This is a genomic window from Streptomyces sp. NPDC025806 (assembly GCF_055558275.1).
Genome location: NZ_JBVHMU010000024.1, coordinates 1 through 57,038, shown reverse-complemented (window position 1 = coordinate 57,038; position 57,038 = coordinate 1). Strand labels below are relative to the sequence as shown.

General features: G+C 71.1%; 52 protein-coding genes, 1 tRNA gene and 2 pseudogenes (1 of these 55 running past the window's edge). 20 read left to right on the top strand and 35 right to left on the bottom strand.

What is annotated here, in order from left to right:
* Positions 1-161, bottom strand: the start of a protein-coding gene (locus tag ACZ4E1_RS35905; protein WP_467547458.1) for an acetyl-CoA C-acetyltransferase. 1,042 nt of this gene lie to the left of the window's left edge; 161 of the gene's 1,203 nt are visible here — the first part of the coding sequence; it begins with the start codon at positions 159-161; its stop codon lies beyond the left edge, outside the window.
* Between the two features lie 137 nt (positions 162-298).
* Here ACZ4E1_RS35905 and mce point away from each other — a divergent pair, with 137 nt between their 5' ends.
* The 9 genes from mce (at position 299) to ACZ4E1_RS35860 (ending at position 12,157) form a co-directional block, all read left to right on the top strand.
* Positions 299-739 carry a methylmalonyl-CoA epimerase gene (gene mce, locus ACZ4E1_RS35900; protein WP_188336826.1) on the top strand — a complete coding sequence of 147 codons (441 nt, stop codon included), beginning with the start codon at positions 299-301 and terminating at the stop codon, positions 737-739.
* Positions 740-971: 232 nt separating this feature from the next.
* The gene (gene scy, locus ACZ4E1_RS35895; protein ID WP_467547456.1) at positions 972-4,955 is read left to right on the top strand and encodes a polarized growth protein Scy; all 3,984 of its coding nucleotides are present in this window, start codon (positions 972-974) and stop codon (positions 4,953-4,955) included.
* A gap of 185 nt (positions 4,956-5,140) precedes the next feature.
* Positions 5,141-6,076 carry a cellulose-binding protein gene (locus ACZ4E1_RS35890; protein ID WP_467547454.1) on the top strand — a complete coding sequence of 312 codons (936 nt, stop codon included), beginning with the start codon at positions 5,141-5,143 and terminating at the stop codon, positions 6,074-6,076.
* Positions 6,077-6,149: 73 nt separating this feature from the next.
* Positions 6,150-7,181, top strand: a complete 1,032-nt coding sequence (locus tag ACZ4E1_RS35885) for an ABC transporter ATP-binding protein (protein ID WP_467547452.1) — start codon at positions 6,150-6,152, stop codon at positions 7,179-7,181.
* 1 nt (position 7,182) lies between these two features.
* Positions 7,183-7,947 carry an ABC transporter permease gene (locus ACZ4E1_RS35880; protein ID WP_467547450.1) on the top strand — a complete coding sequence of 255 codons (765 nt, stop codon included), beginning with the start codon at positions 7,183-7,185 and terminating at the stop codon, positions 7,945-7,947.
* Between the two features lie 196 nt (positions 7,948-8,143).
* Positions 8,144-8,338, top strand: coding sequence for a hypothetical protein (locus ACZ4E1_RS35875; RefSeq protein WP_467547448.1), 195 nt, complete (start codon positions 8,144-8,146; stop codon positions 8,336-8,338).
* Positions 8,339-9,097: 759 nt separating this feature from the next.
* Positions 9,098-10,000, top strand: coding sequence for a hypothetical protein (locus ACZ4E1_RS35870; protein ID WP_467547446.1), 903 nt, complete (start codon positions 9,098-9,100; stop codon positions 9,998-10,000).
* A 127-nt stretch (positions 10,001-10,127) separates the two neighbouring features.
* Positions 10,128-11,291 carry an ABC transporter ATP-binding protein gene (locus ACZ4E1_RS35865; protein WP_467547444.1) on the top strand — a complete coding sequence of 388 codons (1,164 nt, stop codon included), beginning with the start codon at positions 10,128-10,130 and terminating at the stop codon, positions 11,289-11,291.
* Positions 11,288-12,157, top strand: coding sequence for an ABC transporter permease (locus ACZ4E1_RS35860; protein ID WP_467547442.1), 870 nt, complete (start codon positions 11,288-11,290; stop codon positions 12,155-12,157). The genes ACZ4E1_RS35865 and ACZ4E1_RS35860 overlap by 4 nt, the downstream gene beginning before the upstream one ends.
* A gap of 13 nt (positions 12,158-12,170) precedes the next feature.
* Here the strand turns inward: ACZ4E1_RS35860 and ACZ4E1_RS35855 are convergent, their stop codons facing one another.
* Positions 12,171-12,497, bottom strand: coding sequence for an ATP/GTP-binding protein (locus ACZ4E1_RS35855; protein WP_467547440.1), 327 nt, complete (start codon positions 12,495-12,497; stop codon positions 12,171-12,173).
* Between the two features lie 237 nt (positions 12,498-12,734).
* On the opposite strand from ACZ4E1_RS35855, the gene ACZ4E1_RS35850 reads away from it, so the two are divergent.
* On the top strand, positions 12,735-13,769 hold the full coding sequence (locus tag ACZ4E1_RS35850; RefSeq protein WP_467547438.1) for an LLM class flavin-dependent oxidoreductase: 1,035 nt from the start codon (positions 12,735-12,737) through the stop codon (positions 13,767-13,769).
* Positions 13,770-13,897: 128 nt separating this feature from the next.
* Here the strand turns inward: ACZ4E1_RS35850 and ACZ4E1_RS35845 are convergent, their stop codons facing one another.
* A complete protein-coding gene (locus ACZ4E1_RS35845) occupies positions 13,898-14,290 on the bottom strand; it encodes an SCO5389 family protein (RefSeq protein ID WP_161303853.1) in 393 nt (130 codons plus the stop codon).
* Positions 14,291-14,582: 292 nt separating this feature from the next.
* Between ACZ4E1_RS35845 and nucS the strand changes: the two genes are divergently transcribed.
* Positions 14,583-15,254, top strand: coding sequence for an endonuclease NucS (gene nucS / locus ACZ4E1_RS35840; RefSeq protein WP_188336837.1), 672 nt, complete (start codon positions 14,583-14,585; stop codon positions 15,252-15,254).
* A gap of 528 nt (positions 15,255-15,782) precedes the next feature.
* Here the strand turns inward: nucS and ACZ4E1_RS35835 are convergent.
* The 4 genes and pseudogenes from ACZ4E1_RS35835 to ACZ4E1_RS35820 all read right to left on the bottom strand — a co-directional run.
* Complete coding sequence (locus ACZ4E1_RS35835) at positions 15,783-18,263, bottom strand: ATP-binding protein (RefSeq protein ID WP_467547436.1); 2,481 nt, start codon at positions 18,261-18,263, stop codon at positions 15,783-15,785.
* A gap of 266 nt (positions 18,264-18,529) precedes the next feature.
* Positions 18,530-18,853: an STAS domain-containing protein gene (locus ACZ4E1_RS35830; RefSeq protein WP_467547434.1), complete on the bottom strand. Its 324-nt coding sequence runs from the start codon at positions 18,851-18,853 to the stop codon at positions 18,530-18,532.
* Positions 18,854-19,018: 165 nt separating this feature from the next.
* Entirely contained in the window at positions 19,019-19,870 is an 852-nt protein-coding gene (locus ACZ4E1_RS35825; RefSeq protein WP_188336840.1) for a 3-hydroxyacyl-CoA dehydrogenase family protein, read from the bottom strand.
* A gap of 191 nt (positions 19,871-20,061) precedes the next feature.
* Positions 20,062-20,157 (bottom strand): annotated as a pseudogene (locus tag ACZ4E1_RS35820) (TetR/AcrR family transcriptional regulator); the annotation flags it as partial.
* On the opposite strand from ACZ4E1_RS35820, the pseudogene ACZ4E1_RS35815 reads away from it, so the two are divergent.
* Both ACZ4E1_RS35815 and ACZ4E1_RS35810 read left to right on the top strand, forming a co-directional pair.
* A pseudogene (locus tag ACZ4E1_RS35815) lies at positions 20,155-20,409 on the top strand (ABC transporter permease); the annotation flags it as partial. The pseudogenes ACZ4E1_RS35820 and ACZ4E1_RS35815 overlap by 3 nt on opposite strands.
* Before the next feature lie 13 nt (positions 20,410-20,422).
* A complete protein-coding gene (locus ACZ4E1_RS35810; RefSeq protein ID WP_188336843.1) occupies positions 20,423-20,995 on the top strand; it encodes a cob(I)yrinic acid a,c-diamide adenosyltransferase in 573 nt (190 codons plus the stop codon).
* Here the strand turns inward: ACZ4E1_RS35810 and ACZ4E1_RS35805 are convergent.
* Positions 20,992-21,543, bottom strand: a complete 552-nt coding sequence (locus ACZ4E1_RS35805; protein WP_467547432.1) for a hypothetical protein — start codon at positions 21,541-21,543, stop codon at positions 20,992-20,994. The two genes, ACZ4E1_RS35810 and ACZ4E1_RS35805, sit on opposite strands and share 4 nt — an antisense overlap.
* A gap of 170 nt (positions 21,544-21,713) precedes the next feature.
* Between ACZ4E1_RS35805 and ACZ4E1_RS35800 the strand changes: the two genes are divergently transcribed.
* The 3 genes from ACZ4E1_RS35800 to ACZ4E1_RS35790 all read left to right on the top strand — a co-directional run bounded on the left by ACZ4E1_RS35800 (position 21,714) and on the right by ACZ4E1_RS35790 (position 25,645).
* Positions 21,714-22,904: a sensor histidine kinase gene (locus ACZ4E1_RS35800; protein WP_467547430.1), complete on the top strand. Its 1,191-nt coding sequence runs from the start codon at positions 21,714-21,716 to the stop codon at positions 22,902-22,904.
* Positions 22,905-22,909: 5 nt separating this feature from the next.
* Complete coding sequence (locus ACZ4E1_RS35795; protein WP_467547522.1) at positions 22,910-23,554, top strand: response regulator; 645 nt, start codon at positions 22,910-22,912, stop codon at positions 23,552-23,554.
* A gap of 204 nt (positions 23,555-23,758) precedes the next feature.
* Complete coding sequence (locus tag ACZ4E1_RS35790) at positions 23,759-25,645, top strand: glycosyl hydrolase family 18 protein (protein ID WP_467547428.1); 1,887 nt, start codon at positions 23,759-23,761, stop codon at positions 25,643-25,645.
* A 255-nt stretch (positions 25,646-25,900) separates the two neighbouring features.
* Here ACZ4E1_RS35790 and ACZ4E1_RS35785 read toward each other — a convergent pair whose 3' ends face one another.
* From ACZ4E1_RS35785 to ACZ4E1_RS35660, 26 genes are all read right to left on the bottom strand, one after another.
* The gene (locus tag ACZ4E1_RS35785) at positions 25,901-26,356 is read right to left on the bottom strand and encodes a DUF2550 domain-containing protein (RefSeq protein ID WP_467547426.1); all 456 of its coding nucleotides are present in this window, start codon (positions 26,354-26,356) and stop codon (positions 25,901-25,903) included.
* A 146-nt stretch (positions 26,357-26,502) separates the two neighbouring features.
* Complete coding sequence (locus tag ACZ4E1_RS35780) at positions 26,503-26,877, bottom strand: F0F1 ATP synthase subunit epsilon (RefSeq protein ID WP_188336848.1); 375 nt, start codon at positions 26,875-26,877, stop codon at positions 26,503-26,505.
* Positions 26,878-26,991: 114 nt separating this feature from the next.
* Positions 26,992-28,428 (bottom strand): F0F1 ATP synthase subunit beta, encoded by a 1,437-nt coding sequence (atpD, locus tag ACZ4E1_RS35775; RefSeq protein WP_467547423.1) that lies wholly within the window; start codon positions 28,426-28,428, stop codon positions 26,992-26,994.
* Positions 28,428-29,345, bottom strand: a complete 918-nt coding sequence (locus ACZ4E1_RS35770) for a F0F1 ATP synthase subunit gamma (RefSeq protein WP_467547421.1) — start codon at positions 29,343-29,345, stop codon at positions 28,428-28,430. The genes atpD and ACZ4E1_RS35770 overlap by 1 nt, the downstream gene beginning before the upstream one ends.
* A 21-nt stretch (positions 29,346-29,366) precedes the next feature.
* Complete coding sequence (atpA, locus tag ACZ4E1_RS35765) at positions 29,367-30,962, bottom strand: F0F1 ATP synthase subunit alpha (protein WP_467547419.1); 1,596 nt, start codon at positions 30,960-30,962, stop codon at positions 29,367-29,369.
* 115 nt (positions 30,963-31,077) lie between these two features.
* Positions 31,078-31,899, bottom strand: a complete 822-nt coding sequence (locus ACZ4E1_RS35760; protein WP_467547417.1) for a F0F1 ATP synthase subunit delta — start codon at positions 31,897-31,899, stop codon at positions 31,078-31,080.
* A complete protein-coding gene (locus tag ACZ4E1_RS35755; protein ID WP_467547415.1) occupies positions 31,896-32,441 on the bottom strand; it encodes a F0F1 ATP synthase subunit B in 546 nt (181 codons plus the stop codon). Before ACZ4E1_RS35755 ends, ACZ4E1_RS35760 begins: the two co-directional genes overlap by 4 nt.
* A gap of 43 nt (positions 32,442-32,484) precedes the next feature.
* Complete coding sequence (gene atpE, locus ACZ4E1_RS35750; RefSeq protein ID WP_018521144.1) at positions 32,485-32,709, bottom strand: ATP synthase F0 subunit C; 225 nt, start codon at positions 32,707-32,709, stop codon at positions 32,485-32,487.
* A gap of 73 nt (positions 32,710-32,782) precedes the next feature.
* On the bottom strand, positions 32,783-33,604 hold the full coding sequence (atpB, locus tag ACZ4E1_RS35745; protein WP_467547413.1) for a F0F1 ATP synthase subunit A: 822 nt from the start codon (positions 33,602-33,604) through the stop codon (positions 32,783-32,785).
* 225 nt (positions 33,605-33,829) lie between these two features.
* Positions 33,830-34,267, bottom strand: a complete 438-nt coding sequence (locus ACZ4E1_RS35740; protein WP_467547411.1) for a hypothetical protein — start codon at positions 34,265-34,267, stop codon at positions 33,830-33,832.
* A 386-nt stretch (positions 34,268-34,653) separates the two neighbouring features.
* Positions 34,654-34,995, bottom strand: a complete 342-nt coding sequence (locus ACZ4E1_RS35735) for a hypothetical protein (RefSeq protein WP_467547410.1) — start codon at positions 34,993-34,995, stop codon at positions 34,654-34,656.
* 145 nt (positions 34,996-35,140) lie between these two features.
* The gene (locus tag ACZ4E1_RS35730) at positions 35,141-36,466 is read right to left on the bottom strand and encodes an MraY family glycosyltransferase (protein WP_467547408.1); all 1,326 of its coding nucleotides are present in this window, start codon (positions 36,464-36,466) and stop codon (positions 35,141-35,143) included.
* Between the two features lie 126 nt (positions 36,467-36,592).
* Positions 36,593-37,891 (bottom strand): serine hydroxymethyltransferase, encoded by a 1,299-nt coding sequence (locus ACZ4E1_RS35725; RefSeq protein ID WP_467547406.1) that lies wholly within the window; start codon positions 37,889-37,891, stop codon positions 36,593-36,595.
* Between the two features lie 141 nt (positions 37,892-38,032).
* Complete coding sequence (locus ACZ4E1_RS35720) at positions 38,033-38,704, bottom strand: arsenate reductase/protein-tyrosine-phosphatase family protein (RefSeq protein WP_467547404.1); 672 nt, start codon at positions 38,702-38,704, stop codon at positions 38,033-38,035.
* Complete coding sequence (locus ACZ4E1_RS35715; protein WP_467547403.1) at positions 38,701-39,348, bottom strand: L-threonylcarbamoyladenylate synthase; 648 nt, start codon at positions 39,346-39,348, stop codon at positions 38,701-38,703. Before ACZ4E1_RS35715 ends, ACZ4E1_RS35720 begins: the two co-directional genes overlap by 4 nt.
* A gap of 47 nt (positions 39,349-39,395) precedes the next feature.
* The gene (gene prmC, locus ACZ4E1_RS35710) at positions 39,396-40,241 is read right to left on the bottom strand and encodes a peptide chain release factor N(5)-glutamine methyltransferase (RefSeq protein WP_467547401.1); all 846 of its coding nucleotides are present in this window, start codon (positions 40,239-40,241) and stop codon (positions 39,396-39,398) included.
* A 38-nt stretch (positions 40,242-40,279) separates the two neighbouring features.
* A complete protein-coding gene (gene prfA, locus ACZ4E1_RS35705; RefSeq protein WP_467547399.1) occupies positions 40,280-41,356 on the bottom strand; it encodes a peptide chain release factor 1 in 1,077 nt (358 codons plus the stop codon).
* A gap of 104 nt (positions 41,357-41,460) precedes the next feature.
* The gene (rpmE, locus tag ACZ4E1_RS35700; protein ID WP_467547397.1) at positions 41,461-41,682 is read right to left on the bottom strand and encodes a 50S ribosomal protein L31; all 222 of its coding nucleotides are present in this window, start codon (positions 41,680-41,682) and stop codon (positions 41,461-41,463) included.
* A gap of 156 nt (positions 41,683-41,838) precedes the next feature.
* The gene (locus ACZ4E1_RS35695) at positions 41,839-42,939 is read right to left on the bottom strand and encodes an LCP family protein (RefSeq protein ID WP_467547395.1); all 1,101 of its coding nucleotides are present in this window, start codon (positions 42,937-42,939) and stop codon (positions 41,839-41,841) included.
* A 291-nt stretch (positions 42,940-43,230) separates the two neighbouring features.
* A complete protein-coding gene (rho, locus tag ACZ4E1_RS35690) occupies positions 43,231-45,261 on the bottom strand; it encodes a transcription termination factor Rho (RefSeq protein WP_467547393.1) in 2,031 nt (676 codons plus the stop codon).
* A 404-nt stretch (positions 45,262-45,665) separates the two neighbouring features.
* Positions 45,666-46,592 carry a homoserine kinase gene (gene thrB, locus ACZ4E1_RS35685; RefSeq protein WP_188336865.1) on the bottom strand — a complete coding sequence of 309 codons (927 nt, stop codon included), beginning with the start codon at positions 46,590-46,592 and terminating at the stop codon, positions 45,666-45,668.
* A gap of 287 nt (positions 46,593-46,879) precedes the next feature.
* Complete coding sequence (gene thrC, locus ACZ4E1_RS35680; protein WP_467547520.1) at positions 46,880-47,938, bottom strand: threonine synthase; 1,059 nt, start codon at positions 47,936-47,938, stop codon at positions 46,880-46,882.
* Between the two features lie 14 nt (positions 47,939-47,952).
* Positions 47,953-49,245 (bottom strand): homoserine dehydrogenase, encoded by a 1,293-nt coding sequence (locus ACZ4E1_RS35675; RefSeq protein WP_399131113.1) that lies wholly within the window; start codon positions 49,243-49,245, stop codon positions 47,953-47,955.
* A gap of 103 nt (positions 49,246-49,348) precedes the next feature.
* Entirely contained in the window at positions 49,349-50,740 is a 1,392-nt protein-coding gene (gene lysA, locus ACZ4E1_RS35670) for a diaminopimelate decarboxylase (protein WP_467547390.1), read from the bottom strand.
* 25 nt (positions 50,741-50,765) lie between these two features.
* Positions 50,766-51,773, bottom strand: a complete 1,008-nt coding sequence (nrtL, locus tag ACZ4E1_RS35665) for an ArgS-related anticodon-binding protein NrtL (RefSeq protein WP_467547388.1) — start codon at positions 51,771-51,773, stop codon at positions 50,766-50,768.
* A 96-nt stretch (positions 51,774-51,869) separates the two neighbouring features.
* A complete protein-coding gene (locus ACZ4E1_RS35660; RefSeq protein WP_467547386.1) occupies positions 51,870-52,412 on the bottom strand; it encodes a response regulator in 543 nt (180 codons plus the stop codon).
* A 57-nt stretch (positions 52,413-52,469) separates the two neighbouring features.
* Between ACZ4E1_RS35660 and ACZ4E1_RS35655 the strand changes: the two genes are divergently transcribed.
* Together ACZ4E1_RS35655 and ACZ4E1_RS35650 are read left to right on the top strand one after the other, a co-directional pair.
* Positions 52,470-52,541, top strand: a tRNA-Arg gene (locus tag ACZ4E1_RS35655).
* 297 nt (positions 52,542-52,838) lie between these two features.
* Positions 52,839-53,990 (top strand): acyltransferase family protein, encoded by a 1,152-nt coding sequence (locus ACZ4E1_RS35650; protein WP_467547384.1) that lies wholly within the window; start codon positions 52,839-52,841, stop codon positions 53,988-53,990.
* Positions 53,991-54,011: 21 nt separating this feature from the next.
* Here ACZ4E1_RS35650 and ku read toward each other — a convergent pair whose 3' ends face one another.
* Positions 54,012-55,061, bottom strand: coding sequence for a non-homologous end joining protein Ku (gene ku, locus ACZ4E1_RS35645; protein ID WP_467547382.1), 1,050 nt, complete (start codon positions 55,059-55,061; stop codon positions 54,012-54,014).
* A gap of 81 nt (positions 55,062-55,142) precedes the next feature.
* Between ku and ligD the strand changes: the two genes are divergently transcribed.
* Positions 55,143-56,024 (top strand): non-homologous end-joining DNA ligase, encoded by an 882-nt coding sequence (ligD, locus tag ACZ4E1_RS35640; protein WP_467547380.1) that lies wholly within the window; start codon positions 55,143-55,145, stop codon positions 56,022-56,024.
* Positions 56,021-56,911 (top strand): ATP-dependent DNA ligase, encoded by an 891-nt coding sequence (locus ACZ4E1_RS35635; RefSeq protein WP_467547378.1) that lies wholly within the window; start codon positions 56,021-56,023, stop codon positions 56,909-56,911. Before ligD ends, ACZ4E1_RS35635 begins: the two co-directional genes overlap by 4 nt.
* Positions 56,912-57,038 lie beyond the last annotated feature (127 nt).

Sequence of the window (57,038 nt, the reverse complement as noted above, 5' to 3'; positions counted from 1 at the left end):
TGCACCTGGTCGCCACCGATCCCCGCACGGTCGAGGGCGGCCTTGATCGCGAAGCCGCCGAGGTCGGCTCCCGAGAAGGACTTGAGCGAGCCGAGCAGTCGGCCCATGGGCGTCCGCGCGCCCGCGACGATCACTGAGGTGGTACCGGTCGTTCCAGACATGAGGCACGGCCCCTTGGATATGAGGAGTGAACGAGGGTTTACTCGAATGTACTGAGCGGTACCCCGCACGTCATCGGAGCGACGGTGTGATCGCGCGCACGTTGCGTGACCACCGTGGGGCGCGCTGCACTGGGAGCATGCTGACGCGAATCGACCACATCGGGATCGCCTGTTTCGACCTCGACAAGACTGTTGAGTTCTACCGTGCCACGTACGGCTTCGAGGTGTTCCACTCCGAGGTCAACGAGGAGCAGGGCGTGCGCGAGGCCATGCTCAAGATCAACGCCACCGACGACGGCGGCGCCTCCTACCTGCAGCTCCTGGAGCCGACCCGGGAGGACTCCGCGGTGGGCAAGTGGCTGGCCAAGAACGGCGAGGGCGTGCACCACATCGCCTTCGGCACCGCGGACGTCGACGGGGACTCCGAGGCCATCCGCGGCAAGGGCGTGCGGGTGCTCTACGACGAGCCGCGGATCGGCTCCATGGGCTCGCGGATCACGTTCCTGCACCCCAAGGACTGCCACGGCGTTCTGACCGAACTCGTCACCGCCGCACCGCAGGAGTCGGCGGAGCACTGACCTCCACATACTCGGGCCGGTAGGGTTGGGGGGCGGCTGTCGCACGCAACAGGACAGTCGTGGGCCGGGGTCCGGGTATCGGGGGACGTGGTCGGAGTGGTCGGGCAGCCAGAGCCGAGGTCCGACAGCGCCGCCCTGTTCGATCTGACACCATTCCCCGGGGGCCCCGTTCGGCGTATGGACGGGGCTCGTAAGGAAGAACTTGCGACCAGGGGACGGATGGGACCGCGCAGTGCGGGGCTACGAGAGCCAGGACAGCCGGCGGCCGGCTGAGACCGACCATCTCTCGCGGTTCGAGGCCGAGATGAAGCGCCTCGAGACCGAGCGGGAGAAGGCCGTCCAGCACGCCGAGGACCTCGGCTATCAGGTGGAGGTGCTGCGCGCCAAGCTGCACGAGGCGCGCCGCAGCCTCGCGACCCGGCCTGCCTACGACGGGGCGGACATCGGCTATCAGGCCGAGCAGCTCCTCCGTAATGCCCAGATCCAGGCCGACCAGCTGCGCTCCGACGCCGAGCGCGAGCTGCGGGAGGCCCGCGCGCAGACGCAGCGGATCCTGCAGGAGCACGCCGAGCAGCAGTCGCGGCTCCAGGCCGAGCTGCACACCGAGGCGGTCAACCGGCGCCAGCAGCTGGACCAGGAGCTGGCCGAGCGCCGCCGCACGGTCGAGAACCACGTCAACGAGAACGTGCAGTGGGCCGAGCAGTTGCGGGCCCGCACCGAGGCGCAGGCCCGCCGGCTGCTCGACGAGTCGCGTGCCGAGGCCGACCAGGCGCTGGCCGCCGCCCGCGCGGAGGCCGAGCGGGTCGCCGCCGAGGCCCGTGAGCGGCTGACCGCCGAGGCCGCGTCGGCCCGCTCCGAGGCGCAGGCCCTGCTGGCCCGCGCCCGCCAGGACGCCGAGCGCCTGCTGAACGCGGCGTCGACGCAGGCCCAGGAGGCCACCGACCACGCGGAGCAGCTGCGTTCGTCGACGACCGCCGAGTCGGACGCCGCGCGGCGCCAGGCCGGCGAGCTGAGCCGGGCCGCCGAGCAGCGCATGTCCGAAGCGGAAACGGCTCTGCGGGAGGCCCGCGCCGAGGCCGAGAAGGTGCTCGGCGAGGCCAAGGACGCCGCCGCCAAGCAGCTCGCGAGCGCCGAGTCGACCAACGAGCAACGCACCCGGACCGCGAAGGAGCAGGTCGCCCGCCTGGTCCAGGAGGCCACCAAGGACGCCGAGGCGACCAAGGCGGAGGCCGAGCAGGCCGTCGCCGACGCCCGCGCCGAGGCCGAGAAGCTGATCGCGGAGGCCAAGGAGAAGGCCCGTACGGTCACCGCGGAGGAGACCGCGGGCGAGCTCGCGAAGGCCGCCCGCACCGCCGAGGACGTGCTGAACAAGGCGTCCGAGGAAGCCCAGTCGACGACCCGGGGCGCCGCCGAGGAGGCCGAGCGGATCCGCTCGGAGGCCGAGGCGGAGGCCGACCGGCTGCGCGCCGAGGCGCACGACCTGGCCGAGCAGCTCAAGGGCGCCGCCAAGGACGACACCGAGGAGTACCGGGCCAAGACCGTCGAGCTGCAGGAGGAGGCGCGCCGGCTGCGCGGCGAGGCCGAGCAGCTGCGGGCCGAGGCCGTCGAGGAGGGCGAGCGGATCCGGGCCGAGGCCCGCCGCGAGGCCGTCCAGCAGATCGAGGAGGCGGCCAGGACCGCCGAGGAGCTGCTCGCCAAGGCGAAGGCCGACGCGGACGAACTGCGGTCGGCGGCGACGACCGAGAGCGAGCGGGTCCGCGCCGAGGCGATCGAGCGGGCCACCTCCCTGCGCAAGCAGGCCGAGGAGACGCTCGAGCGCACCCGCGCCGAGGCCGAGCGGCACCGCGCGGAGGCCGAGGAGCGGGCCGAGGAGACCCGCGCGGAGGCCGAGCGCGCCGCGCAGTCCCTCAAGGACGAGACCGAGCGCGCCCTGGAGGCGCGGCAGGAGGAGGCGGCCCGCGAGCTGACCCGCCTGCACACGGAGGCCGAGGAGCGGCTGACGGCGTCGGAGACGACGCTGACGGACGCGCGCGCCGAGTCCGAGCGGCTGCGGCGCGAGGCGTCCGACGAGGCGGACCGGCTGCGCGCCGAGGCCGCCGAGCGGGTCCGGGTGCTCCAGGCCCAGGCCGAGACGGAGGCCGAGCGGCTGCGCACGGAGGCGGCGGCGGACGCCGCCGCGAGCCGTGCCGAGGCGGAGACCGTCGCGGTCCGGCTGCGGTCCGAGGCCGGCGCGGAGGCGGAGCGGCTCAAGACGGAGGCGCAGGAGACGGCCGACCGGGTGCGCTCCGAGGCGCGTACGGCCGCCGAGCGGCTCGCCACGGAGGCCGCCGAGACGCTGGCCGCCGCCCAGGAGGAGGCGGCCCGGCGCCGGCGCGAGGCCGAGGAGACGCTCGGCAGCGCCCGCGAGGAGGCCGACCACGAGCGCGAGCGCGCCCGCGAGCAGAGCGAGGAACTGCTCGCGGTGGCGCGGGCCCGCGTCGAGGAGGCGCAGACCGAGGCGACCCGGCTCGTCGAGGAGGCGGACACCCGCGCGACCGAGCTGGTCTCGGCCGCCGAGCAGACCGCCCAGCAGGTGCGGGACTCGGTGGCGGGTCTCCAGGAGCAGGCGCAGGAGGAGATCGCCGGGCTGCGTTCGGCGGCGGAGCACGCCGCGGAGCGCACGCGCCAGGAGGCGCAGGAGGAGGCCGACCGGGTCCGGGCGGACGCGTACGCGGAGCGCGAGCGCGCCACCGAGGACGCGAACCGGACGCGGGCCGAGGCCACCGCGGAGGCGGACGCCGCCAAGTCCCTCGCGGAGCACACCGTCTCGGAGGCGCTGGAGGAGGCCGAGCGGCTCCGTACGGATGCCTCGGAGCACGCCCAGCGGGTCCGTACGGAGGTCTCGGACCTGCGGGCGTCCGCCGACCAGGACGCCTCGCGCACCCGCGCCGAGGCCCGCGAGGACGCCAACCGGATCCGGTCCGACGCGGCCACGCAGGCGGACTCCCTCATCACGGAGGCGCGCGCCGAGGCGGAGCGCCTGACGACGGAGACGAACGCGGAGGCGGAGCGCGTCCGCGCCGAGTCCACGGCCCGCGCCGAGACGCTGGTCGGCGACGCCACGGCGGAGGCCGAGCGGCTGACCGCCGAATCGACGGCGGCGGCCGAGCAGTTGACGCGGGAGACGCGGGACGAGGCCGAGCGGGTCCGTACCGAGGCCGTGGCCAAGGCGGAGAAGCTGATCGCGGACGCGACCGGGGACGCGGAGCGGCTGCGGGCCGAGGCCGCCGAGACGGTCGGCTCCGCGCAGCAGCACGCCGAGCGGATCCGTACCGAGGCCGAGCGGGTCAAGGCGGACGCGGCGGCGGAGGCGGAGCGCCTCACGACGGCGGCCCGCGAGGAGGCCGAGCGCACGCTCGACGAGGCCCGCAAGGACGCGGGCAAGCGGCGCACCGAGGCGGCGGAGCAGGTCGACAAGCTCATCACGGAGTCCGCGGCCGAGGCCGACAAGCTGACCCGTGAGGCGCAGGAGGCGGCGCAGAAGCGGACGGCCGAGGCCGAGGCGCAGGCGGACACGATGGTGGGCGCGGCGCGCAACGAGGCGGAGCGGCTGGTCTCCGAGGCCACGATCGAGGGCAACTCGCTGGTGGAGAAGGCCCGTACGGACGCGGACGAGCTGCTCGTCGGCGCGCGCCGGGACGCGACGCAGATCCGGGAGCGGGCCGAGGAGCTGCGCGACCGCATCACCTCGGAGATCGAGGAGCTGCACGACCGGGCCCGCCGCGAGTCGGCGGAGGCGATGAAGAACGCGGGCGAGCGGTGCGACGCCCTGGTCAAGGCCGCCGAGGAGCAGTTGTCGGAGGCTCAGGCCAAGGCCAAGGACCTGCTGAACGACGCGAATTCGGAGGCCGGCAAGGTCCGAATCGCGGCCGTGAAGAAGGCCGAGGGCCTGCTCAAGGAAGCCGAGACGAAAAAGGCCGAGCTCACGCGCGAGGCGGAAAAGATCAGGAGCGATGCGGAGACCGAGGCCGCTTCCATGATCGAAAAGGGTCAGCGCGAGCTGGACGTGCTGGTCCGGCGCCGCGAGGACATCAATGCCGAGATTTCGCGTGTCCAGGACGTGCTCGAAGCGTTGGAGAGTTTTGAGGCGCCGTCCGGCTCGGGCAAGGACGGTGGCGTCAAGGCGGGCGCGGCGGCCGGGGCCACACGTTCGAGTGGCAAGGGCTCGGAGGGCTAGCCAGAGGGCCAACTGTCATGCATGACAAGGACCTTTGGCCCTCGTTCTCGCAAGCCGTCCGCCGGTACGCCACCCAAAAGGGGTGTCATTCTCCAGATCAAACGGGCATCTGCTCGATGACACGCCGCTTCGACCCCTAGGATTCCCTCTATCACCTCACACCGGTCTCATTTGACAGGAACCCCATGAGCGACACTTCCCCCTACGGCTTCGAGCTTGTGCGGCGTGGGTACGACCGCGCGCAGGTGGACGAACGCATTTCCAAGCTCGTCTCCGACCGTGACAGCGCTCTTGCCCGCATCACTGCTCTGGAAAAGCGCATCGAGGAGCTCCACCTCGAGACGCAGAACGCCCAGGCGCAGGTGACCGACGCGGAGCCGTCGTACGCCGGCCTCGGCGCCCGCGTCGAGAAGATCCTCCGCCTTGCCGAGGAGGAGGCCAAGGACCTGCGCGAGGAGGCCCGCCGGGCCGCCGAGCAGCACCGCGAGCTCGCCGAGTCGGCGGCCCAGCAGGTGCGCAACGATGCGGAGTCGTTCGCCGCCGAGCGCAAGTCCAAGGCGGAGGACGAGGGCGTTCGGATCGTCGAGAAAGCCAAGGGCGAGGCGTCCGCGCTGCGCACCGAGGCGCAGAAGGACGCGCAGTCCAAGCGCGAGGAGGCGGACGCCCTCTTCGAGGAGACCCGCGCCAAGGCCGCCCAGGCCGCCGCGGACTTCGAGACGAACCTGGCCAAGCGCCGCGAGCAGTCCGAGCGCGACCTGGCCTCCCGTCAGGCCAAGGCCGAGAAGCGCCTCGCCGAGATCGAGCACCGTGCCGAGCAGCTCCGCCTGGAGGCGGAGAAGCTGCGTACGGACGCCGAGCGCCGCGCCCGCCAGACGGTGGAGACGGCCCAGCGCCAGGCCGAGGACATCGTGGCCGACGCGAACGCCAAGGCCGACCGGATCCGCTCGGAATCGGAGCGGGAGCTGGCCGCGCTGACCAACCGCCGCGACTCGATCAACGCGCAGCTGACGAACGTGCGCGAGATGCTGGCGACGCTCACGGGCGCCGCTGTGGCCGCCGCGGGTGCGCCCGTCGAGGACGAGCCCATCTCGCGTGGGGTTCCGGCGCAGCAGTCCCGGTAGTTCGCATCACCCCGTGAAGCCCCCCGCCGCCATCGAGGTGGCGGGGGGCTTTTGGGCGTTTTAGCGTGGTCGCATGATCGAGCTCGAGGGGCTGACCAAGCGGTACGGGGACAAGACCGCCGTGGACCGTCTGACCTTCACCGTCAGACCCGGCATCGTGACCGGCTTCCTCGGACCGAACGGCGCGGGCAAGTCCACCACCATGCGCATGATGCTGGGCCTGGACAACCCGACGGCCGGCACCGTCCGCATCGACGGCAGGCGCTACGCCCAGCTGAAGGACCCGCTCACCGCCATCGGCGCCCTGCTGGACGCCAAGGCGATGCACGGCGGTCGCAGCGCCTACAACCACCTCCTGTGTCTGGCGCAGTCCAACGGCATTCCGCGCGGACGCGTCGGCGAGGTACTGGAGACGGTCGGCCTCACCTCGGTGGCGAAGAAGAAGGCCAAGGGGTTCTCGCTCGGCATGGGCCAGCGGCTCGGCATCGCGGCGGCGCTGCTCGGCGACCCGAAGATCCTGATGTTCGACGAGCCGGTCAACGGGCTCGACCCCGAGGGCATCCACTGGATCCGGAACCTGATGAAGTCCCTCGCGGCGGCCGGCCGCACCGTGTTCGTCTCCTCGCACCTGATGAGCGAGATGGCGCTGACGGCCGACCACCTCGTGGTCATCGGCCAGGGCCGGCTCCTCGCCGACACCTCCATGGCCGAGTTCATCCGGCAGAACTCACGCTCGTACGTACGTCTGCGCTCCCCGCAGCGCGAGCGGTTGCTCGACGTGCTGCACGAGTCCGGGGTCACCGTCGTCGAGGCCGGGGGCGGCACGCTGGAGGTGGACGGGCACGCGCCCGAGGAGCTCGGCGAGCTGGCCGCGAGCCATCATCTGACGCTGCACGAGCTGAGCCCGCAGCAGGCGTCCCTGGAGGAGGCGTTCATGCGGCTCACGGCCGAGTCCGTCGAGTACCACGCGCACTCGGACGCCACCGGGCACCTGTCACCGGAGGACGCCTCGGGACCCGCCGAGGCCCAGCCCGCGCAGCCCGGCCCGCAGCCCGGCGGCTGGGGCGACTCCTGGCAGCGGGGCACCGACCGGAAGGGGGCCTGACATGGCCGCGTCCCAGGTCCTCAGGTCCGAGTGGACCAAGATCAAGTCAGTCAACTCGACGGCCCTCACGCTCAGCCTCGCGGTGATCGTGTCGGTCGGCCTCGGCATGCTGATCAGCGCCCTGTCGAACAACGAGTTCTCCAACATGTCCGCCAAGGACCGGCTCACCTTCGACCCCACCTTCGTGTCCTTCGCGGGCCTGACGCTCGGCCAGCTGGCGATGGTGGTCTTCGGCGTCCTCGTCGTGGCGAGCGAGTACAGCAGCGGCATGATCCGCACCTCGCTGGCCGCCGTCCCGCAGCGCGGCACCTTCCTGTTCGCCAAGGTGGCGGTCGCGACGCTGCTCGCGCTCGTCGTCTCGCTGATCACGAGCTTCGCCGCGTTCTTGCTCGGCCAGGCGATGCTCGGTGACCACAGCACGGACCTGGGCGAGCCGAACGTACTGCGCGCCGTGCTCGGCGCGGCCCTCTACATGACGCTGATGGGCATGTTCTCGATGGGCGTCGCCACGATGCTCCGCTCCCCCATGCTGTCGCTCGGCATCCTGATGCCGTTCCTGTTCCTGGTCTCCCCGATCCTCGGCGGCGTCTCCGCGACGAGGAAGGTCGGCCAGTACTTCCCCGACCAGGCGGGCCAGAAGATCATGCAGGTGATCCCCCAGGACGACGCCCCCTACGGCCCCTGGGCGGGCCTGGCGATCCTGGTCGCCTGGGTGGCAGCGGCCCTCCTCGCGGGCTACCTCCTGCTCAAGAAGCGGGACGCCTGACGTCCGGCTCGGGGTCGGGGGCCGGGGGGGTTCCGGAGGCAGCAGCGCGTCGAAGCCCCGCCAGCCCGACCACTGCCACACGTCGCGACCGGTCTCGGGCTCCAGCGGCACGAAGCGGCCCAGCTCGAAGTCCTCGGGCCCGACCTTGAACCAGCGCTCGTCCGCGACCTCCGTGCCCAGCCCGACCGTGCGCGCCGTGAGCCGCACCATCAACTCCACACCGGTGGAGCTCGACAGGTCCTTGCCCTGGATGCGGGTGAACGGCAGCGCGGTCACCGGGGCGTCGACCGGTATCCACACGGTGAACGGCGCCCCGCGCTCCACGGCGAGCCACGAGCGCTCATCGGCCGGCTCGCCCTTCTCGTCGAGGACCTTCAGCCACTTCTTGTAGATGACGAGGCTGCCGTCGTGGGGCGAGCGCTCCAGGTACCGCAGATGGGCGCGGGCGTGCAGGTCGACGACGGAGAGGTTGTCGAAGCGGTTGTAGAAGCGGACCGCGATGACCGCGTCCTCGCTGCGCGCGTGGTCGCGGGAGTAGCCGGGGAAGTCGGCGGTCCAGGCGTGCGAGACGGAGGCCCTGCGCCGCCAGACGAAGGGGCGCATGGCGAAGATCTTGATCAGGACGAAGCCGAGGAGCACGGCCGGGGCGAGCGCCCCGGTCACGGAGGCGACCGTGGCCAGGATCTGATGGGCCGTGGAGCGCGGCTCGGGGCTCAGGGAGTCCGTGCCGACGCAGGCCCGCAGCGCGGAGAGGCCGAGGTCGAGCAGCGCCTCCTGGTCCCCGAACCGTTCGGCCATCGAGCGCGAGGAGTGCTCGGTGAGCGTCCACAGCACCGCGATGACGGCGGCCAGGCCGCTCAGTCCGGCCAGGGTCATCAGGATCAGCGAGACGACCGACCGCCCGGAGATCCACCCGCGAACGGACGTCCGGTACCGGGGATGGTTCCGCCGCCCGCGCCGCCAACCCCTCATCACCCCAACTCCCCATGCCACACAGCAACTTGAGGGAAATTCTAGGGCCGGAACCGAACCTTCCGCCCGGTGCCGGGCGATCCGTCGGCCCGAGCAGGCGCACGGAAGGCCCCGCGCGGGTACCTGTTCCCGTGGAAAGCTGTCCCCGCACCCCCTGACCATCCCGAAGGGCGTCATCGTGAGGACTGAGGACCGAAGCCTGGCGGCGCTCGGACTGGACGGGGTACCCGCCCAGGAGCCCCTGCTCTACCCGGGGCGGCCCATCACCGCCCCCTCCCTGCTCACCGGCGACGAACTGCTCGAGCTCGACGTACGGCCCCTGCGGCTCGGCGAGTGGTTCGTGGAGGAGCGCGCCCGAGAGGCCGCGGCGCAGCGCCGGCTCGACGAGGCCCTCGTCGACCGCGGGCAGGCCGTCACGGGCCGCCGCCACCCGGTGATCGCCGTCGGCTCGAACGCCTCCCCCGGCCAGGTCACGTACAAGCTGACCCGGCTCGGCATCCCGGCGCAGGTGCCGATGGTGCCGGTGGAGGTGCGAGGTGTGGCGGTCGGCTGCTCGGGGCACATCAGCCCGGCCGGCTATGTCGCGGGCACCCCGTACGTGGACCGGGAGGCGACGACGCAGCTGGTGGTGACCTGGCTGGACGCGACACAGCTCAAGGCGGTCGACGACACCGAGTTCCCCGACTACCGGCGGGCGATACTGCCGGGCGACTCGTTCGAGATGACGATGCCGTCCGGGGAGCGGCTCGGCGGCGCGTACATCTACTTCAGCGCCCACGGGGTGCTCGCCGACCCGCTGACCGGGCGACCGCGGCCGGGCGGCGGCGACCAGGCCGAACTGCTCGCGGCGCTCCTGAAGGACTCGCCCCGCCTCGCGGAGCTGCTCGGGCCCGACGCGGAGAGCTGGGTGGCGACGGCCGGGGCAGACACGGCGGTGCGCGAGCACGGGACGCGGGTCTTCGGTGAGGAGGGCTGGGTGCTGCCGCAGACCGAGTTCCTGACGTACCTCGACGACGCTCCGCGTCCGCGCCTGTACGACGAGCTGCCGCCGCTGGGCGGATCGCTGCCGCCGCAGGGCTGAGCCAGGCCTTTACTTTCTCTTGGCTGGAACCGTCAGCTCTCGACTACCCTCCTAACCCTTACGGGGGCGTGTGCCCCGACGTCCTGAACCTTGTCGAACCGTTCAGAACTTCCGATGGGTGCGGAGAATGATCGAGGCAGTCGGCCTGACGAAGCGCTACGGCGCGAAGACGGCCGTGTACAACCTTTCCTTCCAGGTGCGGCCGGGAACCGTCACGGGCTTCCTCGGACCCAACGGGTCGGGCAAGTCGACGACGATGCGCATGATCCTGGGCCTTGACCAGCCCACCTCGGGTCAGGTGACGATCGGCGGCTACCCGTACAACCGGCTGCCGAACGCGCCGCGCCAGGTCGGCGCGCTGCTCGACGCGAAGGCGATGCACGGCGGCCGGGCGGCGCGGAACCACCTGCTGTGCCTGGCACAGCTCGCCGGCATCCCGGCCCGCCGGGTCGACGAGGTGCTCGGGGTCGTCGGTCTTCAGGACGTCGCCAGGCGGCGCTCCAAGGGGTTCTCTCTCGGCATGGGCCAGCGGCTCGGCATCGCGGCCGCGCTGCTCGGCGACCCGCAGGTGCTGCTCTTCGACGAGCCGGTCAACGGCCTGGACCCCGAGGGCATCCTCTGGGTGAGGAACCTGATGAAGTCGCTCGCCGCGGAGGGCCGTACGGTCTTCGTCTCCTCGCACCTGATGAGCGAGATGGCGCTGACCGCCGAGCACCTGATCGTCATCGGGCGCGGGCAGCTGCTCGCCGACATGAGCGTGCGGGACTTCATCGCGCACAACTCGGCGGGCTTCGCCCGGGTCCGCACCCCCGACACCGAGCCGCAGCAGCGCGAGAAGCTGTCCGCCGCGCTGACCGAGGCCGGCGGGCAGGTGCTGCCCGAGCAGGACGGGGCGCTGCGGGTGACCGGGCTCCCGCTGCCGCGGATCAGCGACCTGGCGCACGAGTCGGACGTCCGGCTGTGGGAGCTGTCGCCGCACCAGGCCTCGCTGGAGGAGGCGTACATGCGGATGACGCAGGGCGCCGTCGACTACCGCTCCACGGTGGACCAGCGGGCCGGGCTGCAGCAGCCGCCGCAGCCGGGCGTGATGGCGCCGCAGCAGATGCCGGTCGCGGGCCAGGGCCAGCCCGGCTGGTACGCCCCGCCGCCGCCCCAGGAGCAGGCCCCGCAGCAGCAGCCCGCGCAGCAGAACCCGTACGCGGCTCCCGCGCAGGCGCACGCGCAGCCGCTGCCCCAGCCGCCCGCGGCGCCGCCCGCCGCCGCCCCGACCATGGACAAGGACGCCCGATGAGCACGCCGCCCCAGCCCTACGCCGCCCCGCAGCAGCCCCAGGCGACGCCCGACTGGCAGCTGGCCGGTGCCTCGTACGCCTCGCCGATCCCGGTGCGCCGCGCGCATCTCGGCGACGCGCTGCTCTCGGAGTGGACGAAGATCCGCTCGGTGCGCTCCACGATGTGGACGCTCGGCGTGATGATCCTGCTGATGGTCGGCCTCGGTCTCGGCTCCGCGGCCGTCGTCGCGGCCTCCGACAGCGTGGACACCGGCGCGGACGACGTGCTCGGTCTCGGCTTCTTCGGCGTGCTGCTCGGCACGATCTGCGTGATCACGCTGGGCGTGCTGACCATCGCGTCGGAGTACGGCACGGGCATGATCCGTACGACGATGACGGCCTGCTCCAGCCGCAGCCGGGTGCTGGCCGCGAAGGCGATCGTGTTCTTCGCGCTGGTCTTCACGCTGACGACGGTGGTCGCGGCGCTGGTCGGCGCACTCCAGGTGGGCATCGTCGGCTCGGACTCGCCGAGCGGCTCCGCGTGGTTCAAGGCGACCGTCGGCGTGGGCCTGTTCGTGGCGCTGCTCGGTCTGCTCGGCCTCGCCGTCGGCACGCTGGTGCGGCACTCGGCGGGCGCGATCACGATCATGATCGGTCTGGTGCTGCTGCCGCTGGTCCTCGCGATGTTCATGTTCGCCCAGTCGCTCAAGGACGTGCAGCAGGCGCTGCTCGAGTACTCGGTGCCCAGCCAGCTCGTGGTGCTCTACGGCGACTCGGTCGCCGGCGGCAGCGGCCCGACCGGCTGGGACCCGCTGTGGTTCATGCTCGTGGTGACGGGCATCGCGCTCGGCGGCGCGTTCCTCTCGCTCAACAGCCGGGACGTGTAACCGGCTTGCGCCCTCAGTGACGGGGCGCGTTACGGGACCGCTGCACCTTCGTGGTGCGTCGGTCCTTCGCGTTCCAGCACGCCTTGTGCCAGTGCCGCCGGTCGTCCACTCCCCCGTACTCGGGCCAGGCCACGACGTGCGCGACGCCCGAGGCGATCTCCTGGTCGCAGCCGGGGCAGCGGTACGTCTTGCCGGCGGCGCTGGCGCCCGCGACGTGCCGCACGCTCCACTCCTCGCCCTGCCAGCTCTCGGTGGACTGGAACCCGCCGTACCGCCTCCCCTCGTCCTCGCTGCTGCCGGACGGGCCGCCGATCTTGGGGCGGTTGCGACGCGGGGACACGGCTCACCTCACGGGTGCGGGGTCCGGGCCGGACCCAAGGGGCAGGGGTCCCGTCCAGCGTAGCCCGGCGCGGCGCGGGTACCCGACGGTCGTCACCCTCGTCACGGCCGGGGCCCGTTCGAGGGGATCTTGGGAAAATCCGCCAATCTTCATGCCCAGCCGTGTCCTTGGCACTTGCCACCCGTTATTGCCCTTAGGGGGAGTGCCCGCGTCGGCACGAAGGAAGGCAGGAGTGCGATGCGCGTAGGAACGTTTGTACTGGCCGCGCAGTTCCCGGGCCAGGGGCAGGGGGAGGCGCTGCACCGGGCGGTGCGGTCGGCCGAGGTCGCCGAGGAGGCGGGCCTGGACTCCGTGTGGCTCGCGGAGCACCACTTCGTGCCGTACGGGACGTGTCCGTCGGCGATCACGCTGGCCGCGCTGCTGCTCGGCCGCACCCGGACGCTGCGCGTCGGCACCGCCGTGAGCGTGCTGCCGACGGTCCATCCGGTGGCCCTGGGCGAGCAGGCGGCGCTGCTGCACCTGACCTCCGGCGGGCGCTTCTCGCTGGGCGTCGGGCGGGGTGGGCCGTGGGTGGACCTGGAGGTGTTCGGCAGCGGCCTCGCGGCATACGAGTCGGGCTTCCCCGAGTCCCTCGACCTGCTGCTGCGCTGGCTGAGCGAGTCCCATGTGGCGGGCGGGAGCGAGCGGTTCGACTTCCGCGAGGTCGCCGTCGTGCCACGCCCCTCGGAGGCGATCGAGGGGACGGCGCCCGCCGGGCCCGAGGTCGTGGTGGCCTGCACCTCGCCGAAGACGGTGCGGCTCGCGGCCGAGCGGGGCCTGCCGATGCTGCTCGGCATGCACATCGGGGACGAGGACAAGGCGGAGATGGTCGCCCTGTGGCGGCGCTGTGCCCGGGAGGCCGGCCGCGACGCCGAGGAGATCCTCATGGCGCCTCATGTGGCGGCCGGTGTCGCCCAGGTCGGTGACACCCGCCGGGAGGCCGTGGAGACGCTCCTGAAGGCGATGCCGGGTTGGCTGAAACAAGGCCTGGACGCGCATGTGACGGTGGACGGGCGGGCGCGCGCGATGCGGGACCCGCACGCGTACACGGAGTTGCTGTGCGGGCTGCACCCCGTGGGCACGCCGCAGCTGTGCGCGGACCGGCTGGCCGCCGCGTCCGAGCGGACGGGCATCTCGCGCTTCGCGCTGCTGGTCGAGGGATCCGGCGATCTCGCGGCGACGGAGGAGAATGTACGACGCCTGGGAGCCGAGGTGCTGGTGCAGCTCGACTGACCGGCCGGATGGTCACTCGGGTCGGGCAGGAAGCGGCTCGGGGCAGGCCCGTACGGCGGTGGTGCTTGCCGCCCGGTACAGATGCACCTCCCGGGTACGGGGCGGCAAACAGAAGTCGGCCCCGGCGGTCAGCAGTCGCGCAGCTCGGGCGACTGGTTGAGCAGCTGGTTGCGGGCCGAGGTGAAGCGGGCCAGCGTCTCGTCCACCCCGGGGTCCTGCGGGAAGACCGCGACCCGGTGGCAGTTCTGGAACGCGAGCCGCACCCCGAAGTGCCGCTGCAGGGCGCCGCGTATCGCGTCGCTCGCGAGCGCACGCAGCAGCTGGCCACGTGCCTGCTCGTCCGGCGGCGGCGTCTGGTTGTCGGCGAAGGGGCCGCCGTCGACCTTCAGCTGGGCCACCAGGGAGCTGATCATCTCCCAGGCGTAAGGCAGGGAGGTCCGGACGCAGTCGACGAAGTCGGCTTCGTCGACCTCGCCTCGCTCGGCCTGTTCCAACAGGGCCGGTGAGACGTCGAGCGACATGGGTTCTCCTCTCGCACCCCCGCGGGATGGCGGGGGTTGACGGACAGGCCAGGAGACCGCGGCACGCACGCACAGCATCGCGAACACGCAGCGTGCACGCGTCGCGACCTCCTGCTTCTACGGTAAGCAACGCAACCGGACGACAACAGGGCGTAGCGCGTACGGTTCGTACACAACCGGCCATTGCCGAACAGGCGGCTACCGGAACAAAAGGGGTGGACCGTGAGGGGGCGCAGGGGGCGTCCCCGGGCGAAGTGCGCGGACCGGTCCGGGTCGAGTAGCGTTGCCGACCATGCGTCTTGTCATCGCCCGCTGCTCCGTGGACTACGCGGGCCGGCTCACCGCCCATCTCCCGTCGGCACCCCGCCTGATCCTCGTGAAGGCGGACGGCAGTGTCTCCATCCACGCGGACGACCGGGCCTACAAGCCCCTCAACTGGATGTCCCCGCCGTGCACCCTGAAGGAGGGCAGCGGCGACGACGAGGGCACGTGGACCGTCATCAACAAAGCGGGCGAGAAACTGATCATCACGATGGAGGAGATCCTCCACGACTCCTCGCACGAGCTGGGTGTGGACCCGGGTCTCATCAAGGACGGCGTGGAAGCGCATCTCCAGGAGCTGCTCGCCGACCGTATCGAGACGCTCGGCGAGGGCTACTCGCTGATCCGGCGCGAGTACATGACGGCGATCGGGCCGGTCGACATCCTCTGCCGGGACGCCGACGGGCAGACCGTGGCGGTCGAGATCAAGCGGCGTGGTGAGATCGACGGCGTCGAGCAACTCACGCGCTACCTGGAGCTCTTGAACCGGGACCCGCACCTGGCGCCCGTCCGCGGCATCTTCGCCGCCCAGGAGATCAAGCCGCAGGCCCGTGTCCTCGCGACCGACCGCGGCATCGGCTGCGCCGTCCTCGACTACAACGCCCTGCGCGGCATCGAGGACGACAAGCTCCGTCTCTTCTGAGCCCCCCCCACACGCACGACAAACGCCGCAGGCGCTTCCGCTCACGTACCGAGCGGAGGCGTCTGCGGCTTTTGTCATGGCCGACAGCCCCCGCTACGGGGTTTCCGCAGAGCCGGAGTCGGAGTCGCCGGGGCCGGGCGAGGGCGGCTCAGGAGCCGGCGGAGCCGAGGACACCGACGCGCCTGCGGCTGGCCGCGCGCACGCGGCGGAGCCGCACCCCGATACGGCCTCGCCCCCTCCGTCGAGCCGGAGCCGAAGGCGCCTGGAGGGACGGCGCCGGACGAAGGCGCGTCAGCGGAGCTGAGAACACCGACGCATCTGCGGCCGACCGCGCCCACACGGCGGAGCCGCACCTCGATACGCCCCCGCCCGCCTAGGAAGCCTCCCCCGAACCGGAGTCAGAGGCGCCGGGAGCGACCGCGCCGGGCGAGGGCGGGGCAGCGGTCGGCAGAGTCGAGGGCGCCGACGCGCCCGTGGCTAGCCGCGCCCACACGGCGGAGTGGCACCCCTATACGACCCCGCCCCCCCCTACGAAGCCTCCGCCGAGCCGGAGTCAGAAGCGCCGGGGGCCGATTCGGACTCCGGTGGGGCGCCGGTCTCTGTCGCCGGCGGTGAGGACGAGGGCGGCGGAGTGGTCGGCGGAGCCGAGGACGTGGGGGGCTTGGTCGTCGGCGGCCTCGTGGTCGTCGGCGGCTTGGTGGTGGGCTTCTTCGTCGGGGACTTCGTGGGTGACGAAGAGGGGGCGTCCGACGACGCGGACTCGCTCGGCTCCCCGGAGGGCGATCCACTGGCCGAGTCCGAGGGCGTGGGCGAGCCGGAGGCGCCGGTGGCGTCGGGACGCGCCGAAGACCCGTCCCCGGTGGCGGCGGGATCCACCGGATCCGTGACGGACCCGTCCTCGCCGTCGTCCACGGAGGCCGTCGGGCGGGTGCCGACACTGTCGGAGGGCGGCTCGTTGCTGGACGTGGCGCCGAGCGTGACGACGGTGCCGAGCACGGCGACGAGCAGCGCTCCGGCGCCGGCCGCGACGAGGTTGCGCCGGGTGCCGCTGACGATGGACTTGCGGGCGGGCGCCCGCCCACCGTCGACGACGGGCGCGGGCGGCACGGCGGCCTGCCGGGACACCAGCGTCTCCGGCTCGCGCGGCGGCGGGGCGGCGTAGAGGGCGGAGGCCGCGGGGATGCCGCCGGGCGGCGAGGCGGACTCCTCGCGCATCGCGTCGGGGACCTCCTCGCCCGCGGCGGTGCGCCCCCCGGGAAGCACCTCGCCGGAGCGGTCCGCGACGAGGGCCAGCGCGCGCCGGCCCGCTATGGTGCCGCGCTTGTCGGCGAGGGCACCGCGCAGCGCGATGGAGGCCTCCAGCTCGGCGCGGGCCCGGTCGAGCTGGCCGCCGAGCAGCGCGAGGATGCCCAACTCGTGGTGGAAGTAGGCCTCTTCGGGGATGTCCCCGGCCAGCCGGGTCGCCTCCTGACCGGCACGCAGGGCGCGCTCCCAGGCACTCCAGGCGAGCCCGGCGGCGAACGCGGGCGCGGCGGCGCGGGCCAGCTCCACGGCCGGGCTGGTCTCGCCCTCGGCGGGCGGGGCCGTGTGGGGCAGCAGGGCGCCGAGCGCGGCCAGGACAGCGTCGCTCTCGGCGGCGACCCGCTCGGGCCCGACGGAGGGGTGACCGGCCCACCAGGCGTAGTGCAGGGCGGCGGTGCGGGCGCGCTCGGCGCTGTCGTCGCCGTAACCCACGCCCTCCAGCTGGGTGCGGACGCCGGACGCGAGCCGGTAGTGGCCGCCGACGGAGGTGACGAGCGCGCTGGAGACGAGCTCGGCGAGGGCGGCGTCGGCGTGCGTGTCGCCGACGAGCGCGGGCAGGTGCGCCTGGTGCGGGATCTCGCCGCCGAGCAGGACGGCGAAGCGGAGGGTGTCGCGGGCCGAGGCGCTCAGCCGGGAGGCGAGCAGCGCGGCGGGCGCGGCGCCCTCGGCGAGCGAGGGCAGCGGCACGTCGGATCCGCCCGCGCCGTCGACGGGCGCGTCCGGCGCCGCGTCACCGGGCGCGGCGGGGCCGTCGAAGACGCTGAGGTCGTCGAAGGCGCTCGATGCGGTGCGCAGTCGGTCGCGCTGGCGGAGCAGGGCTCCGGCCTGGGCGAAGCGCAGCGGGAGTCCCTCGGACTCGAACCACAGGTCGCCGGCCCACTGGGTCTCGTCGTCGGTGAGCACGCGGCCGACGGCGCGCTCCAGGAGCTCCAGGCTGCCGGCGCGGCCCAGGCCTTCGAGGAGGACCTCCTCGACGGGGGCGTCGGCGGACGGGGCCGCGACGTCGGGCGTGGCGGCGAGCAGGAAGGCGCACTCGGGCGTGGCGTCGAGGAGCTCGTCGAGCGCGGCGCCGCCGAACTCGAGGTCGTCCAGGAGGACGACGGCGCCTATGCCGCGGACGAGTTCGTGCAGGAGCGCGCGGTCGGGGCGGTGCAGCGGGGCGTCGTAGACAGCGCGGAAGAGGTCATGGAGGAGGTCGCCGGCGGAGCGGCGGTGGCCGGAGAGCCGGATGACGCCGTCGGGCGCGAGGTCGACGCAGTCGTCGGCGAGCTGGTCGAGCAGCGCGGTGCGGCCGGAGCCGGAGGGTCCGGTCAGGCGTACGGAGCGGCCGCGGGCGAGCAGCCGGACGAGGCGCTCGCGGACCTCCTGGCGCTCCAGGAGCGGGAGCCGGGGCAGCGCGGGGCCCGGCGGCAGCGGCGGGCGGGCCGCGCGCGTCAGCTCGGCGCGCTCGGCGGCGGCGCGCTTGGCGGGCCGGCCCGGGCGTTCGCCGGGCGGGCAGGGTTCGATCTCGCTGCCGTCGACGGGGTTGACGGTCAGCAGGAAGTCCCCGGAGACCAGCTGCACCGTGCGGGCGAGCGCGGGCGCGGGCTGGCCGAAGTCGGGTGCGACCGGGTCGCGCGGCGGTCGCGAGCGGCCCCCGCGGCCGGGTGTGTCGCCCCCGTGCCGGTCCTGGCCGAAATCTTCCGGTCCCCGGTTCATCGGGTCCATGGTCAAAGCCCCCCAAAAGCGTGGTGTGCCGCTGCCCCTCCCGGCCTGTGCACACTGCGCTGTCGCTTCTGGTCCGGTGCCCGCGCGGCGGGTGTTCGTACCGCGGGCGACCGAACCCTAGACCTTGGCACAGTATCTACGAACACGCGGGGTGCCGCGGCGCCCGAGACATCACAGTCTCGTGAGGATTGTGCGCGCTTCCCACTGGAATGAACGATTCATCCGTGGGCCCCGGGGCCCTGGGCCGCTCGTTCGCCGTCGGGAGTTCAGACGCGCGGCAGCGACTCCACGCCGATGCCGCCCTCGATGGCGAGGATCCGGTGCAGTCGCGTCGCGACCAGCAGGCGCTGCATCTGCGTCGGCACGCCCCGCAGGACGAGGCGCCGGCCGCAGCGGCCGGCGCGCCGGTGGGCGCCCATGATGACGCCGAGACCGGTCGCGTCCCACGAGTCCAGACCGGACAGGTCGAGCACCAGATCACCGATGCCGTCGTCGACGGCGGTGTGCAGGACCGTACGGGCGTCCGCCGCGCTGCGGACGTCGAGGCGCCCCCCGACGACCAGCTCGGCGTGGTCGCCCCTGATGTGCATATGCGCTCCCCCTGAGTACGAGAGGTGTCCGTGTGATCCAGGTGATCTGGGTATGTCACTGCAACTGACTGGCGCGAGGCGCCAGAAGTTGCCGTCCGTAAGCGAACCGATACCGAAATCACCCCGAGGGGTGACTTCGCGTCAGGCCCGCGTTCGATCGTGCGTTCAGCCGTGCTTGTAGAAGCCCTGCCCGCTCTTGCGGCCGATGTCACCCGCGTCCACCATCCGGCGCATCAGCTCCGGCGGCGCGAACTTCTCGTCCTGGGACTCCGTGTAGATGTTCTCGGTGGCGTGCAGCAGGATGTCGACGCCCGTGAGGTCGGCGGTGGCGAGCGGGCCCATCGCGTGCCCGAAGCCGAGCTTGCAGGCGATGTCGATGTCCTCGGCGGTGGCGACGCCCGATTCGTACAGCTTCGCGGCCTCGACGACGAGGGCGGAGATGAGACGGGTCGTCACGAAACCGGCCACGTCGCGGTTGACGACGATGCAGGTCTTGCCGACGGACTCGGCGAACTCGCGGGTCTTCGCGAGCGTTTCGTCACTCGTCTTGTAGCCGCGCACCAGCTCACACAGCTGCATCATCGGGACGGGCGAGAAGAAGTGCGCGCCGACGACCCGCTCGGGGTGCTCGGTGACCGCCGCGATCTTGGTGATCGGGATGGCGGAGGTGTTGGACGCGAGCACGGCGTCGTCCCGCACGATCTTGTCGAGCGTACGGAAGATGTCGTGCTTGACCTCGAGCTTCTCGAAGACGGCCTCGACGACGATGTCGGCGTCGGCGGCGGCGTCCAGATCCGTCGTCGTGGTGATGCGCCCGAGCGCCGCCTCGGCGTCCTCGGCGCTCAGCTTGCCCTTGCTCACGAACTTGTCGTACGACGCCTTGATGCCGCCGGTGCCCCGGGCGAGGGCCTCGTCGGTGACGTCGCGCAGGACGACGTCCCAGCCCGCCTGGGCCGATACCTGGGCGATGCCGGATCCCATGAGACCGGCGCCGATGACGGCGAGCTTCCCTGCCACGTGCGACTCCCCTAACCGCGAAAGCGCCGTACCGCCGAGCGCGTCGGCGCATACCGCTCAACCACTGTTCACATTGCTCTTTTGCGGACCTTAGCGTCCGTGAGGGGCCGTGTGACCGCTAAGAGATGCGCGTCACGTCTCGAATGACGGACATCACACCGGTACGGCGCATCGGCGCGACCCGGCGCCCATCACGCGCCGCGTACGGCGTAGTTGAGCACCTTGTCGCTCAACAGGTCCTCGATGTCGTCGAGGACGTCGAGCATCTCGCGGGAGACCTCGCCGGGCCGGTCGTCAACGCGGTGAGCATGCCGTCGATGCTGCTGTCCGGGCTGATGCTGCCGATGGCGCTCGCGCCGGGCTGGCTGGACGTCCTGTCGCACGTGATGCCGCTGCGCTATCTCGTGGACGCGATGCGGGACGCGTACGTGGGCTCGTACGCGACGGCGCACATGCTGTCCGGGACGCTGGTCGCGCTCGGATGTGCCGGACTCGCCGTGACGGTGGGCACACGTGTCTTCCGGCGGGCCGGAGCATAACTACCCTGGCGGCATGGTCAATCTGACGCGCATCTACACCCGGACCGGCGACCAGGGCACCACCGCCCTCGGCGACATGAGCCGCACCGCCAAGACCGATCTGCGGATCTCGGCGTACGCGGACGCCAACGAGGCGAATGCCGTGATCGGTACGGCGATCGCCCTCGGCGGCCTCGACGAGGAGGTCGTCGCGGTGCTGACGCGCGTGCAGAACGACCTGTTCGACGTGGGCGCCGACCTGTCGACGCCGGTCGTGGAGAACCCGGAGTACCCGCCGCTGCGGGTCGAGCAGTTCTACGTGGACAAGCTGGAGGCGGACTGCGACCGCTTCAACGAGCGGCTGGAGAAGCTGCGCTCGTTCATCCTGCCCGGCGGCACCGCGGGCGCGGCCCTGCTCCACCAGGCCTGCACCGTCGTGCGCCGGGCCGAGCGGTCCACCTGGGCGGCGATGGAGGTGCACGGCGAGACGATGAACCCGCTGACCGCCACCTACCTCAACCGCCTCTCCGACCTCCTGTTCATCCTCGCCCGCACGGCGAACCAGGAGGTCGGGGACGTGCTGTGGGTGCCGGGCGGCGAGCGCTAGCCCTTGGTCACAGACGCCGCGGGGGCCTTCTTCGGGAACAGGGTGTAGCTGACCGCGATGATCACGTTGAGGGCGATGACGACGAGCATCTTCTGCTGCCAGGCCCGCAGGGAGCTCACGTCGCCGTCGCCGCCGACGTACCAGACGGCGCCCTGGAGCAGGCCCATCGCGATGAGCGAGGCCAGCGTCCACAGGCCGGCGATCTTCCACTCGTGGACGGCCCGCGCCGCACCGTACTTCGGGGTGCTCGGGGGCGGGCCGCCCGCGAAACGGTGGGCGACGCGGACGTCCACCCACTGGATCGTGTGGTGACCGAGCGCGATCGAGTAGCCGATGTAAGCGGCGGCCAGGCCGTGCTTCCAGTCGGGTGCGGCGCCGTTCTTCAGGTCGATGACGGTGACGACGAAGAGCAGCACTTCGAGCAGCGGTTCGCACAGCAGGACGGCGACGCTCGCGCGCGGCATCTTCGCCCAGTAGCGCAGGGCGAGACCGGCGGCGAGCAGCACCCAGAAGGCGACCTCGCAGATGACGATCAGTACGGCGACCACGGTGGATGCCCCTTTCCGGTGCAGGCTCCCTTCCAGGTTCCGTGCCCGGTGCCGCCCTTTCGTCGTCGCCGGTGACGAATCGCGACTGCATCCTTCGATGTAGCCGGGGCGCGCCCGGCTTCGTTCCGCGGCACCATGCCCGGACCGCGCCCTGCGTGTTGGATGGGGGCATGCCTCTCGCGCTTCCCCGCCCGCACCGCGACGACGTACGGATCGCGGTCGGCGGGCTGCTCGGCGGGCTCGTGCTGTGGGGGCTCGGGCTCGCGATGAACCCCGGGCGGGTCCTCGACGGCGCGTGGCTGCTCGTGCCGCTCGTCGCGATGTCGGGCCTGGAGCTGCTGCGCCGGACGCGACCGCGCACGGCTGTGCTCCTGGGGACGGTCGCGCTGGTCGCGGACCAGTTCACGCGGGGCAGCCTGGCGACGGTGCTGATGTTCACGGACCTGATGTACGCGGGCGCCCTGTACGGGCCGCCGGCCATGGCGCGCCGCCTCCCGGTGGTGACGGGTCTGCTGACGGTCGGGGCGACGCTGGGCTTCCTGGCCTGGTGGCGGCAGCCGGAGGCGGTCCTGGTCGGGGTCGCGACGGCGCTGGTCGCGTTCGGACCCGCGGCCACCGGGCTGCTGGTGCGCGGCCACCGGGACCGGGCCGCCGACGAGCGGCTGCGGGCGGAGCAGACCGCGCTGCTCGCCGAGGTGGACCGGGCGCAGGCGGTCACGGCCGAGCGCGCCCGGATGGCCCGCGAGCTGCACGACATGGTGGCCAACCATCTGTCGGCCATCGCGATCCATTCGACGGCCGCGCTGTCCCTCGACGACCCGGCGACCACGCGCGGCGCCCTGGAGACGATCCGGGAGAACAGCGTGGACGGCCTGGCCGAGATGCGCCGCCTCATCGGCATCCTGCGGGACGCGGGCGGCGACAGCGAGCCGGTCGCCGCGCCCACCCTGGACGGCCTGTCCGCGCTCGTCGACCAGGCCCGCGCCAACGGCCTCGACGCCGAGTCCGCGGTGACCGGCTCCGTGGACGGACTGCCGGCCCCGGTGGAACTGGCCGCGTACCGCATCGTCCAGGAGTCCCTCACCAACGCCCTCAAGCACGCCTCCCCCGGCCCCGTCACCGTCGAGGTCGACCGCACCGGCAAGCACGTCGAGGTGCGGGTCACCAGCCCGTACGGGGACCGGGACGGGCCGCGCGCACCCGGTTCCGGGGCCGGACTCGTCGGCATGCGCGAGCGCGCCGCACTGCTCGACGGCAGTTTCACGGCAGGCCCCGAGGACTCCGCCGCCGGCCAGGTCTGGCGGGTCCGCGCGGTGCTGCCCCTGACCCGCCCCGCACCCCTCGAAGGAGACCCCGCGTGACCCGCGTGACCCGCGTACTCGTCGCCGAGGACCAGTCCGCCGTACGGGCCGGACTCGTCCTCATCCTCAACAGCGCGCCCGACATCGAGGTCGTCGGCGAGGCCGAGGACGGCGAGCGGGCGGTGGCGCTGGCCCGGGAACTGCGGCCGGATCTGGTCCTGATGGACGTGCAGATGCCGCGCCTGGACGGGGTTTCGGCCACCCGCGCGGTGGTCGCCGAGGGCCTCGCGGACGTGCTGGTGCTGACCACCTTCGACCTGGACGCGTACGTGTTCGGGGCGCTGCGCGCGGGCGCGGCCGGGTTCCTGCTGAAGAACACGGAGGCGAAGGACCTGATCGAGGCGGTGCGGACGGTGGCCCGCGGGGAGGGGACGATCGCGCCGGCGGTGACGCGCCGGCTGATCGCCGAGTTCGCGGCGACCGGGGCCGGGGCCGAACGGCCCGCCGCTCCCCCGGAGTTGGCGGACCTCACAAGGCGGGAACGGGAGGTCCTGTCCTGCCTGGGCGAGGGCCTGTCGAACGCGGGGATCGCGGCGCGGCTCGACATGGCGGAGGCGACGGTGAAGACCCACGTCAGCCGCCTCCTCGGCAAGCTCGGCCTGCGCAGCCGGGTCCAGGCGGCGGTGCTGGCGCAGGAGTTGGGCCTGTAGGCCGATCCGGGGTCAACGGACGCCTTGCCCGAGCAGGTTGGCCGGAATCCGTAATTGGTTTAGACCTTGACCGCTGGTCCAGACCTTTCTATTCTCGCGGCACTGCGGTGAGCACGGCAGGGCGCGTTCCCCCACCCCCGGTGCTCATGGGCGTCGCAGGGTTCCACCCCCATCACGAACCCCGGAACACCCGAGGAGCATGCGATGCGCTCGACCGACGTACCCAGACCCGTCCCGAGTCCCGTTCCCAGGCGGCGACTGCGGCACAGAACCACCGCCGCGCTGGCCACCCTCGTCCTCCCCGCCGCGGCCCTCGTCGGCCTCGCAACCCCCTCCCACGCCGCCGCCGAGGCCTCCGCCGTCACCGCCACCTTCGCCAAGACCCAGGACTGGGGCAGCGGCTTCGAAGGCAAGTGGACGATCAAGAACTCCGGCAGCACGACGGTCAGTTCCTGGACCGTCGAATGGGACTACCCCTCCGGCACCAAGGTCACCTCGGCCTGGGACGCCACCGTCACCAACTCCGCGGACCACTGGACCGCGAAGAACCTCTCCTGGAACGGGACGCTCGCCCCCGGCGCCTCGGTCTCCTTCGGGTTCAACGGCACCGGCTCCGGCGCCCCCACCGGCTGCAAGCTCAACGGCGGCTCCTGCGACGGCGGCGACGTCCCCGGCGACACAGCCCCCACCGCCCCCGGCACCCCGACCGCCTCCGGCATCACCGACACCTCGGTGAAGCTCTCCTGGTCCGCCGCCACCGACGACAAGGGCGTCAAGAACTACGACGTCCTGCGCGGCGGCGCCAAGGTCGCCACCGTCACCGGGACCACGTACACGGACTCCGGCCTCACCGCCGGCACCGACTACTCGTACACGGTCCAGGCCCGCGACACCGCCGACCAGACCGGCCCGGTCTCCGGCGCCGTCAAGGTGCACACCACCGGCGGAGGCGGCACCGACCCGGGCCCCGGCACCGGTGACGCCGTCAAGATGGGCTACTTCACCGACTGGGGCGTCTACGGCCGCCAGTACTACCCGAAGAACCTGGAGACCTCCGGCTCGGCCGCCAAGGTCACGCACATCAACTACGCCTTCGGCAACGTCCAGGGCGGCAAGTGCACCATGGGCGACGCCTACGCCGACACGGACATGGCGTACACCGCCGCCAACTCCGTCTCCGGCACGGCCGACACCTGGGACCAGCCGCTGCGCGGCGCCTTCAACCAGCTGCGCCAGCTCAAGGCCAAGCACCCCAACCTGAAGATCCTCTGGTCCTTCGGCGGCTGGACCTGGTCCGGCGGCTTCGGCGAGGCCGCGCAGAACCCGGCCGCGTTCGCCGAGTCCTGCTACAACCTGGTCGAGGACCCGCGCTGGGCCGATGTCTTCGACGGCATCGACATCGACTGGGAGTACCCGAACGCCTGCGGCCTGACCTGTGACACCTCGGGCCCGGACGCCCTGAAGAAGCTGACCTCGGCGCTGCGCTCCAAGTTCGGTGCGAACAACCTGGTCACCGCCGCGATCACCGCCGACGGCTCGTCCGGCGGCAAGATCGACAAGGCCGACTACGCGGGCGCCGGCCAGTCCCTCGACTGGTACAACGTCATGACCTACGACTTCTTCGGCGCCTGGGAGGCCAAGGGCCCGACCGCCCCGCACTCCCCGCTCACCTCGTACTCCGGCATCCCGCAGCAGGGCTTCACCTCCGCGGACGCCATCGCCAAGCTCAAGGCCCAGGGCGTCCCGGCGTCCAAGCTCCTGCTCGGCATCGGCTTCTACGGGCGCGGCTGGACCGGCGTCACGCAGAAGGAGCCGGGCGGCACGGCGACGGGTCCGGCGGCCGGCACATACGAGCAGGGCATCGAGGACTACAAGGTCCTCAAGACCAAGTGCCCCTCGAACGGCACGGTGGCGGGGACGGCGTACGCCTTCTGCGGCTCCGACTGGTGGTCCTATGACACGCCCGCGACGATCGGCTCCAAGATGAGCTGGGCCAAGGCGCAGGGCCTGCGCGGAGCGTTCTTCTGGGAGTTCTCGGGAGACACGGCCAACGGCGAACTCGTCTCGGCGGTCGCCTCCGGCCTGAACTAGCCCTTGGGCTCCGCGCGACAAAGCCGAAGCCGAGCCGGTGGGAACGCCCCCCACCAGCTCGGCTTCTTCACGTCGTCACGGGTCTGCGGGCCGGTGGGGGCTGGTCGCGCAGTTCCCCGCGCCCCTGAAATGCAGACGCTTCGCGTCGCATTTCCCCGACGGGGCACCGCCCCGATGGAGATCGCGCACGAAGTGCGCATCTCCAGGGGCGCGGGGAACTGCGCGACCAGCCCCCAACGGGCGGAAAGCCGAAGATCAGGCCACGTTCACCCGCTGGCCGGGCGGCGCCGCCTCCAGCCAGGCGAGGAAACCCGTGAGCGCGTCCTCGCTCATGGCCAGCTCAAGCCGAGCGCCGCGATGCGTACAGGCCAGAACAATGGCGTCGGACAGGAGCGCGAGCTCCTCCTCGCCCTCGGGGGCACGCCGCCCGGTGACCTCGATCGCGGCCCGCTCCAGAACCCGCCGCGGCCGAGGCGCGTAGGAGAAGACGCGGAACCACTCGACCCGGTCCCCGTTGTAACGGGCGATGCCGTAACCCCAGCCCTTGCCGGAGGCATCGTCCGCGTCGCGCGCCGGCGCGTCCCACCGCAGCGAGCAGTCGAACGTGCCGCCCGAACGCTGGATCAGCCGCCGCCGCAGCCCGAAGACGAACAGCCCCAGCAGTACGAGGACGACGACCGCGACCACACACAACGCGACAACGAGGACCATCTGTACCGACCTCCTCGCTTCGCGACGGATCCAACACCTGATAACGGAACAGCAAAAACGGTTGTATATCGCCTCAGCCGCGACCTGGTCCGGAGATCAACTCCGGACCGGGCCGCGGCTGAGGCACGTCCTGGGGCTCGCTGAGGTCAGCGAACCGCCACCGCACGCAGTCGGACATCGGCGCGCCGCTCGGCGGACGCGTCCGCGTCCGACTTCGCGCGCTCCAGCGCCCGCTCCGCACGCTGGACATCGATCTCGTCCGACAGCTCGGCGATCTCGGCCAGCAACGACAGCTTGTTGTCCGCGAACGAGATGAAACCGCCGTGGACCGCAGCCACGACCGTCCCTCCGTCGCTCGTACGGATCGTCACGGGGCCCGACTCCAGCACACCGAGCAGCGGCTGGTGACCGGGCATGACGCCGATGTCGCCGGACGTGGTGCGTGCGACGACCAGGGTGGCCTCGCCGGACCAGACACTACGGTCCGCGGCGACGAGCTCGACGTGCAGCTCAGCAGCCAAGGTGGGCTCCTCGGGTCACCACCCGGCGGCATTCGCTGCCGGGTGTTGGGTCAAAGTCTAGTGGGCGTTGCGGGAGGGCCGGGACACACCCGGCCCTCCCAGAGAGCACGGGGCTCAGGAGACGCCGAGCTCCTTGGCGTTGGCCTTGAGGTCCTCAATGCCACCGCACATGAAGAACGCCTGCTCCGGGAAGTGGTCGTACTCACCGTCGATGATCGCGTTGAAGGCCGCGATCGACTCGTCCAGCGGGACGTCCGACCCGTCGACGCCGGTGAACTGCTTGGCGACGTGGGTGTTCTGGGACAGGAAGCGCTCCACGCGACGGGCGCGGTGGACAGTGAGCTTGTCCTCCTCGCCGAGCTCGTCGATACCGAGGATCGCGATGATGTCCTGGAGGTCCTTGTACTTCTGCAGGACCGTCTTGACGCGCATGGCCGCGTTGTAGTGGTCCTCCGCGATGTAGCGCGGGTCCAGGATGCGGGACGTGGAGTCCAGCGGGTCCACGGCCGGGTAGATGCCCTTCTCGGAGATCGGACGGGAGAGAACCGTCGTCGCGTCGAGGTGGGCGAACGTGGTGGCCGGGGCCGGGTCGGTCAGGTCGTCCGCGGGGACGTAGATCGCCTGCATCGAGGTGATCGAGTGACCACGGGTCGACGTGATGCGCTCCTGGAGGAGACCCATCTCGTCGGCCAGGTTCGGCTGGTAACCCACGGCGGACGGCATGCGGCCGAGCAGCGTGGAGACCTCGGAGCCGGCCTGCGTGAAGCGGAAGATGTTGTCGATGAAGAACAGCACGTCCTGCTTCTGCACATCGCGGAAGTACTCCGCCATGGTCAGACCCGCGAGGGCCACGCGCAGACGGGTGCCCGGGGGCTCGTCCATCTGGCCGAAGACAAGGGCGGTCTTGTCGATGACGCCCGAGTCCGCCATCTCCTCGATGAGGTCGTTGCCCTCACGCGTGCGCTCGCCGACACCGGCGAACACGGAGACACCGTCGTGGTTGTTGGCGACGCGGTAGATCATCTCCTGGATGAGCACCGTCTTGCCGACGCCGGCACCACCGAACAGACCGATCTTTCCACCCTTGACGTACGGGGTGAGAAGGTCGATGACCTTGACGCCGGTCTCGAACATCTCGGTCTTCGACTCGAGCTCGTCGAAGTTCGGCGCCTTGCGGTGGATGCCCCAGCGCTCGCCCTCGTACTGCTCGTCGACGTTCAGCACCTCGCCGAGGGTGTTGAACACCTTGCCCTTGGTGAAGTCACCGACGGGCACCGTGATGGAGGCACCGGTGTCGGTCACCGGGGCCTGGCGGACCAGGCCGTCGGTCGGCTGCATCGAGATCGCGCGGACCAGGCCGTCGCCGAGGTGCTGGGCGACCTCGAGCGTCAGGGTCTTCTTCTCGCCGTCCTTGGCCGGGTCGGCCACCTCGACGTGCAGCGCGTTGTAGATGTCCGGCATCGCGTCGACGGGGAACTCCACGTCGACGACCGGGCCGATGACCCGGGCGACGCGGCCCGTGGCAGCGGCCGTCTCAACTGTCGTCGTCATTACCTGTCACTCCCCGCGGTCGCGTCGGCCAGAGCGGCAGCGCCGCCGACGATCTCGCTGATTTCGTTGGTGATCTCCGCCTGGCGGGCCGCGGAGGCCAGCCGGGAAAGCGTGTTGATGAGGTCGCCCGCGTTGTCGGTGGCCGACTTCATCGCGCGACGCGTGGCGGCGTGCTTGGAGGCAGCCGACTGCAGCAGCGCGTTGTAGATACGGCTCTCGACGTACCGGGGCAGCAGGGCGTCGAGGACGTCCTCCGCCGACGGCTCGAAGTCGTACAGCGGGAGGATCTCGTCCTTCGCGGACGACTCCTCCGCCACCTCTTCGAGGCTGAGCGGCAGCAGCCGGCCGTCGATGGCCGTCTGCGTCATCATCGAGACGAACTCGGTGTAGACGATGTGGAGTTCATCCACGCCGCCCTCGGCCGTGTCCTTCTCGATGGCCTCGATCAGCGGGCCCGCGACCGTCTTGGCGTCCGCGTACGTCGGCTCGTCCGTGAAGCCCGTCCACTGCTCCGCGATCTTGCGCTCGCGGAAGTTGTAGTGGGCGACACCGCGACGACCGACGATGTACGAGTCGACCTGCTTGCCCTCTGCCTGCAGACGCTCGGTGAGCTGCTCCGCGGCCTTGATGGCGTTGGAGTTGAACGCACCGGCGAGACCGCGGTCACTCGTCAGCAGCAGGACTGCGGAGCGCGTGACCTTGTCGGCCTGCGTGGTCAGGGGGTGCTTGGTGTTCGACCCGGTCCCCACCGCCGTGACCGCGCGGGTGAGCTCGGTCGCGTACGGCGTGGAGGCCGCCACCTTGCGCTGCGCCTTGACGACGCGCGAGGCGGCGATCATCTCCATCGCCTTGGTGATCTTCTTGGTCGCGGTGACGGATCGGATGCGACGCTTGTAGACCCGGAGCTGGGCTCCCATGAGTCAGGTCCCTTCCTTACGTCACTTGGAGACGTTGACGGCCGGAGCGTCCTCGCCGAGCAGCTTGCCGTCCGCGGTCTCGAACTGCTTCTTGAAGTCCGCGATGGCCTCGCCGACGGCCTGAAGCGTGTCGTCCGACATCTTGCCGCCCTCCTTGATGGAGGTCATGAGGCCCTGCTCCTTGCGGTGCAGGTACTCCAGGAGCTCCTTCTCGAAGCGGCGGATGTCGGCGACCGGCACGTCGTCCATCTTGCCGGTGGTGCCGGCCCAGACGGAGACGACCTGGTCCTCGGTCGGCATCGGCTGGTACTGAGCCTGCTTGAGCAGCTCGACCATCCGCTGACCGCGGTCCAGCTGCGCCTTCGACGCGGCGTCCAGGTCGGAACCGAAGGCGGCGAACGCCTCGAGCTCACGGAACTGGGCCAGGTCCACGCGCAGACGGCCGGAGACCTGCTTCATCGCCTTGTGCTGCGCGGAACCACCGACTCGGGAGACGGAGATACCGACGTTCAGCGCGGGGCGCTGACCGGCGTTGAACAGGTCCGACTCCAGGAAGCACTGGCCGTCGGTGATGGAGATGACGTTGGTCGGGATGAACGCGGAGACGTCGTTGGCCTTCGTCTCGACGATCGGCAGACCCGTCATCGAACCGGCGCCCATGTCGTCCGAGAGCTTCGCGCAGCGCTCGAGCAGACGGGAGTGCAGGTAGAAGACGTCACCGGGGTAGGCCTCGCGCCCCGGCGGGCGGCGGAGCAGCAGGGACACGGCGCGGTAGGCGTCGGCCTGCTTCGACAGGTCGTCGAAGATGATGAGGACGTGCTTGCCCTCGTACATCCACTGCTGACCGATGGCCGAACCGGTGTACGGCGCCAGGTACTTGAAGCCGGCCGGGTCGGACGCCGGGGCGGCGACGATGGTCGTGTACTCCAGCGCGCCGGCCTCTTCGAGGGCACCGCGCACGGAGGCGATGGTGGAGCCCTTCTGACCGATGGCGACGTAGATGCAGCGGACCTGCTTGTTCACGTCGCCCGAGCGCCAGTTGTCGCGCTGGTTGATGATCGTGTCGACGGCCAGGGCGGTCTTGCCGGTCTGGCGGTCACCGATGATCAGCTGACGCTGACCACGGCCGACGGGGGTCATCGCGTCGACGGCCTTGTAGCCGGTCTCCATCGGCTCGTGCACCGACTTGCGCTGCATGACCGTGGGGGCCTGCAGCTCGAGGGCGCGGCGGCCGGTGGTCTCGATCTCGCCGAGGCCGTCGATCGGGTTGCCGAGCGGGTCGACGACGCGACCCAGGTAGCCCTCGCCGACGCCGACGGAGAGGACCTCACCGGTACGGGAGACCGGCTGACCCTCCTCGATGCCGCTGAACTCGCCGAGGACGATGGCGCCGATCTCGCGCTCTTCCAGGTTGAGCGCGAGGCCGAGGGTGCCGTCCTCGAACTTCAGCAGTTCGTTGGCCATGGCCGAGGGCAGACCCTCGACCTTCGCGATACCGTCGCCGGCAAGGGTGACCGTACCGACCTCCTCGCGCGAGGCCGCGTCCGGCTTGTACGCCTGGACAAAGTTCTCCAGCGCGTCCCGGATCTCCTCCGGCCGGATCGTGAGCTCCGCCATCTGGGTTCCCTGCTCTCCTTGTTGGGCCCGAAAGTCTTCTTGGGGGGTCTGGGGTCAGCCCCCAGGAATTCTCTGCACGGCCAACTAGGGCCGTAGGTAGTACGTGGTGAGGTGGTCAGCCGGCCATACGGCGGCTGGCCTCCTCGATGCGGTCCGCGATCGAGCCGTTGATGATCTCGTCGCCCACCTGCACCTTGATCCCGCCGAGGACCTCGGGGTCCACGTCCAGGTTGAGGTGCATCTGGCGGCCGTAGAGCTTCGCCAGGGTCGCACCCAGGCGCTGCTTCTGCGGGTCGCTCAGCGGGACCGCGGTGGTGACGACCGCCACCATGCGCTCCCGGCGCTCGGCGGCGAGCTTGGAGAGGGACTCGAGTCCCCCTTCCAGGCTACGTCCACGCGGCGCGGTCACGAGACGCTCGACCAGACGCTCGGTGGTGGGCATGGCCCGGCCGCCGAGGAGGCGCGTCACGAGCTCGCCACGCGCCGAGGCCGAGGCGGCCTTGTCGGTCAGCGCGGCACGCAGCTCGGTGTTGGAGGCGACGATCCGTCCGAAGCGGAACAGCTCGTCCTCGACGTCGTCCAGCTCACCGCGCTTCTGCGCCGCGGTGAGGTCCGCGATGTCCGCCAGCTCCTCGAGGGAGTCGACGAGGTCGCGGGACGCCGACCAACGGGAGCGGACCAGACCGGCCACCAGGTCGACGGCCGGGCCGCTGACCTGGCCGCCGAGCAGGCGGGTCGCCAGCTCGGCCTTGGCGTCGCCGGCCTGCGCCGGGTCGGTGAGGACCCGACGCAGCGACACCTCGCGGTCGAGCAGCGCGGTCACCGCGGCCAGGTCGCCGGCCAGCGCCTTGGCGTCGGCCGACGTGGAGTCGGTCAGCGCGTCCAGGCGCTCACGCGCGGCGGCGAGAGCCTCGCGGCTCGCTCCGTGGGCCGTCATCGAGCAGCCTCTGCCTTCTCCTCGAGCTCGTCGAGGAACCGGTCGATCGTGCGCGACTGCCGGGCGTGGTCCTCGAGGGACTCGCCGACCAGCTTGCCGGCCAGGTCGGTGGCCAGCTGGCCCACGTCCTGACGCAGCGACTGAGCGGCGGCCTTGCGGTCGGCGTCGATCTGGGCGTGACCTGCGGCGATGATCTCCTCACGCTGCCGCTGGCCTTCCGCACGCATCTCGGCGATGAGAGCGGCGCCCTGCTCCTGCGCCTCCTGGCGCAGCCGCGCGGCCTCGTGCCGAGCCTCGGCGAGCTGAGCCTTGTACTGCTCAAGCACGCTCTGGGCCTCGGTCTGAGCGGCCTCGGCCTTCTCGATACCGCCTTCGATGGCCTCGTGACGCTCGTCCAGAACCTTGTTGATGTTCGGGAGGAGCTTCTTGGCGAGGAAGCCGAAGACGATGACGAAGGCGATAAAGCCGATCACGAGCTCAGGGATCGGCGGAACGAGCGGGTTCTCCGCACCCTCCGCTGCGAGCTGAACCAGGGGGTTCACATCAGTGCCTTTCGTCTAATGAGGCTTGATCGTCCAGCTCGTCTTAGTAGACGAACGGCATGACCAGACCGATGAGGGCGAGCGCCTCACAGAAGGCGAAGCCGAGAATCTGGTTGGCACGGATCAGGCCGGCGGCCTCGGGCTGACGAGCAAGAGCCTGGGTACCGTTACCGAAGATGATGCCGACGCCGACGCCGGGGCCGATGGCGGCGAGACCGTAACCGACGGAGCCGAGGTCGCCGGTGACAGCAGCGAGGGTCTGGGACATGCCAGTTCTTCCTTCTCTTTACGGACCGGTGGGGGTTGGCCACCGGACGACTAAGGGGTGGAGCAGGGCTTGATCAGTGGTGCTCGGCGAGCGCGCCCTGGATGAAGGTGCACGTCAGCAGAACGAAGACGTACGCCTGGACAGCCTGGATGAACAGCTCGAAGGCGGTCATCACGATGACCATGATGAAGCTGACACCGGAGTAGGCGATGCCGATGCCGTTCAGCATGTACCAGCTGGCGATCGTGAAGAGCAGCAGCAGGGTGTGACCGGCGAACATGTTCGCGAACAGTCGGACCGCGTGCGTGAACGGGCGGACCAGGAGGTTCGAGAAGAGCTCGATGAAGGCGGCCAGGTAGGCGACCGGACCGAGCGACTTGTCGAAGCCGGTGAAGTTCTTGAACGCGCCGACGAAGCCGTGCCGCTTGAACGTCAGCGAGACCCAGGTGACGTACACGATCCCAGCGAGGACCGCGGGGTACGAAATGATCGACGTGACCGGGAACTGGGCGATCGGAATGATCGACCAGAGGTTCATCATCCAGACGAAGAAGAAGAGCGAGACGACGAGGGGCACGTACTTCTCGCCCTCGCGCTTGCCGATCGTCTCGTAGACGATGCCGCGACGCACGAAGTCGTAGCCGGCCTCGGCAACCATCTGGAGCTTGCCCGGGACGACCTTCGGCTTACGGAAGGCCATCCAGAAGAAGCCGACGACGATGACCGAGCCGAGCAGCGCCAGCAGCATCGTCTTGTTGAAGTACAAGTTGCTGTCCGCGTCGCCCCAGAGGGGCTCGAACATGAACGAGTGCAGGCCAGGAGCCGGAAAGCCACACCCGTCAAAAAGGTGGCAGTCGGTCTCGAAGGCGAGCACCTGCGTCGGGTCAGCACTCACCGCGGGCTCCTTCAGCGTGGCGCATAGGTACGGCAACCTCGTTGTGTCGGCGCGGCGCAGGGCCGCAGTTCGGCACGGGACTGGTGTTACGGATGTGGGGGCGGCAGTTGGGCTTCGAGCCTCGCGCTAGTGCAGGCGTCAGCTCGGATGCCCGCGCCCGCGATGCCGCAGTTGGCACCGGACGATAGCAGGGTCGGGAACCCGCCTTTATCCCGCCCCTACTGTTCACGACTTCGACCCCGAGTTCTCGGGCTTGTCACCCTTGTGCGCGTCAGGGTCGACGTAGAGGATCTTGGCCTTCATGTGGGCGCGCGTCTGCGCGGCGATCCACGTGAGCGTGGCCACCACCAACGTGATTGCGAACGCCTTCGGGTTGAAGAACGTCGCGTCCTTGAACAGTGCGATGAAGACCACCATGAGCAGCAACTGCGCCGCGTACAGCATCAGTCCCATCATCTGGAACAGGTGCGGAAGCGATTTGGCAGTGCGTTCGAGCACCACGAGCCCCACGCCCATGAGAGCGATGACCAGCAGCGCGCCGATGACCGCACCGAGCGCACCCTTGCCACCCGCGACCACGGCACTGATCACGACGGCGAGAGCGCCGACGGCAGCTGTGGGCACAGCGATGTGGACAAGAGTCCGTGCGTCATTGGACGGCATGGCGGCAGCTCCGCTTGCTGGTGGGGGCAGGTGTCGTCATGGACGAGCGTAGTCCGGGGTCGAGAGGGTTCTTCGGGCCAACGGACCGTCGCACTACGGTCTTTCGGCGCTATCCCCGGTTCTCGTGAACGGTATCACAAACTATTTGATGCGGTCTTTACCTAGATGGTGTGCCAACCGTCACACATGAGGGGGAACTCGCCCGTCTGTGCATGCGCGTTGCCGATTTTTCCTGTATTGGGGCAATTTACCGCCGCGGTTCACCGATGCCGACCACGCATGCCTGACACGCGCCCTGCCGACATGTTGACGCCCCCGGGACCCGAACAAGGGATCCCAGGGGCGTCAACTACCGCTCAGAAGCCGTCACACGGCGCGCGCCGGCGTCAGCAGGTCACGACCTTGTCCCACCCGACCCAAGGCTGGATGGACGAGAGCAGGGCCGTCTTGTTCTTCTTCACCGGTGTGCACGCGGAGTCGTAGCCGTACTTGAAGAGGCCCTTGAGCTTCTTCGTGCCGGAGCACTTGTTCGTGACCTTGTAGGTCTTGTACCCCTCGTCCTGCGTGGTCCTCTTGACCTTCACACAGCCCGGCACGGCGCCCAGGACGCCGACCTCTCCGGACGGAACGGCCTGCACCTGAGGTGCAGCCACAGCAGTCGCTCCCGTGAACGCCAGCGAACCGCTGAACGCCACGACAGCCACTCCCAGCGCTACAGATTTGCGCATGTCATACCTCCACTCATGAACGAGTGGGACGCACCGCCCTGGTCAGGGGCGGCACTCCCCCAATGACATGCACATTGCTATCACAGAGAGTCCGTCAGGGACCAGGAATTCACTCACGCCTCGTGTGCAACGGGTCGCTCAGGGTTCAGCGCGACGACTCCGCCTTGCGCCGGTCCATGAACCGAGAACGCCCGCCGATCGCGGTCGCTCCGTTGACGCCGGCGGGGATCGGTGTCGGCTCCGGTTCAGGGGTGGCAGGCGTGGCCGCGGGCTGGTCCTGGGAGGCCGGCTGCGGGGGCCTGCGGCGGTAGCGGGGTGGGACCAGGTGCTGGGCCCAGAGCGGGGCGCGGGGGGTGAAGCGGGGCAGCAGGAGGAGGACCAGGCCCACGAAGCTCAGGGCGACGATCGTCAGCATCACCCACATCCCCGACGCGGAGTGCACCGAGTACGCGACCGTGCCGAAGGCGATGAGCGCCGACCAGAAGTACATGATCAGCACCGCTCGGGAGTGCGAGTGGCCGATCTCCAGGAGCCGGTGGTGCAGGTGGCCGCGGTCGGCGGCGAAGGGCGACTGGCCGTTCCAGGTGCGGCGCACGATGGCGAGGACCAGGTCGGCGAACGGGATCGCGATCACGGTCAACGGCATCACGAGCGGGATGAAGACCGGGAGCATCGCGTGGGTCGTGTCCCGGGTGCTGCCACCGAGGTTGAGGCGCAGCGCGTCCGGGTCGATCTGCCCCGTCATGGAGATGGCGCCGGCCGCGAGGACCAGACCGATCAGCATCGAGCCGGAGTCGCCCATGAAGATGCGCGCGGGATGCATGTTGTGCGGCAGGAAGCCGAGGCACATGCCCATCAGGATCGCCGCGAACAGCGTCGCGGGGGCGGCCGCCTCGATCCCGTAGCCGTACCAGATGCGGTACGCGTACAGGAAGAACGCGGCGGCGGCGATGCAGACCATGCCGGAGGCGAGGCCGTCGAGGCCGTCGACGAAGTTCACCGCGTTGATCGTGATGACGACGAGGGCGACCGTGAGGAGCGTGCCCTGCCACTGGGTCAGCGAGACCGTGCCGACGCCCGGGACCGGCAGCCACAGGATCGTCAGACCCTGCATGACCATGACGCCGGCGGCGATCATCTGGCCGCCGAGCTTGATCAGGGCGTCGATCTCGAACTTGTCGTCGAGGACACCGATCAGCCAGATCAGCGCGGCGCCCGAGAGCAGCGCGCGCGGCTCGTTCGACGAGTCGAAGACCTGGTCGAGGTTGGTGAGGTGGTCGGCGACCAGCAGGCCCGCGCACAGTCCGAAGAACATGGCGATACCGCCGAGCCGCGGCGTGGGTTCCCGGTGCACGTCACGTGCCCGGATCTCCGGCATGGCGCCGGCCACGATCGCGAACTTCCGCACCGGGCCAGTGAGCAGATAGGTCACCGCGGCCGTGATGCAGAGCGTCAGCAGGTATTCACGCACGGGCTTCCCCACAGATATCGCTGGCCATCTCAGCCCCACACCCTAGCTTCGCGTGGTTGGGGGTGAGGACTTCCGGGTAGCGACGATGGTTGCACGAGTGACGTCCCTGTGACGCCACCGTGGCACTCAGGCACCCGCCTCCGGGTGCCCCGCGGGGACGCCTACCCCGTCTCGCGCCGGGTACGACGCCGGATACGGGGGAAAGGATCCGGCCAGGTCACGGACCTCTTCACGGGCCACACGCAGGTCGAGATCCTCCCGTACGACCCCGGCGAAGAGCACCGCGATCCGGGCCATCTCCGCCTCGCCCATGCCCTGCGTGGTGACGGCCGCGGTGCCCAGGCGCAGGCCGCGCCCGTCGCCGTAGGGCAGCGCGCAGGTGTCGAGGACCATACCGGCGGAGGCGAGCCGGCCGCGGGCGACCGGTCCGGGGACGTCGAGCGGGGACGCGTCGACGGTGACCAGATGCGTGTCGGTGCCGCCGGTGGTGACGGCGAAGCCCTCCGCCTCCAGCGCGCCCGCGAGCACCCGCGCGTTGGCCACCACCTGATGCGCGTACCCGCTGAACGCCGGGGTCGACGCCTCCCCGAACGCGACGGCCTTCGCCGCGATCGTGTGCATCTGCGCGCCGCCCTGGGTGAACGGGAACACCGCGCGGTCCACCCGGTCCGCGAGCTCCGCGTCGCACAGCAGCATCCCGCCACGCGGTCCGCGCAGCACCTTGTGCGTGGTGGCGCAGACGATGTCCGCGTACGGGACCGGGTTGGGCGCCGCTCCCCCGGCGACGAGTCCGATGGGGTGCGCGGCGTCGGCGATGAGGTGGGCGCCCACGTCGTCGGCGATGGCGCGGAAGGCCGCGTAGTCGATGTGCCGGGGGTACGAGATCGAGCCACAGACGATCGCCTTGGGGCGGTGCGCGCGGGCGATGGCGTGCACCCGGTCGTAGTCGATCAGGCCGCTCTCCGGGTCGACCCCGTAGGGCACGAAGTCGAACCAGCGGCCCGAGAAGTTCACCGGGGAGCCGTGGGTGAGGTGGCCGCCGGACTGGAGCCCCATCGCGAGGACGGTGTCGCCGGGGCGCAGCAGCACGGCGTACGCGGCGAGGACGGCGGAGGAGCCGCTGTGCGCCTGGACGTTGACGTGCTCGGCGCCGAACAGGGCCTTGGCGCGCTCCACGGCGATCCGCTCGGCCATGTCGACGAGCTCGCAGCCGCCGTGGTGGCGGGCGCCGGGATACCCCTCCGCGTACTTGTTGGCCAGCGGGGAGCCGAGGGCCTCCAGGACCGCGGGCGAGGTGAAGTTCTCGGCGGCGATCAGCTGGAGCGAGTTCGCTTGGCGCTCGGCCTCGGCGAGGATGACCTCGGCCATTTCAGGGTCCTGGCGCAGCAGTTCCGCCAGGGGGGCTGGGTCTGTGATCACCGGCATCATCGGCTCCGGGCCTCGCGAGGGGAGGGGGTGCCTACCAATGTAGGGCCGAGTGCCTCTCGGCGCCTGGGCTCACCGCCACGGGGCTCCGCCCCGGACCCCGCTCCTCGATCGCCGGAGGGGCTTGATCTGCTGACCGGCCTACTTCGTGACGCCGGTGAGCGCGCTGACGACGGGGTCGAGCGCCTCGCTGATCTCCGAGCCGACCGAGCGGAAGAACGGCAGGGGTGCCCCGTACGGGTCGTACACCTCGTCCGCCTCGACGCTCGGCGCGAGAAGCCACCCGCGTAGAGCCGCCGCGGCACGCACCAGGGCCCGTGCGCGCTCCACCACGCCGCCCGCGGGGAAGTCCCGGGGGTCGGGCAGGGTCGCCGGGTCTATGGCCTGCACGAGGCGCGTGAACTCCTTCAGGGTGAAGGTGCGCAGGCCCGCGCTGTGGCCCATGGAGATGACCTGGGCGCGGTGGTCCCGGGTCGCGGTGAGGACGAGGTCGGCGCGGATGACGTGGTCGTCGAGGAGCTCGCGGCCGACGAAGCCGGACGGGTCGGCGCCGAAGTCGGTGAGGACCGTCTCGGCGTTGGCCTCCATGGGCGCGCCCTCATGTCCCCAGGTGCCCGCGCTCTCCACGATCAGCCCGCCGGCCAGCGGGTCGCCGAGCCGGTCCGCGAGGGCGTGCCGGGTCAGCCGCTCGGTGATCGGCGAGCGGCACACGTTGCCGGTGCTGACGTGGAGGATGCGGAAGCAGTCGCCGGGGAGCACGATCGGCTCCCCGTACCCGGTGCCTATGCCACGCCCCGTCTCAGGGGCTGTCAATTCGCCACCTCGAGATCGGGTACCACCTTGCGCAACTCGTCGGCGGTCAGCGCGCCCTCGCGCAGCAGGACCGGCACCTTGCCGGTGACGTCGACGATGGAGGACGGGACGATGCCCGGGGTGGGGCCGCCGTCGAGGTACACGGAGACGGAGTCGCCGAGCATCTCCTGGGCGGCGTCGCAGTTCTCGGGGGCCGGGTGGCCCGTCAGGTTCGCGGAGGAAACGGCCATGGGGCCGACCTCGGTGAGCAGTTCGATGGCGACCGGGTGCAGCGGCATACGCACGGCGACGGTGCCCCGCGTCTCGCCCAGGTCCCACTGCAGGGACGGCTGGTGCTTGGCGACGAGCGTGAGGGCGCCGGGCCAGAACGCGTCGACGAGCTCCCAGGCCATCTCGGAGAAGTCCGTGACGAGGCCGTGCAGCGTGTTGGGCGAGCCGATCAGGACCGGGGTGGGCATGGTGCGGCCGCGGCCCTTGGCCTCCAGGAGGTCACCGACCGCCTCGGGCGTGAACGCGTCGGCACCGATGCCGTAGACGGTGTCGGTGGGCAGCACGACCAGCTCGCCGCGGCGGACGGCGGACGCGGCTTCGCGCAGACCGGTGGCGCGGTCCGTCGCGTCGTTGGTGTCGTAACGCCGTGCCATCTAGCGGGCCTCCTGCTCAAGTGCCTGTACGGAAGTGTGATCGGTGCTCACGGCATCGCCTTGCGGGCGGTCGCGAAGCGCGGCCGGTTGTTGAGGTCCGGGTGGTCCGCGGCGTCGGCCCAGCCCCGCTCCTCGGTGAAGATCCACGGGACCTGGCCGCCCTGGGTGTCGGCGTGCTCGATGACGACGACGCCGCCGGGGCGCAGCAGCCGGTGGGCGGTGCGCTCGATGCCGCGGATCAGATCGAGCCCGTCCTCGCCGGAGAACAGCGCCATGTCGGGGTCGTGGTCGCGGGCCTCCGGCGCCACGTACTCCCACTCGGTGAGGGGGATGTACGGCGGGTTGGAGATCACCAGGTCGACCTGGCCGTCGAGGTCGGGGAAGGCGTCCAGGGCGTCGCCCTGGCGCAGGTCGACCCTGGACCCCTCGACGTTCCTGCGGGTCCACTTGAGGGCGTCCTCGGACAGCTCCACGGCGTGGACGCGCGAGCGCGGCACCTCCTGGGCGAGAGCCAGCGCGATGGCGCCGGACCCGGTGCACAGGTCGACGATGAGCGGTTCGACGACGTCCATGGCGCGTACGGCGTCTATGGCCCAGCCGACGACCGACTCGGTCTCGGGGCGGGGCACGAAGACGCCGGGTCCGACCTGGAGCTCCAGGTAGCGGAAGTAGGCGAGCCCGGTGATGTGCTGGAGCGGCTCGCGCGCCTCGCGGCGGGCGGTGACCTCCCAGTACCGGGCGTCGAAGTCCGCGTCCTTGACGGTGTGCAGCTCGCCCCGCTTGACGCCGTGCACGAAGGCGGCGAGCTCCTCCGCGTCGTTGCGCGGCGAGGGCACGCCGGCGTCGGCCAGCCGCTGGGTGGCCTGGGCCACTTCCGCGAGCAGCAGGTTCACGCTGGTCCTCCGGGCTGAGCTGTGGGCGTACAGGGGTGTTACGCGTTGGCGAGCTTCGCGGCCGAGTCCGCGTCGACGCACGCCTGGATCACGGCGTCGAGCTCACCGTCGAGCACCTGGTCCAAGTTGTACGCCTTGAAGCCGACGCGGTGGTCCGAGATGCGGTTCTCCGGGAAGTTGTACGTACGGATCTTCTCGGAGCGGTCGACCGTTCGAACCTGGCTGCGGCGCTGGTCCGCGGCCTCGGCCTCGGCCTTCTCCTGGGCCGCGGCGAGGAGCCTGGAGCGCAGGATACGCATCGCCTGCTCCTTGTTCTGGAGCTGGCTCTTCTCGTTCTGGCAGGAGGCGACCACGCCGGTGGGCAGGTGCGTGATGCGGACGGCGGAGTCCGTCGTGTTGACGGACTGGCCGCCGGGGCCGGAGGAGCGGTAGACGTCGATGCGCAGATCGTTCATGTTGATCTCGACGTCGACCTCCTCGGCCTCGGGCGTGACGAGGACGCCGGCGGCGGAGGTGTGGATGCGGCCCTGCGACTCGGTCGCGGGGACGCGCTGGACGCGGTGGACGCCGCCCTCGTACTTGAGGCGGGCCCAGACGCCCTGGCCGGGCTCGGTCGCGCCGTTGCCGCCCTTGGTCTTCACGGCGACCTGGACGTCCTTGTAGCCGCCCAGCTCGGACTCGGTGGAGTCGATGATCTCGGTCTTCCAGCCGACGCGCTCCGCGTAGCGCAGGTACATGCGCAGCAGGTCTCCCGCGAACAGGGCGGACTCGTCGCCGCCGGCGCCGGCCTTGATCTCGAGGATCACGTCCTTGTCGTCGGACGGGTCGCGGGGCACCAGGAGGAGCCGCAGCTTCTCCGTGAGCTCCTCGCGCGCCTTCTCGAGCTCCTTGACCTCGGCCGCGAAGTCCGGGTCGTCGGCGGCCAGTTCACGGGCCGTCTCGATGTCGTCGCCGGTCTGCTTCCAGGAGCGGTAGGTCGCGACGATCGGGGTGAGCTCGGCGTAGCGCTTGTTGAGCTTGCGCGCGTTGGCCTGGTCGGCGTGCACCGACGGGTCCGCGAGCTTCTTCTCCAGATCGGCGTGCTCACCGATCAGGTCCTCGACGGCCTCGAACATCTCCGGCTCCTGCTGGTACGGGGGTCAAAAAAGGGGCTGCACCGCAAAGCGCCGGTCCCGGTGCCCCCACGACAGGGGCACCGGAGACCGGCGCTGGAGCCTCGCTACTTCTTGGCAGCGGGAGCCTTGCCGAAGCGGGCCTCGAAGCGGGCCACACGGCCACCGGTGTCGAGGATCTTCTGCTTGCCCGTGTAGAACGGGTGGCACTCGGAGCAGACCTCGGCGCGGACGGTGCCGGACTGGATCGTGCTACGGGTGGTGAACGTCGCGCCACAGGTGCAGCTGACCTGCGTCTCGACGTACTCGGGGTGGATGTCGCGCTTCAAGGTGTCTCCTAGGTTCGGGAGGGCGCCGGGTCGCAGACGCGGGATGCGGGAGCGTGAACCGGGGCCGACGTACCAGTCTGCCAGGACTGGCCGCATCCCCCAAAACCGGGGTGAGGCCGCAAGTATTCCCACACGGTTCCCGCGGACCCCTCAAGGTCACTTCACGACGCCGTCGGCGGTGCCGGTCGCGGTGCCCTTCGTCGCGCGCTCCGGGACCGGCCGGTCGGCCCGGAGGGCCTTCCAGACCAGGTCGGACTTGTCCTTGTCGACCAGGACGCGGTTGGCGTCGGCGGGGTCGTACTGCACCGGCATGGTCACCATGTGCATCGCGTTCGACCCGAGGCCCTTGAGTCCGTTCGCGAACGCGGTGAGCTTGGGCACGGAGCCGAGGTCCGAGTCGGTGGTCACCGTCCTGGTGGCGGTGTCGGCGAGGTCGTAGAGCTTCTTCGGGTTCGTGAAGACGCCGACCTGCTTGACCTGGTCCATCAGGGCCTTCATGAACGCCTGCTGGAGCTGGATGCGGCCGAGGTCGCTGCCGTCGCCGACGCCGTGCCGGGTGCGGACCAGGCCGAGGGACTGCTTCCCGGTGAGCCGGTGGGTGCCCGCGTCGAGCTTGAGGTGGCTGTCGGGGTCGTCGATGGGCTTGCCGGTGGTGACCTCGACGCCGCCGAGGTCGTCGATCAGCCGCTGGAAGCCGCTGAAGTCGACCTCGATGTAGTGGTCCATACGGATGCCGCTGACCGACTCCACGGTCTTCACGGCGCAGGCGGCGCCGCCCGTGGAGTAGGCGGAGTTGAACATGACCTGGGATGCGGCCGGGTGCGCGGTGCCGTCGGCGTCCGTGCACTCCGGCCGGTCTATCAGGGTGTCGCGGGGTATGGAGACGACGCTGGCCTTCTTGTGCCCCTTGTAGAGGTGGACGACCATCGCGGTGTCCGAGCGGGCCGAGCCGTCGTCGGTGCCGCCGCCGGCCTTCTTGTTGGCGCCGGCCCGGCTGTCGGAGCCGAGGACGAGGATGTCCTGCGAGCCGTTGTCGACGTTGTCGGGGCGGTCGGTGCCCAGCGCCGCGTTGATGTCGACGCTCTTCAGGTTGCCGTTGAGCTTGAAGTAGACGTAGCCGAGACCGGTGCCACCGAGGACGACGACTCCCGCGGCACTCCACGCCACGACGCGCAGGGCCTTGCCGCCCGTGCTGCGTGGCTTGCGGCGGCGCCCTTTGGCGCGCCGGCGCCCGGGGTTCTTGTCGATGTCCGGCATGTGCTCCTCGCTGGGTTCGGCCTGTTCACTCGTTGTGACGGTTGGACCGCCCTGAAGGGTTGCACAGCGTTCTGTGGCCACCTTGTGCACATCTGCGCACGGAACGTAAAGGACGTCGCGGGTCGGCCCGTTCTGACCTGCGCTTTTACGGCGGACCACCTGATGCTTCACACAGGGCGCGCATCCTTACACATGTGGTGAAGGTCTCCGGAGCGGCGCGTACGGGGACGCGAAAAGGGCTGAGCCCCGCCGCGTGATGCGGCGGGGCTCAGCCCGTGGAGCGGTTCCGGGTCAGTCGTTGCCGTTGCCCGGGGCCGGCGTCGTCTTCTGGATCTGCAGCAGGAACTCCGCGTTGGACTTCGTCTGCTTCATCTTGTCCAGGAGGAGCTCGATCGCCTGCTGCGAGTCGAGCGCGTGCAGTACCCGGCGCAGCTTCCAGACGACGGCGAGCTCGTCGCTGCCGAGCAGGATCTCTTCCTTACGGGTACCGGACGCGTCGACGTCCACCGCGGGGAAGATGCGCTTGTCGGCGAGCTTGCGGTCGAGCTTGAGCTCCATGTTGCCGGTGCCCTTGAACTCCTCGAAGATCACCTCGTCCATGCGGGACCCGGTGTCCACCAGCGCGGTGGCGAGGATGGTCAGCGAGCCGCCGTCCTCGATGTTGCGGGCCGCACCGAAGAAGCGCTTCGGCGGGTACAGGGCGGTCGAGTCGACACCACCGGACAGGATGCGGCCGGAGGCCGGCGCCGCCAGGTTGTACGCGCGGCCGAGGCGGGTGATGGAGTCGAGCAGCACGACGACGTCGTGACCCAGCTCCACCAGACGCTTGGCGCGCTCGATGGCGAGCTCGGCGACCGTGGTGTGGTCCTCGGCCGGGCGGTCGAAGGTCGAGGAGATGACCTCGCCCTTGACCGACCGCTGCATGTCGGTGACCTCTTCCGGACGCTCGTCGACCAGGACGACCATCAGGTGGCACTCGGGGTTGTTGTGCGTGATCGCGTTGGCGACCGCCTGCATGATCATGGTCTTGCCGGTCTTCGGCGGGGCCACGATCAGGCCTCGCTGGCCCTTACCGATCGGCGACACGAGGTCGATGATGCGGGTGGTCAGGATGCCCGGGTCGGTCTCCAGACGGAGCCGGTCCTGCGGGTAAAGGGGCGTCAGCTTGTTGAACTCCGGGCGCCCGCGGCCGGATTCGGCCCCCATGCCGTTCGCCGAGTCGAGGCGGACCAGCGCGTTGAACTTCTCGCGGCGCTCGCCCTCCTTCGGCTGACGCACGGCGCCGGTGACGTGGTCACCCTTGCGCAGACCGTTCTTGCGGACCTGGGCGAGGGAGACGTACACGTCGTTCGGACCGGGCAGGTAGCCGGAGGTCCGGATGAACGCGTAGTTGTCGAGGATGTCGAGGATGCCCGCGACGGGGATCAGCACGTCGTCGTCGGACACCTGCGGCTCGGCGCCGAACTCGTCGCGGCCACGACGGCCACGGCGGTCGCGGTAACGGCCGCGGCGGCCACGGCGGCCACCCTCGAAGTCGTCGTCGTCCTGCGGCCCGTTGTCCCGGCCGCCCCGGCCGCCGCCCTGCTGCTGCTGACGGCCACCCTGGTCCTTGCCGCCCTGGTCGTCGCCCTTGCCACCGCGGCGGTCACGGTCACGACCGCCCCGCTCACCGCGCTCACCGCGGTCACCGCGCTCACCGCGGTCACCGCGCTCGCCGCGGTCACGGCGGTCGCGACGCTCACGGCGGCCCTCGCCGGAGGCGTTGTCCTGGCCGGCGTCGCCCTTGGTCTCGGTCTTGGTGTCGCCCTCGGCGGCGGCCTCGGGGCTGCCCGCCTCGGCGGTGGCGCGGCGGCGCCCGCGGCGCTCACCGGTCGGCTGCTCGTCGCCCGCGCCCTGGCCCGGGATGTCGATCTGCTGCTGGGCGGCCTTCTTGGCCTTGCTGTCGCCGGCCTCGGCCTTCTCCGCCTTGGCGTCCGCCTTCGCGGAACCGGTGCCGGCCGCGGCGTCGTCGCCGGTACGGGCCTTGGAGGTGGCGCGGCGCTTCGGCTTCGTCTCGGCGGCGTCGGCGCTCTTCGCGGGGGCGGAGCCGCCCGCCTGCGCCTCCTTGATGACCTCGATCAACTGGCTCTTGCGCATCCGCGCGGTGCCCCTGATGCCGAGGCCCGAGGCGACCTGCTGCAACTCGGCCAGCACCATGCCCTCGAGGCCGGTGCCGCGGCGCCGCCGGGAGGCGGGCGCGGCAGAGGCGTCCGCAGAGGACGCGGCGGGCGCGGCAGCGGAGCTGTCGGCAGTCACGCCCATCAGATCGGTGGTGTCGCTCACGAAGGGTCCTTCCCTGGAGCGGACGTCGGCCTGTCTGGCTCGGCGACCGGTTGTGCTGTCCGGCGATGGTCCTGCCTGTACGGACCGTGCCGGGGCGGTTGTCCGCCTGAATGGCGGAAGAATTCATTGGTGACAGCGATTCCGGATTCCGCGGGTGCACTGAATTTCTGTGTCACGCGGCTCGGTCACGCCGGTTCCGGAGCATGCTCTACAGCCCTCAGTGCCACGTCCCGACGTACGAGGACACTGCACGGAACTGCTGGAAAGGCTCCCGGAAGAATGGTCGTCCCTGACAGGGACACACAGCACCTCGCCATGGTGGGGTCGGGTGCAGACTTGAGGTTAACACTACCGGATCCAACAAATATTCCCCCTCTCTCCATCCGGCAACCAGAAGCGTGCGGTCAGTCGGGATTCGAGCCGAGCGGCAGTACGCACGCGCCGCCGGAGTCCAGGGCCAGCCGGTTCGCGGCCCAGCCGTCGCCGGCGAGGCGGGCGACCTTGTCGGCCGTCGCGTCCTCCACCAGGGCGATGACCGTGGGTCCGGCCCCGGAGATCATCGCGGGGACGCCGTCCGCGCGCAGCCGCTCGACGAGCGCGGCGCTCTCGGGCATCGCGGGGGCCCGGTACTCCTGGTGCAGCCGGTCCTCGGTGGCGGGCAGCAGCAGTTCGGGGCGCCGGGTGAGGGCCTCGACGAGCAGGGCCGCACGGCCCGCGTTGGCGGCGGCGTCCACGTGCGGGACGGTGCGCGGGAGGAGACCGCGGGCGGTCTCGGTGAGCAGGGGCTTGCCGGGCACGAAGACCACCGGGACGACGGTCGGCGCGGCGTCGAGCCGCACGGCCCGGCCGGTGCCGGCCTCGGTCCAGGCGATGGTGAATCCGCCGAGCAGGCAGGGCGCCACATTGTCGGGGTGGCCCTCGATCTCGGTGGCGAGGGCGAGCAGCGCGGCGTCGTCGAGCCGCGTGTCACCACCTATGGTCACGGCGCGGGCGGCGACCACGGCGGCGACGATGGCCGCGGAGGAGGAGCCGAGGCCGCGGCCGTGCGGGATGCGGTTGGCGCAGACGATCTCGAGGCCGCGCGGCTGCCCGCCGAGGGCGTCGAAGGCGGTGCGCAGGGCCCGTACGAGCAGGTGCGACTCGTCGCGCGGCAGGGTCTCGGAGCCCTCACCCGCGATGTCGATGTTCAGCCCGGAGTCGGCGACCCTGACGACCACGTCGTCGTAGAGCCCCAGCGCGAGGCCGAGGGAGTCGAATCCCGGGCCGAGGTTGGCGCTGGTGGCGGGGACGCGCACCCTGACGGCGGCGGCGCGGAACGCGGGACCGGCCATCGTTAGATGACTCTCCTTGAGCTGCGGGACGTTCGGGAACTACCCGAGACTTCCGATGTCTGGTGAGGGAGTACGTCGCAACCCGGGCCGCGTACGAGGGAACGGCGGCAGCACCACGGCAGGTGCGGTGGGCGGGTTCTGCACAGCCTATCGAAGGAAGGATCTGTGGCGACATAGGGCGCACAGGAGGCGCACGATGCGTGTCGTAAGCCCCCTGTGCACCCCCTGTGCCGATACGCCCAGTTGACGTGATGTCAGCTGGGCGTAAGGGCGGAGGGCCTGAGCGGTCAGGCGAGGCCGAGGCGCTCGGCGGCCGTGGCGGCGTCGACCGGGACGGTGACCGGCTGGGGGGCGCCGGCGACGGCCCAGTCGGGGTCCTTCAGGCCGTTGCCCGTGACGGTGCAGACGATCTTCTGGCCGGGGTCGACCTTGCCCTGCTCGGCGGCCTTCAGCAGACCGGCGACGGACGCGGCGGACGCGGGCTCGACGAAGACACCCTCCTGGGACGCCAACAGCTTGTAGGCGCGCAGGATCTCACGGTCCGTCACCTCGTCGATGAGGCCGCCGGACTCGTCGCGGGCGGCCAGCGCGTAGTCCCACGAGGCCGGGTTGCCGATGCGGATCGCGGTCGCGATGGTCGACGGGTCCTTGACGACCTCGCCGCGCACGATCGGCGCGGAGCCGGAGGCCTGGAAGCCCCACATGCGCGGGGTGTGCGTGGACACCGAGTCCGCGGCGTACTCCTTGTAGCCCTTCCAGTAGGCCGTGATGTTTCCGGCGTTGCCGACGGGAAGGACGTGGATGTCGGGCGCGTCGCCGAGGGCGTCGACGATCTCGAACGAGGCGGTCTTCTGGCCCTCGATGCGGTACGGGTTGACCGAGTTGACGAGCGCCACCGGGTAGTTCTCGGACAGCGCGCGGGCGAGGTTCAGGCAGTCGTCGAAGTTGCCGTCGACCTGGAGGATCTTCGAGCCGTAGACCAGCGCCTGGCCCATCTTGCCGAGCGCGATCTTGCCCTGCGGGACGAGGACGGCGCAGACCATGCCGGCGCGCACGGCGTAGGCCGCGGCGGACGCCGACGTGTTGCCGGTGGAGGCGCAGATGACGGCCTTCGCGCCCTCCTCCTTGGCCTTGGTGATGGCCATGGTCATGCCGCGGTCCTTGAAGGAGCCGGTCGGGTTGGCGCCCTCGACCTTCAGGTGGACCTCACAGCCGGTGCGCTCGGAGAGCACCTGGGCCGGGACGAGCGGCGTGGCGCCCTCGCGCAGTGTCACGACCGGCGTGGTGTCGGTCACCGGGAGCCGGTCCCGGTACTCCTCGATGATGCCGCGCCACTGGTGGGTCATTCCGGTCATCCCTGCTACTCCCCTTCAACACGCATGATGCTGGCGACACCGCGCACGGTGTCGAGCTGACGCAGCGCGTCCACGGTCCCGGTGAGGGCCGCGTCCGCCGCGCGATGGGTGACGACGACGAGGGAGGCCTCGCCGTCCTTCCCCGACTGGCGCACGGTGTCGATGGAGACGCCGTGCTCGGCGAAGACCGTCGCCACCTGCGCGAGAACGCCGGGCTTGTCGGCCACGTCGAGGCTGATGTGGTACCGCGTGACCACGTCGCCCATGGGCGAGACGGGCAGCTGCGTGTACGCGGAGTCGCCGGGGCCCGTGGCACCGCCGAGGCGGTTGCGGCAGACGGCGACGAGGTCGCCGAGCACGGCCGAGGCGGTCGGCGCGCCACCGGCGCCGGGGCCGTAGAACATGAGCTGCCCCGCGGCGTCGGACTCGACGAACACGGCGTTGTAGGCGCCGCGCACGGAGGCCAGGGGGTGGTCGAGCGGGATCATCGCGGGGTGCACCCGGGCCGTGACGGACTCGCCGTCGGCGGCGCGCTCGCAGATGGCGAGCAGCTTGATGGTGCAGCCCATCTCCTTCGCCGACTTGAAGTCGGCGGCGGTGACCTCGGTCATGCCCTCGCGGTACACGTCGTCGAGGCGGACGCGGGTGTGGAAGGCGATCCCGGCGAGGATGGCGGCCTTGGCGGCGGCGTCGAAGCCCTCCACGTCGGCGGTCGGGTCGGCCTCCGCGTAGCCGAGCGCGGTGGCCTCGTCCAGGGCCTCTTGGTAGCCGGCGCCCGTGGTGTCCATCTTGTCGAGGATGAAGTTCGTGGTGCCGTTGACGATGCCGAGCACGCGGTTGACCTTGTCACCCGCGAGGGACTCGCGCAGCGGGCGGATCAGCGGGATCGCGCCGGCCACGGCCGCTTCGTAGTACAGGTCGCGGCCGTGCTCGACGGCGGCGGCGTGCAGGGCGGCGCCGTCCTGGGCGAGCAGCGCCTTGTTGGCCGAGACGACGGAGGCGCCGTGCTCGAAGGCGGTGGTGATGAGGGTGCGGGCGGGCTCGATCCCTCCGATGACCTCGATGACCACGTCGATGTCGCCGCGTTTGACGAGCGCGGTGGCGTCGGTGGTGACGAGGGCCGGGTCGATGCCCTCACGGACCTTGGAGGGGCGCCGCACGGCGACGCCCGCGAGCTCGACCGGGGCGCCGATCCGGGCTGTGAGGTCGTCGGCGTGCGTCGTCATGATGCGCGCCACCTCTGAGCCGACGACCCCACAGCCCAGCAGCGCCACCTTCAGCGGACGCGTACGCATCATCCGACCTCGTTTCCCTTTACTTCTCTGTACCTACGGTGGGTCCAGTCTCACGCACCGGACCGGGGTTTCTGTCCCCGGTCCGGATGATGAGACAGGTATTTCATTATCCGACGTCGAGACGCAGGAGATCTTCCTCCGTCTCGCGGCGGACGATCACCCGTGCCTCGCCGTCCTTGACGGCGACGACGGGCGGGCGGAGCGCGTGGTTGTAGTTGCTGGCCATGGAGCGGCAGTACGCGCCGGTGGCCGGTACGGCGATCAGGTCGCCCGGCGCGACGTCGGCGGGCAGGAACGCGTCCTTCACCACGATGTCGCCGCTCTCGCAGTGCTTGCCGACGACCCGGACCAGGGCCGGCTCGGCGTCGGAGCGGCGCGAGACGAGCGCGACCGTGTACTCGGCGTCGTACAGCGCGGTGCGGATGTTGTCGGACATGCCGCCGTCCACGGACACGTACGTGCGCAGGCCCTCCAGGGGCTTGACCGTGCCGACCGTGTAGAGCGTGAAGGCGGTCGGGCCGACGATGGCGCGGCCCGGCTCGACGCTGATGCGGGGCGTGCGCAGCGCGGCGGCCTCGCACTCGCGCGTCACGATCTCGTTCAGCGCCTTGGCGATCTCGTGCGGCTCGCGCGGGTCGTCGTCGCTGGTGTACGCGATGCCGAGGCCGCCGCCGAGGTCGATCTCGGGCAGCTCGACACCGTGCTCGTCGCGGATCTCGGCGAGCAGGCCGACGACGCGGCGGGCGGCGACCTCGAAGCCGGCCATGTCGAAGATCTGCGAGCCGATGTGGCTGTGGATGCCGATGAGCTCGATGCCGTCGAGCTTGAGGGCGCGGCGCACGGCCTCGGCGGCCTGGCCGCCGGCCAGCGCGATGCCGAACTTCTGGTCCTCGTGCGCGGTGGCGATGAACTCGTGGGTGTGGGCCTCGACGCCCACCGTCACGCGGATCTGCACGCGCTGCCGCTTGCCGAGGCTCTCGGCGATGTGGGCGACGCGCACGATCTCCTGGAAGGAGTCGAGGACGATGCGTCCGACGCCGGCCTCGACGGCGCGGGTGATCTCCGCCTCCGACTTGTTGTTGCCGTGGAAGGCGATGCGGTCGGCGGGCATCCCGGCGGACAGCGCGGTGGCGAGCTCGCCGCCGGAGCAGACGTCCAGGTTGAGCCCCTCCTCGTGCAGCCAGCGCACGACGGCGCGGGACAGGAAGGCCTTGCCGGCGTAGAAGACGTCGGCGTCGGGGCCGAACGCGTCGCGCCAGGCGGCGCACCGGGCGCGGAAGTCGGCCTCGTCGAGGAAGTACGCCGGGGTGCCGAACTCCTCGGCGAGCCGGGCGACTTCGACCCCGCCGACGCTCACGCCGCCGTCCTCGGCGCGGCGGACGGTGCGGGCCCAGACCTTGGCGTCCAGCGCGTTCAGGTCGGCGGGCGGGGCGGTGTAGTGACCCTCGGGCAGGACGTCGGCGTGGCGGGGGCCTGCGGGGTGTGCGGAACGGCTCATGGCTGCGGTGCGCTCACTTCTGTTCTTAGAGATGTGCGGGGGCGTCGATGCCGAGCAGGGTCAGGCCGCCGGCCAGCACCGTCCCGGCGGCTTCGGCGAGCGCGAGCCGGGCACGGTGGGCGGCCGAGGGTTTCTCCCCGCCGACCGGCAGCGTGGCGGGGTGCAGGTCGGTCAGGAACGCGTCGGCGACGGAGACGAGGTGCCGGGCCAGCCGGTCGGGGGCGCGGTGCCGGGCGGCGGCGAGCAGGACGCGGGGGTGGTCGGCGAGCAGGCCGAGCAGCGGCTCCTGGTCCGGTACGTCGCCGGGCTCGGCGGTGAAGCCCAGGTCCGCGGCGTTCCGCCCGAGGGCGGCGGTGCGGGCGTGGGCGTAGCGGACGCGGAAGAGGGGGTTGGACTCGCGCTGGGCCAGATGGGCGGCGCGGTCCTCGGGAGTGGCGGTGCGGGGGTGGTCGTGCGCGGCGGGGTGCAGCAGGGCCCAGCGGCCGGCGTCGGCGCCGAGGCCGTGCGGGTCGGCGGGCACGGGGCGCAGGGTGACCTCGTCCGGGCGGGCCGCGTGCTCGACGGTCGCTTCGGCGCCCTGGCTGCGGGCGATGCGGGCGACGGCGTCGGCAACGGTTTCGGCGCGGGGCTCGCGCGGGATCCGCAGGACGATCCGCTCCCCGCGCAGCGCGTCGGAGTGTCCGTACGAGGCTCCGCGGCGCAGCACGTCCGCGACGAGCGGGGAGCCGCCCGGCCGGAGCACGACGTTGAGGAAGCCGGGGCCGGTGACGTCCACGGCCTCGATCCCCGGGCTGTCCGCGAGCCGCGCGGAGAGGATCTCGGCGACCTGGCGCGGGGGCCGGCCGGCGGCGGGGGCGAGCTGCAGTGCGACGTTCGTGGCGTAGTCCCCGTGTCCGCCGGGCCGTGGCCGCTCGACGACGACGCGAGCCCGCCCGGAGTCCACGCTCTCGACCGCGCCCATGCCGAGCTCACCGTCCTCGACCGCGCGGCGCACGGCGCGCAGGACGGTGTCAGTGAGCTCGATGGGGGTCACGGGGTCAAGCGTAGGCGAGGAGGGGGGTGGGTAGGCGACTCGGTTTAGCGGATGGTCCGCGATGCGGACGCTTCCCTGGACCTCCGTCGGCCTCCGCTACCGCCCGGCTCGTTCGGTCTCCTCTGAGCCGCTGACGGGGCGCGTCCGGCGCGGCGCGCGGCCGCGCTCGGCCAACCGCCGGACGACACGCACCAGTTCGGCCGGCTCGAAGGGCTTGGACAGGAAGGCGTCGACGCCGACATCCAGCCCGCTCTCGACCTCGTACTGCGTGCAGGCGCTGACCAGGACGATGGGGAGGGCGCTGGTCCGGGCGTCCGCGCGCAGTCGGGACGCCGTGCGCATGCCGTCGAGGCGGGGCATCACCACGTCGAGCGTGATGACGTCGGGCCGCACCTGCTGCACGACCTCCAGGCATTCGGCACCGTCGGCCGCGGTCACGACCTCGAAGCCCTCCAGCTCGAGATTGACCCTGATCAGCTGCCGGATCACCTTGTTGTCATCGACGACAAGGACCCGGCCGGACGCGCCTGGCACCACTCGAGGGTAGGTCGGCCCCACCCACGGCGTCCGGGTTTTCCCCACTTCCACCCCGTACAGGCGCGCTCGACGGCACGCTCCCGCACCGAAATACCTGTTCATGAGGAGCCGGTGGGAGCTGGTAAGGTTCTACCCGTCGCCCCGCACCGCGAGGCGCACGCCCCCGTAGCTCAGGGGATAGAGCAACGGCCTCCGGAGCCGTGTGCGCAGGTTCGAATCCTGCCGGGGGCACCTTGTACGAGGTGTCTGACGAAGACCTCGTTCACAGCGGAAACGCTGCGGACGGGGTCTTTTTTCATGCGCCGGGGCAGCGGGCCCGGGCCCAACTCGGCGGGGAGGTCGGCCCGTTCGCCGTTGCCGCCCGGCACAGTGAGTCGTGCCACGCGGAGGGGCTCCGGGTTTACGGCGGGGACTCCGGGTGACTACGGTGCCTTGGATGTCTCGCAGTCATTTGAACCTCGCAAACCTTGGAAGATGCGCGATCGGGCGCTCAGGTTCCATCGATCGGGGCTTCATACGGGAGGGATCGTGAGCGAGCCGGTCGGGGTCGCGGCGGCCAGGAGCCCGCTGCCGGCACAGAGCGTCACGGCGCCGCCCTCGTCTCCCCCGGGGCCCACGAGGTCCGCGAAGACGGCCGGCGCTCCGGCGACCAAGCCCGGCAAGGCGCGGGACGCGTTCTTCGACAACGCCAAGTACCTGGCGATCGTGCTGGTCGCCATGGGGCACGCCTGGGAGCCGCTGCGCGGGGACAGCCGGGCCGCCGCCGCGCTGTACATCATGGTGTACACGTTCCACATGCCCGCGTTCATCGTGATCTCCGGGTACTTCTCGCGCTCGTTCGACGCGAGCCCCGGGCGACTGAAGCGGCTCGTGACCGGAGTGGTCGTGCCGTACGTCGTCTTCGAGGTGGCGTACACGTTCTTCAAGCGGACCGCCGGGGACGACCCGGAGCACTCGATCAGCCTGCTCGATCCCTGGTACCTGACCTGGTTCCTGGGCGCGCTGTTCGTGTGGCGGCTGTCCACGCCGCTGTGGAAGGTCGTCCGGTGGCCGCTGCCGGTGGCGCTCGGCATCGCCGCGCTCGCGTCCGTCTCCCCCGACATCGGTGACGACCTCGATCTGCAGCGGGTGCTCCAGTTCCTGCCGTTCTTCGTGCTCGGACTGTGCCTGAAGAAGGAGCACTTCAGTCTGGTGCGGCGCAAGGAGGCGCGGATCGCGGCGGTGCCGGTGTTCGCGGCGGCGCTGCTGTTCGCGTACTGGGCCGCTCCGCGGATGAACGCCGCCTGGTTCTACCGGCGTGACAGTGCGCAGGAGCTGGCGGCGCCCGGGTGGAGCGGGGCCGTGATGACGCTGGCGATGTTCGGCTGCTCGGTGGTTCTGGTGGCCTGCTTCTTCGCGTGGGTGCCGGGGCGGAAGCTGTGGTTCACGGCGCTGGGCGCGGGGACGCTGTACGGGTATCTGCTGCACGGGTTCCTCGCGAAGGGGTCCCGCTGGGGCGACTGGTACGACGTGGCGTGGGTGCACACGCCGTGGGGCGAGATCGTCGTGACGGTGTTCGCGATGGCCGTCATCACCGTGTTGTGCACGACGCCGGTGCAGCGCGCGTTCCGGTTCGTGATGGAGCCCAAGATGGAGTGGGCGTTCCGGAGGGAGCCGGTGGGCGCCGCGCACCGGAAGTGAGCGGCGCCGCCCCGCCCCGCGTCACGCCGAGGCGCGTTTGCGCGGGGCGGCCTTCTTCGCCGTCGTCTTCTTCGTCGTGGCCGTGCTCGTCGACTTCTTCGCGGAGGCGGCCTGCTTCTTCGGGGAGCTCGCCGTCTTCTTCGCCGTCGTGGACTTCTTCGCCCCGGTCGACTTCTTCGCGGGCTCGCTCTTCTTCGCCGTCGTGGTCTTCTTCGCGGTGGCCTGCTTCTTCGGCGTGCGTGAGCGGCTCGCGAGGTGGGTCACCTCGGCCTCGCCGCCGGAGGCGCCGCGTGCCTCCTTCGCCGCGCGCACACTGCTCTCCAGGGCCGCCATCAGGTCGATGACCTTGCCGCCGCCCTCGGCCGCGGGGGCGGACGGGGTCTCCTCGGTGCCGCCGCCGGCGGCCTTCGCCGCGATCATCTCCTCGACCGCCTCGCGGTAGTCGTCGTGGAGGGTGTCCAGGTCGACCTCGCCGAGGGTGTCCATCAGGGCGTCCGCCAGATCGAGTTCGGCGTCGCGGACCGTGACCTGGGTGTCCGGCGCGACATCCTCCGGGGCCCGGATCTCGTCCGGCCAGAGCAGTCCGTGCATGGCGATGACGTCGTCGACGACGCGCAGCATGCCGAGGCGCTCACGGCCGCGCAGGGCGAACTTGGCGATGGCGACCTTCTGGCTGCGCTTCAGGGCCTCGCGGAGCAGGGTGTACGGCTTGGCGGCGGGGACGCCGTTGGCCGAGAGGTAGTACGCCGCGTCCATCTGGAGCGGGTCGATCCGGTCGGCCGGCACGAAGGCGACGATCTCGATCGTGCGGGCCGTCGGGATCGGCAGCTGGGACAGGTCGTCCTCGGTGATCGGGATGATCGACCCGTCGGCCTCCTCGTACCCCTTGCCGATCTCGGCGCCCGGGACCTCCTTCTCCTCCAGCTCGCACACCTTGCGATAGCGAATGCGGCCGCCGTCCTCCAGATGGATCTGGCGGAAGTGGATGGAGTGGTTCTCGGTGGCGTTGACCAGCTTGATGGGGATGCTGACCAGGCCGAACGAGATGGCGCCGTTCCAGATGGAGCGCACGGTTTACCTCCCGGTTCGCGCCGCCGTTTGCGAGGTTTGCCGGATAGTTGCTGATTGGCCGGATTGCCAGAGTATTACGGTATGGCGCCCATCACAGAAGTGGAGGGGCGGCGGCTGACGCTCAGCAATCTGGACAAGGTCATCTATCCCGCGTCCGGGTTCACCAAGGGCGAGCTGCTGCACTACTACGCGACCACGGCAGGCCCGCTGCTCGCGCACCTGTACAACCGGCCGGTGTCCTTCCTGCGCTATCCGGACGGGCCGGACGGGCAGCGCTTCTTCGCGAAGAACGTGCCGCCGGGCACACCCACCTGGGTGAAGACGGCGCAGGTGCCGCACTCCCAGGGGCCCGCGCGGCAGATCCTCGTCCAGGATCTGGCCTCGCTGATGTGGGCGGCGAACCTGGTCACGGAGTTCCACACGCCGCAGTGGCAGGCGGACGCGCCGGGGCGGGCGGACCGGCTGGTGTTCGACCTCGATCCGGGGGCGCCGGCGGATGTCGTGCAGTGCTGCGAGGTGGCGGTGTGGCTGCGCGAGCGGCTGGCGGCGGACGGGCTGCACGCCTACGCGAAGACCTCCGGCTCGAAGGGGCTGCATCTGCTGACGCCGCTGGAGCCGACGCCGTCCGAACGGGTCAGCGCCTACGCGAAGGCGCTCGCACAGGAGGCGGAGGCGGAGCTTCCGGGGCTCGTGGTGCACCGGATGGCGCGCAAGCTGCGGCCGGGGAAGGTGTTCGTCGACCACAGTCAGAACTCGGCCGCGAAGACGACCGCCACCCCGTACACGCTGCGGGCCCGGCCCGAGCCGGCCGTGTCCGCGCCCGTGACCTGGGCGGAGGTCGAGTCCTGCACGGACGCGCGCGAGCTGGTCTTCCTGGCCGACGCCATCGCGCCCCGGCTCGACCGGTACGGGGATCTGCTCGGCCCGCTCATCAACCTCAACCGCGCGGGGCGGATCCCGTGACCGCGCGGGTCGAGGTCGCGCTCGCGCGGTCGGTGGACGCGCTGCCGGCGGGCGCGGACTGGGCGTTCGAGCCGAAGTTCGACGGGCACCGGATGGTGGTGATCCGGGAGGCGCAGGACGTGGTCCTCCAGGCCCGCTCGGGGCGGCTGGTGGCGCGGGCGTTCCCGGATCTCGTCGCGGCGGCGCTCGCGCTGCCGGCCGGGACCGTGCTCGACGGGGAGGTCGTCGTCTGGCACGACGGGCGCACCGACTTCGCGGCGGTGCAGCGGCGGGCGGCGGCCGCGTCGGGGGCGCGGGCCCGGGCGCTGGCGCGGGAGCTCCCGGCCTCGTACGCGGCGTTCGACCTGCTGGCGGACGGCGGCGCGGATCTGCGGCGGCGGCCGTACGCGCAGCGGCGGGCGCGGCTGGTCGAGGTGCTGGGGCCGCTCGGGCCGCCGTTGCAGGCGGTGCCGTCGACGACCGACCGGGAGACGGCGCTGACCTGGTACGAGACGCTGCCGGAGCGTGGGATCGAGGGGCTGGTCGCCAAGCGGGTCGGCGATCCGTACCCGGGTGGGCGGCGGGGGTGGCTGAAGCTGCGGCACAGCGATACGCGGGACGCGGTCGTGGTCGGGTACACGGGGTCCCTGCGCGGGCCGCGCGCGCTGGTCGTCGTGCTGCCCGGGGACGGCACCCCTGTGCTGACGACTCCGTTGTCCGTGGGGCTTCGGGGGGAGGCGGGGCGGGTGTTGCCCCGGGGGGCCGGTGGGGAGGCCGTCGTCACGGCGGTGGGGGTGGGAGAGGTGCCGTACCGGGTGCTGCCCGAGGAAGGACGGCCGGTGCTGGAGGTTCGACAGCGGTCCACTCGGCACGGGGCGTTTTCTGCGGATGCGGTGCGGTTTCGGTGAGCGGGCGCGTCGGTTGTTCGCCGGGTGCGGGCCCGGTGGGGGCTGGTCGCGCAGTTCCCCGCGCCCCTGAAATGCATGCCCTTCGGGCGCATTTCCCCGATAGAGGCTGAGCGGCGAAGCCGCTCGC

Bases quoted from the DNA above. Each gene is read 5' to 3' on its own strand.
- mce (WP_188336826.1), top strand. From the start codon at position 299: ATGCTGACGCGAATCGACCACATCGGGATCGCCTGTTTCGACCTCGAC.
- ACZ4E1_RS35890 (WP_467547454.1), top strand. From the start codon at position 5,141: ATGAGCGACACTTCCCCCTACGGCTTCGAGCTTGTGCGGCGTGGGTAC.
- ACZ4E1_RS35885 (WP_467547452.1), top strand. From the start codon at position 6,150: ATGATCGAGCTCGAGGGGCTGACCAAGCGGTACGGGGACAAGACCGCC.
- ACZ4E1_RS35880 (WP_467547450.1), top strand. From the start codon at position 7,183: ATGGCCGCGTCCCAGGTCCTCAGGTCCGAGTGGACCAAGATCAAGTCA.
- ACZ4E1_RS35865 (WP_467547444.1), top strand. From the start codon at position 10,128: ATGATCGAGGCAGTCGGCCTGACGAAGCGCTACGGCGCGAAGACGGCC.
- ACZ4E1_RS35860 (WP_467547442.1), top strand. From the start codon at position 11,288: ATGAGCACGCCGCCCCAGCCCTACGCCGCCCCGCAGCAGCCCCAGGCG.
- ACZ4E1_RS35850 (WP_467547438.1), top strand. From the start codon at position 12,735: ATGCGCGTAGGAACGTTTGTACTGGCCGCGCAGTTCCCGGGCCAGGGG.
- ACZ4E1_RS35845 (WP_161303853.1), bottom strand. From the start codon at position 14,290: ATGTCGCTCGACGTCTCACCGGCCCTGTTGGAACAGGCCGAGCGAGGC.
- nucS (WP_188336837.1), top strand. From the start codon at position 14,583: ATGCGTCTTGTCATCGCCCGCTGCTCCGTGGACTACGCGGGCCGGCTC.
- ACZ4E1_RS35835 (WP_467547436.1), bottom strand. From the start codon at position 18,263: ATGGACCCGATGAACCGGGGACCGGAAGATTTCGGCCAGGACCGGCAC.
- ACZ4E1_RS35830 (WP_467547434.1), bottom strand. From the start codon at position 18,853: ATGCACATCAGGGGCGACCACGCCGAGCTGGTCGTCGGGGGGCGCCTC.
- ACZ4E1_RS35810 (WP_188336843.1), top strand. From the start codon at position 20,423: ATGGTCAATCTGACGCGCATCTACACCCGGACCGGCGACCAGGGCACC.
- ACZ4E1_RS35800 (WP_467547430.1), top strand. From the start codon at position 21,714: ATGCCTCTCGCGCTTCCCCGCCCGCACCGCGACGACGTACGGATCGCG.
- ACZ4E1_RS35790 (WP_467547428.1), top strand. From the start codon at position 23,759: ATGCGCTCGACCGACGTACCCAGACCCGTCCCGAGTCCCGTTCCCAGG.
- ACZ4E1_RS35785 (WP_467547426.1), bottom strand. From the start codon at position 26,356: ATGGTCCTCGTTGTCGCGTTGTGTGTGGTCGCGGTCGTCGTCCTCGTA.
- atpD (WP_467547423.1), bottom strand. From the start codon at position 28,428: ATGACGACGACAGTTGAGACGGCCGCTGCCACGGGCCGCGTCGCCCGG.
- ACZ4E1_RS35770 (WP_467547421.1), bottom strand. From the start codon at position 29,345: ATGGGAGCCCAGCTCCGGGTCTACAAGCGTCGCATCCGATCCGTCACC.
- atpA (WP_467547419.1), bottom strand. From the start codon at position 30,962: ATGGCGGAGCTCACGATCCGGCCGGAGGAGATCCGGGACGCGCTGGAG.
- ACZ4E1_RS35760 (WP_467547417.1), bottom strand. From the start codon at position 31,899: ATGACGGCCCACGGAGCGAGCCGCGAGGCTCTCGCCGCCGCGCGTGAG.
- atpE (WP_018521144.1), bottom strand. From the start codon at position 32,709: ATGTCCCAGACCCTCGCTGCTGTCACCGGCGACCTCGGCTCCGTCGGT.
- ACZ4E1_RS35740 (WP_467547411.1), bottom strand. From the start codon at position 34,267: ATGCCGTCCAATGACGCACGGACTCTTGTCCACATCGCTGTGCCCACA.
- ACZ4E1_RS35735 (WP_467547410.1), bottom strand. From the start codon at position 34,995: ATGCGCAAATCTGTAGCGCTGGGAGTGGCTGTCGTGGCGTTCAGCGGT.
- ACZ4E1_RS35725 (WP_467547406.1), bottom strand. From the start codon at position 37,891: ATGCCGGTGATCACAGACCCAGCCCCCCTGGCGGAACTGCTGCGCCAG.
- ACZ4E1_RS35715 (WP_467547403.1), bottom strand. From the start codon at position 39,348: ATGGCACGGCGTTACGACACCAACGACGCGACGGACCGCGCCACCGGT.
- prfA (WP_467547399.1), bottom strand. From the start codon at position 41,356: ATGTTCGAGGCCGTCGAGGACCTGATCGGTGAGCACGCCGATCTGGAG.
- ACZ4E1_RS35695 (WP_467547395.1), bottom strand. From the start codon at position 42,939: ATGCCGGACATCGACAAGAACCCCGGGCGCCGGCGCGCCAAAGGGCGC.
- thrB (WP_188336865.1), bottom strand. From the start codon at position 46,592: ATGGCCGGTCCCGCGTTCCGCGCCGCCGCCGTCAGGGTGCGCGTCCCC.
- thrC (WP_467547520.1), bottom strand. From the start codon at position 47,938: ATGACCCACCAGTGGCGCGGCATCATCGAGGAGTACCGGGACCGGCTC.
- ACZ4E1_RS35675 (WP_399131113.1), bottom strand. From the start codon at position 49,245: ATGATGCGTACGCGTCCGCTGAAGGTGGCGCTGCTGGGCTGTGGGGTC.
- lysA (WP_467547390.1), bottom strand. From the start codon at position 50,740: ATGAGCCGTTCCGCACACCCCGCAGGCCCCCGCCACGCCGACGTCCTG.
- ACZ4E1_RS35660 (WP_467547386.1), bottom strand. From the start codon at position 52,412: ATGAACAGGTATTTCGGTGCGGGAGCGTGCCGTCGAGCGCGCCTGTAC.
- ligD (WP_467547380.1), top strand. From the start codon at position 55,143: ATGGCGCCCATCACAGAAGTGGAGGGGCGGCGGCTGACGCTCAGCAAT.